The organism is Shewanella sp. MBTL60-112-B2, from assembly GCF_019655055.1.
GTDB lineage: Bacteria > Pseudomonadota > Gammaproteobacteria > Enterobacterales > Shewanellaceae > Shewanella.
This window is the reverse complement of sequence record NZ_BPFA01000034.1, coordinates 1-53,222: the sequence shown is the minus strand read 5'-3', so window position 1 is coordinate 53,222 and position 53,222 is coordinate 1. Positions and strand designations below refer to the sequence as shown.

Genomic DNA, 53,222 nt, shown 5'->3' with positions numbered 1-53,222 from the left:
CCGAAGGTCCCCTCCTTTCCCCCGTAGGGCGTATGCGGTATTAGCAGTCGTTTCCAACTGTTATCCCCCTCGACTGGGCAGATACCTAGGCATTACTCACCCGTCCGCCGCTCGTCACCTCAGGAGCAAGCTCCCTTGTGTTACCGCTCGACTTGCATGTGTTAGGCCTGCCGCCAGCGTTCAATCTGAGCCATGATCAAACTCTTCAATTAAAGTTTTTTGCTTCATCCACCTTACAAGTAAGGCTAAATCAGCGGCTCAACGAATTCTGTATTACATATTGCTATGAACACTCATTCATTAAGTAATTTTTTGATTACTTCGTGAGAAGTAATTTCGAATAACTTAATCTCTGTGAGTGTCCACACAGATTTGCTTGTCATATTGTTAAAGAGCGTGCCACTTCTATCAAGGCTAAGCCTTTCAAAATGGCGCCTTAGACGCTTAGGTCGTTTGGCTGAGGAGGCGTATTCTACACTTCCTAGTGTCGGCGTCAAGCGCTTATTTTAAGAAGTTTTTCAAGCGATGATTCTTTGTTCACTCTCGTGTTAACAACCATCATTCGAAGCTCTTAAAGCGATTGTCACCTGAGGTTAATTTCCGTAGAAGTTAATCTCTCTAACGCTGCTGCAAGTCCCGTTCTATCTAACCTTTCGTTTAGCTAGTTGGCCTGCTGTGCCGTGTCAGTGGATGCGCATTATAGGGAGTTTTGATCTGAGTGCAAGGGCTTTTTGAAACAAAAATACATTTAATTTTTATACCCTTACAAGGCACAGCCAAGCAACAGTTTACACACAGAGTTATGCACAATCAGCTGCTAATAACTACATTTCTTCGCACTCATTCACTAGTAGCCCCTCACTTTATGGCATTATTCAATACCTGAAAAACTCGGATCGTCCCTTTTCAAGCCCAAAATCAAAAATGATACTTATATAAGCCCATACTTTGACTTTATACCTCTTGTACCAGATAAGATAATGTATAAAGGTAATGTCTTTTCAATTAAACGGCCCAAAGCTAACCTTATCATTTAATACAGTATCGACTCATCCAGCGACCTTCCCATTACAACGGTCTATAGTTCGAAAGATAAAACGAAAAAAGGGCCTAAAGGCCCTTTTCAAAACATTCAATATAGATAGCTTAGTAGACGCCCTGCGCCTTCATCGCATCGGCAACCTTCACAAAGCCTGCAACGTTAGCACCTAACTCATAATTAATATGATTGTCTTCACGGCCATACTGTTCACAAGTTGCATGGATTGAGTACATGATATCTCGTAGACGCATATCCACTTCCTCTCGGCTCCAGCTTAAACGCAATGCATTTTGGCTCATCTCTAAACCTGATGTAGCAACACCACCAGCGTTAGCTGCCTTACCTGGTGCAAATAGCACCTTTGCCTCATGCATTAAAGTGATAGCTTCTGCTGTACTTGGCATGTTCGCTCCCTCTGCGACAATTTGCACACCGTTTTCAATCAACATTACAGCATGTTCAGCATCTAACTCATTTTGAGTTGCACAAGGCAGCGCAACGTCAGCAGCAAATTGCCATGGTGTACCGCCGGTGACATACTCTAGACCATTCTCATAGGCGTAATCGGCAACTCGTCCACGGCGGTCGTTTTTAACTTCCATCAGCTTAGCAAGTTTTTCAGTAGTGAAGCCTTCTGGATCGAACACTACACCACTAGAATCAGATGCAGTAATGACCTTACCACCCATCTCCATCGCTTTTTCGATTGCGTACTGAGCTACGTTACCAGAACCAGAAACGGTAACGGTTTTGCCTTCTAAGGATTCGCCCTTGGCTTTTAGCATAGCTTCAACGAAATACAGCAGACCATATCCAGTCGCTTCAGGGCGGATTAAGCTACCACCGAACGTCAAGCCTTTACCAGTAAACACGCACTCAGCACTGTTGGTCAGTTTCTTCATCATGCCTGTCATGTAGCCCACTTCACGTGCGCCCACACCAATATCGCCTGCAGGCACATCTGTGTCTGCACCTAGGTGGCGATGCAGTTCAAACATTAGAGCCTGACAGAAACGCATGACCTCGCCGTCGCTCTTTCCTTTAGGATCGAAATCGCTACCGCCCTTACCACCACCCATTGGCAATGTGGTTAATGCGTTTTTAAAGGTTTGCTCGAAAGCTAAGAACTTCAGTACCGACTGGTTAACTGACGGATGAAAACGCATACCACCTTTAAATGGACCAATTGATGAGTTGTGTTGAATACGGAAAGCGCGGTTAACTTGCACCTTGCCGCTATCATCTACCCAAGAAACACGGAACTGGATCAAACGCTCAGGCTCAACTAGGCGATCTAAAATGCCAGCATTTAAATATTCAGGGTGGGCAGCAACAAAAGGCCAGATAGAAGTGAGTACTTCTTTAACCGCTTGCAAAAACTCAGGCTGGTTAGGGTTACGCTCAGCAACGGTAGAAAGAAAACTATCAAGAGTCATTTCGCAGCTCATTTTGGTGCTCCAGGGTATACAAAGAATTGAGGTAGCTACTGCTTGGAATGCGTTTAAACATGCCTGCAGTTTATTTTGTGAAATGGTTTATATCAGTAAATGATGGTTAATTAATACAATACTTTACTGAACCTGTGTGACACCTCAAGAAAACCAAACATTCTTACTAGTTGATGATAAATCCTCAATAAAACCACAACTAAAAAGAGAAATCATCAAATCAAATACAGGACACTTTTTATTTTGTGTAAACTTCAGCCGCCACATCTAAATAAACAGCAGTTAATAGCAAGCTCAAGAGGTAAAAGGGAGCCTAAGGATCTCATTTGTAAATCGCTGATAGCAAAAACCCTACTATAAATAGTGGGCTTTTCTGAATGTGGCGCCAAGGGCTGGAGACTTGAACCCTACATATATGCGCTATAAACCCATTGAATTGCAAATACGAAAAAGGGCTTCCGCTATTTATTACAAGAATGGAAGCCCTTTCTCTAAATGTGGCGCTGGGATAGCTAGATCTAAATAATAGGAACCCTAGAGTTCAACTTTATAAATCGTAGATAGCAAAAAGCCCGCTATAAATAGCGGGCTTTTCTAAATGTGGCGAATGGGATAGCTGGTTCTAAACAATAGGAACTAGGGGGTCAAATCAACTTTTTCTGAACATACGAAAAAGGGCTACTCTTTCGAGTAGCCCTTCATCTTGAATATGGCGGAGGGATAGGGATTTGAACCCTAGATGGGCTATAAACCCATGCCGGTTTTCAAGACCGGTGCATTCGACCACTCTGCCATCCCTCCGAACGCCGCTGATAATAGGGATACTCAGCGTCATTGTAAAGCCTATTTTCACCCAACTGGTTAGTTTGCACAAAAACTCAGCGCAACAGGTCCATTTCACCAAAATCTGCTGCAAATCTAATCTAGTTAAGACACCGCAATATGGACCGCTTTCACCACACGCCATCTATACGACTATTCCCCTTGAATAAAAAGTGGAAGCTCCCTCTCTAAATGTGGCAAAGGCATAGCTAACTTTAGTTATCTGTAAATAGCAGGAACCCAGGGGTTCTAATCAGCTTTATATCCGAAACGAAAAAGAGCTCCCTCTCTCTACAATTAAGAAGGAAAGCCCTTTCTCTAAATGTGGCGGAGGGATAGCCAATTCTTAGTAAAGAGTCTAAACAATAGCAACCCTAGGGTTCAAAATGGAACTTCCTAAATGCGAAAAGGCCCCAGCATTTCTGCTGGGGCCTCATCTAAATTTGGCGCTGGGATAGCCAATCCCTAGTAAAGAGTCTAAACAATAGGAACCCTAGGGTTCAGCTTTTATTTGAAAATACGAAATAGGGCTACTCTTTCGAGTAGCCCTTCATCTTGAATATGGCGGAGGGATAGCAGACTTTAAACAATAGGAACCCTAGGGTTCAACTTTATAAAACATAGATAGCAAAAAGCCCGCTATAGATAACGGGCTCTTCTAAATGGGGCGTAGGGATAAGGATTTGAAGCCTACATATCTGCGCTATAAACCCATTGAATTGCAAATACGAAAAAGGGCTTCCATTACTGGAAGCCCTTTCTCTAAATGTGGCGGAGGGATAGGGATTTGAACCCTAGATGGGCTATAAACCCATGCCGGTTTTCAAGACCGGTGCATTCGACCACTCTGCCATCCCTCCGAACGCCGCTGATAATAGGGATACTCGACTTCAATGTAAAGTCTCTTTCGACTCAAGTGCCTAAAAAACCAGCCAACAATGCAAAATAATGCTTAGTTAGCTGATTTTTAGTCAATTACCACTCAAAATCAGCTGAACTTCTTGGCTTTTAACCTATCGACCCATCAACCAACTGAAGGTAGCAGGTTAAACATCTGCATCAATTGCACACTGATAATCAATACACCAGCTAAGCCTGCCGCAACTAAGCCTACCTTGCCGCCTTTTACTCTGTATCCCTGTAAACCGACCTGCTTACGCTGTGCCGTAACCATAGCGACTGGCAGAAAAACAGCCAGAATGACCAAGGCAAAGGCTGCGTAACCTAATGCGGTAATAAACCCTTGAGGGTAGAACAGAGCAAAGCCTAATGGTGGTAAGAAAGTCACTAAGCCAACCTGCACTCTATGGCTAGCCTTGGTGCTGCGCTTAAGTAGATCAGAGATGAAGTCGAATAGGCCTAGGCTTACCCCAAGGAAAGAAGTCGCTAGCGCTAAGTCGGCAAAAATAGATACCGCATTAGCAATCATCGGATTGTCTAACATTCGACTTAAAGAAGCGATAAAGCCATTCAAACTTTGGCTGCCCATTAAGTCTTCCTGAGGCAATACGCCATGACTAGCTAGCATCCATAGTAGGTATATCATCAATGGCAATGCAGAGCCCACAACGATGATCCAGCGTAACGCCTTAGTATCTTTACCTAAATAACGTACAACCGATGGAATAGAGCCATGAAAACCAAAAGAGGTGAAGATAACAGGTAATGACGCGAACACTAAACCTTGGTGAACAGGAAGCTCGACTAGGTTTTCTACCGACACATGGGGTAAAAGCAGGAACAGCATGACCACTAACGCAATCAATTTAAGCGAAAACAAGCTGCGGTTTATCAGATCCACCGAACGAGTACCGATGGCTACCACTGTGCCTATCAATAAGGTAAAAATAATTGATCCAGCTTGCATTGGCAGTTCTAGTCCAAACCAGCTGGTTAATTTACTGTGGATCTGTTCGCCTCCCCCTGCAATGTAGGCGGCGCATAACGCATAGAATAGAAACATCATCGAAAAGCTGGCAATAAGCTGCCCTTTTCGCCCTAATAGCTTATGCGCCAAGGTATGTAAGGTCGCATCAATAGGGGCGTGTTGATGTACTTCAATCATCAGCAGCGCGGTATAGGTCATTAGTGACCAAATCAGTAGCATGATGATGCTAGCCATACCAAAGCCAAGACCCGATGCGGCCAAAGGTAATGCCAGCATTCCTGCGCCAATTGTTGTACCAGCAATAATTAGCATGCTGCCGAAGGTTTTACTTTTGTTCATTTATGGTGTTCCAAATATATGAGTTTGAGTTCGGAACAGGCTTTGATGGTGGCCGACTTCCGAAAGAAATGGAATTGCCACAATGGAGTGATTTAAAACATGAGGGGGGATGAAAATAACCTCTATCTACGCCATTGTGGCTATCGATAGTAGTAAGCCTGAACGAGTGTTAACAACACGTGACCTTCCTTAATAAATTCTGTTAATCAAACACTTATGCAACAGCAAATTAGATATAAGACCACGATAGGATGTACTCGAACTGCTGTCAACAAACATATTGGATTTATTGTTAATAAATAGACACCAAACGCTCAGCCCTAGAGCTTATGTACATGCTGTAGTTATACATTTACTGGAAGCTTTGATAGCTTAGCATTATTAAGGTTACCACTTACCTTGCTAACTCACCTTTAGCCATCTATTTGGTTTGCAGGTTTTATAATAAAAAAGGATCGTAATGAAAGCCTTTAAATCCCTCATATTAAGCCTACTTGTTATTGTTATAAGTGGCTGCGCTAACACAGCTAAACAGCCTCAGTATCTCACCTATGTCAAACCTGGAGATCATGTTCCCATTAGTCAGTTTGTCGATACTCAAGGCAACAATATTGATTTAAGCCAATCAAGTAACAACAAGCTACTCATCCTATTTGCGACTTGGTGCCACGACTCTCAACGCACCATGACACTTTTGGAAAACTCCAATATTCACCTAAGCCCTAACATCGACATAATAGGTATTGGTCGTGAAGAAACGGTAGCAGCGCTCAATACTTTCGCCGTCGAATACGAGTTAAACTTTTCCTTAGTCGCCGATGAAGATCGCGCCATCTACTCGCAATTTGCTAATAGTGGGATCCCAAGATTGATCTTGTTAGACGCTGATAATAAAGTGGTTAAAACGATTATTGGTGAAACAGACAATCCAATAAAAGAAGTCGTATGGTAATTGCAGAACAAGGAGACAAGGAAAGCCCATGAGCAAAATCATTACCGAGACGCCGCGACTAATCATTAGAGAGTTTAATCTTGACGATATTCAAGCCGTCTATGATTTCAACGCCGATGAAAGAGTCAATCTATACACAGGCGATGCCGGAGTCGTTAAGTCACTAGCCGATGCCGAGCGCATTATTCGCGATATTTGGCTCAATGAATACTTACAGTTTGGCTACGCTCGTTGGGCGGTAGTATTGAAAGAAAGCAATAAGGTGATTGGTTTTTGTGGCTTTAAAAACGATTACCGAATTGATGAAACGGATATAGGCTACCGCTTTGCACCTGAATATTGGGGCCAAGGTTTTGCCACCGAAGCAAACCAAGCCTGTATTGAGTACGCTAAAAACCATATGGATTTAGATTATATTGTTGGCGACGTGGTTGAACGAAATCACGCCTCTATCAATGTACTGAAAAAGCTTGGCATGACCTTCAATAAAAAGTTTCAAGATCTGGGGTTCATCATCCAACGGTATGATATGTATTTAAAAAGCAAAGCCTAACCAAAAATAAAGCCCAATCAATGATTGGGCTATATTTTATCGACTTTAGCCAATGGTAAGCTGCGCTAACTGGCGATCTCTTTAATACCTAAGTGACTGCCACTAAGAGCAGACGGCGTTAAGCTATGTAAATGTTGAATAAGTTTAAAGCACAACTCAATATATTGAATCGCTTCCGCCCTACCTACCTCATATCCCACCGCATGGGCAACCCGATTACGCAGCTGGCGCAATTCACTAAAGAGCTTGCCTTGCTTGGTATTAATCAGCGCTTCGCTGATCAAAATATTCTCGATATGCTTATAGCGGGTATTTTTATCTAAGCTGATGTTGTCGCAGTGAGACTTAATTAATTGCTCCGCCGCTAAATCCACCTGCTCCCAAGCTTCAATAATGGCTGAGTTAGGTAAACTATTAGCTGAAGCAATAAGTTGCGACTTTTTATCTGTTTTAAGCTCAGGAAAAACCCCTTGCGCTTGCTGCGTCACCGCTTTTAAACCTTGACCAAACTCGACCTCTAAGTCTTTGAACTTGAGCTTTTTCGCTAAGGGGATCAACTTCGATAATGGCCGCTTTAAACTGAGCACTGCAAACACCAGTACTGCCGGCCAGATTAATTTATCCAGCAGCTCAATTGTAAATTGCATCCAGCTCATTTAAGTCATCCTTCCATGTTATGCCGTTAACTTACTTCTCAGATTAACAAGTTTTTTGGCCTGAATAAAATAGCCCCTTTGCGGCTAATTTATCTTTGTTAGACACCCTTTGGTTAAGATCTCCTTAAATAAGTTCTTTTTGGCAAAGTCATTTATTAGCTGTTATTTATTTCCAGTTACTTTCTGGTAAGTATTTGTATTCCAGTCAAACATATACTCAACTCCTTGCCACTCATACACTGTACGACCATCTTTTTGGATCACTCGTGCATTATCAGGGAGACGTGTTAACCCTGTTGAATAACTCACGCTGGTAGTAATACGCTCCGGCGGCCTAACCACCTTAGGTTCAGGTGCTTTATAGCTTTGCCTATCATAACGGTAAGGCGAGTAATAACGGTTGTTATAACCATAAGGGTAACGCCAGCGAGAACCCACTCCCCAGTTATAACCGGGTCGCCAGCCTGGCCTGTAATAACCATTTCGATACGGATAACCGTACCAGCTGTTAGACACGCCTACATTCCAGCGCCAAGGATCGCGGTAATCATAATTACTCCAGCCAAGACCAACACTGACATTGCTTATCACTTGCGAGCTGGCCAATGCAGCCACTGGCTTTGCCGTTACCAACATGGCAGCTAAACCTAATAAGACGGTAAAGTAACAGTGCAGTTTATGGATCTTCATCGCTATTTTCCTCTGTTGTAACAACTCAACAAACATGAATGGCGTTAATTCAGTTTACGCTCAAATAACGACTAAACCAATGCCACAAGCTAATACATTTGCTGCGCACATATTTGCTTCAGTAAAGCCTGAAATATATCCAAGTCGCGCATTGATGAACAAGCGTTTAACGCACGTTGGAATAGTGCTATAGTGCGCGCCATATCACAGTTTATAGCGATGAGAATTCCCCTATGAGTTTTAAGGATTTACGCAGCTTTATAGACCACTTAGAAACCAATGGTGAGCTTAAGCGTATTAGTCATCCCGTCGATCCTCATTTGGAAATGACAGAGATAGCCGATCGTGTATTACGCGCCAAAGGTCCAGCTCTGTTATTCGAAAATCCTGTCGGCAACGACATGCCTGTGCTAGCTAACCTTTTTGGTACCCCAAAACGCGTAGCCATGGCATTAGGTAAAGAAGATCCTCTCGCGCTACGCGATGTAGGTGAACTGCTGGCGTTTTTAAAAGAGCCTGAGCCACCACGAGGTTTTAAAGACGCTATTTCAAAAATCCCTATGTTTAAGCAAGCCTTAAACATGCCGCCAAAAACCGTACGCAATCCTCCTTGCCAACAAGTCGTTAAAACCGGCGAAGATGTCGATTTAACTAAGCTGCCTATTCAGCACTGTTGGCCTGGCGACGTGGCGCCACTGGTAACTTGGGGCTTAACCATCACTAAAGGGCCACGCCAAAAGCGCCAAAACTTGGGCATTTACCGCCAGCAATTACTCGGTAGAGACAAGTTGATTATGCGCTGGCTTGATCATCGCGGCGGCGCATTAGACTTTAAAGATTTCAAAGAGAAGCACCCAGGTGAACGCTACCCTGTAGTCGTGGCGCTAGGCGCCGATCCGGTAACCATTCTGGGTGCGGTAACACCAGTACCTGATGCCATGAGCGAATACGCTTTTGCTGGGCTGTTACGTGGTGAACGTACTGAAGTGTGTAAAGCATTAAGCTGTGACTTAGAAGTACCGGCCACCAGCGAAATCATCTTGGAAGGCTATATCGATCCTGACGAGACGGCTGAAGAAGGCCCATATGGCGATCACACAGGTTACTATAACGAAACCGACTCATTCCCAGTGTTTACTGTGACCCACATTACTCACAGAAAAGATGCCATTTACCACAGCACCTATACCGGCCGACCACCTGATGAGCCTGCTATGTTAGGTGTAGCATTAAACGAAGTGTTTGTGCCAATTTTACGTAAACAGTATCCAGAAATTATCGACTTTTACTTGCCGCCTGAAGGCTGCTCGTATCGTATGGCGGTTATTTCGATCCGTAAACAATATCCGGGTCACGCTAAACGAGTGATGATGGGGGCTTGGTCTTTCCTACGCCAGTTTATGTATACCAAGTTTATTGTTGTGGTTGATGAAGACGTCAACTGCCGCGACTGGAACGATGTGATCTGGGCGATTACCACCCGTATGGATCCAAAACGTGACACGGTAATGATAGAAAACACCCCAATCGACTATCTCGACTTTGCCTCACCAGTTGCAGGTCTAGGGTCAAAAATGGGGATGGACGCTACCAATAAGTGGGAAGGTGAAACCGACCGCGAATGGGGCACGCCAATTGTTATGGATGAAGCCGTTAAGCAAAAAGTTGATGCCATATGGGATGAACTTGGCATTGACGATGCGCCAACCCTGTAACAATAATGCACTTTGCATTAGTTAATCATTATATTGCCTATCCCACTTGGTAGGCAGATAAACCTAGACTTAATAAGCCTCCAAAGAGAGGCTCATCAAGGAATAAAGATGAACACCATTAGCTGTACCATTGAAAAAGTAGCGCCGTTTAATAACGCGGTGTTTCAAGTTATTTTAAAGCCAAGTATCGCTTTTAATTTTAAAGCAGGCCAATACCTTTGCGTGGTTATGGGCGAAAAAGACAAACGCCCATTCTCTATCGCTTCGGCACCAGATGCCGAACATATTGAGCTGCATATCGGTGCCGCCGTTAGCGAAAGCTACCCTATGCAAGTGGTTGAGCGCTTAAAAGAATGCTTAGCCACAGGTAGCAGCATTGAGATTGAAGTACCTGGCGGTGATGCTCACCTGCGAGCAGATAGCGTTCGCCCTCGCCTGCTAATTGCTGGCGGCACTGGTTTCTCTTATATCAAGAGTATTGTTGAGCAGAAGATTGCTTTAGGCCAAGATATTGAAACCACATTGTACTGGGGTTGTCGCAACCAAGATGCGATGTACTATGAAACTATTGCTCGCGAATGGCATGACGCCCACCCATGGCTGAACTTTATCCCGGTTATCGAAGAAGCAACTGATGATTGGAAAGGTAAAGAAGCTAATCTGCTTGAGCAGATCAAAGACGACTTCACTAGCCTGAAAGGCTATGACATCTATATTGCAGGGCGTTTTGATATGGTTGGCGCTGCGCGTGAAGTGTTCCGTACCATGGGCGTTGAGGAAGATCACCTCTACGGTGATGCATTCGCGTTTATTAAGTAATACCAATCAGTATAAATAGGTCGTAAGATCAACAAAGGCGAGAGGATGCATAATCCACTCGCCTTTTTTATCGTGCTTATCGCAACTTAATTTCTAGTTCTGGTTCTAGTTCTAGCTCTAGCTTTAGTTTCGAGTTCGGCTGCTATGCCTTGCTTGCCACGCTGGCGCGCTCAGTCACTCTTGGTTCAATGTCCATAAATTGCGGTGGTAAGCTTGGGTCGTGCAAACGCGCAATAAGCGCATTAACTGCGGCGGCGCCTAGGCGCGCTTTCGATTGATGAATACTGGTTAGCGCTGGAGTCATAAATTTAGCCAGCTGAATATTATCGTAACCGATAACCGATAACTGCTCAGGGATTTGCACTCCTGTGCGCTGGGCTTCATGCAGTACACCAATCGCCATCATGTCATTACACACAAATAACGCGCTCGGTAATTTGCCTGCAGCTTGTAGATTAGCAAATGCCGCCTTGCCACCCTCGGTTTCAAAGTTACCCTCCACCACCCAATCAGGGTTAATCGGTAAATTCGCCGCCGCCATAGCATCCACAAAACCTTGGTAACGTAAATCTGCCTGCTGGCGATTACGCGGACCGGTAATACAACCGATTTGGGTGTGGCCATTATCAATCAAATATTGCGTCGCCAATATGCCACCTTGGCGCGAGTGGCCTTGAATTTTGTCACAAGGAAACTCCACTTGGCCCCAATCCATTACCACAACTGGTAAACCACCCAATCGGCGATACAGCAGAGCATCGTCGCCTTCGAGCATGGCGCACATCATGATTAAACCATCGACGCGACGCTCAATTAAAGTGGTAAGCGAACGCTTAAGGCGCTGGGCATCGCCCTCGGTATTACACAGAATAAGGTTATATCCCTGCTGATAACAGGCTTGCTCAACACTGCGCACCACTTCGGCATAAAACGGGTTGGTTGAGGTGGTCACCAACATGCCAATAGTTTTAGTACAGTTCTGTTTAAGGCTGCGAGCCACCGCAGAAGGGCCATGATAATTTAACTGCTGCGCGGCTTCTTGCACCCGCTTGGCAATATCGTCACTTACAAAGCGAGTACCATTCATCACATGGCTGACTGTCGATGTAGATACGCTGGCAAGTTTGGCAACATCTTTCATGGTGGCCATGGGCTAACTTCCTATCTTGTCACTTATATTAATTACTGCGCTGCTAAAAACTGCTCAACTTCATCTCGTGATGGAATTGAGGTTTGCGCGCCAAAACGGGTTACCGAAATAGCCGCTGCGCCGTGAGCAAATACCACTGCATCTTCGATAGCCTTGCCTTCAAGTAATCCCGTCACAAACGCGCCATTGAAGGTATCACCTGCAGCAGTCGTATCGGTAGCCTTTACCTTAAAGCCAGCAATGATGCTACCTGTACCTTGCTCACTTAAGTACACACCTTTAGCGCCGAGAGTGATCATCACAGTCGCAATGCCTTTGCCGTGCAACACTTTAGCGGCTTTGGCAGCGCTATCTGCGTCAGTCACAGCAACGCCGGTTAGCACTTCAGCTTCCGTTTCGTTCGGGGTAATGATATCAACCATGGCCAAGAGTACATCAGGTAAGCTGCGCGCAGGGGCGGGATTTAATACCACCTTAGTCTTTTTCGCTTTAGCAATACTCGCAGCTAGTTCAATACCCGCCAATGGCGTTTCGAGCTGCATCAACAGATACTCGGCTTGCTCAATTTTTACCGAATGCTGCTCAACTATCTCTGTGGTTAATGCATCGTTAGCCTCAGCTGCGATACAAATGCTGTTTTCTCCACAGTCACTCACTTGAATCATCGCAATGCCCGTTGGGGTATTCTCAACCATGTGTACTGCCGAAATATCCATGCCATCGTTTGCAAACGTCTGGCGAATGTTTTGACCAAAGCTATCATCACCTACGCAGGCAATAAAGCCGATATCGGCATTTAATCTTGCAGCGGCAACCGCCTGATTGGCGCCTTTACCACCAGGGATCACTTGGTAATTACGGCCATGTAGGGTCTCACCCGGACGAGGGAAAGAAGGTACTTGAAGAACATGGTCGGCATTGACACTGCCTAAAACGATTAGCTGAGACATTTCCATTTTCCTTGATGACCTCTGAAGCAGTAACCAAACTCATAATGATGTTAGGCTCAGAGGAAAAATACGCCAATGATGATAGTTCACTTGGCGCGCACGTTAACGTGCACATTTTAATGCACGCTAGTGTGACAAATTATCAGTAAGATTACTGTGTTTGAGTAATGATTTTTAGCGCAACAGGTATCGATTTTTCAACCACTTGGCCTTTTAAGACTCTATCTGCGATCATTATCGCCGTTGCACCGAGTAACTCTGGTTGCTGGGCAACGGTTGCCGACAGTTGCTGACGCCTAACCGCCGCTATGCCCTCATCGGTGCCGTCAAAGCCAATCACCATAATATCTTTACCCGCGGCTTCAATTGCTCGCAGCGCACCTAAGGCCATTTCATCGTTTTGGGCAAACACCGCTTGTACATCACCATTGGCTGCCAGCATATTTTCCATCACGTTTAAGCCTTTTGAACGGTCAAAGTCCGCAGGCTGGCTAGATAGCATCTCTAAGTTGTTGGCTGTCACTGCGTTGTTAAAACCTTCACCGCGCTCACGTGCTGCTGATGTACCCGCTATGCCCTCAAGCTGAATAACCTTGGCATTCTGACCTAGCTTTTGCGCAATAAACTGCCCGGCAAGTTCGCCACCAGCAATATTGTCAGAAGCGATATGGCTGACGATATCGCCGCGCTCTGCGGTTCTGTCTAATGTCAGTACCGGAATGTTGGCGCGGTTGGCTGTGCGAATGGCATTGGTTACTGCTAGCGCATCGGTTGGGTTAATCAATATCGCTTTCACGCCGCGCATCGTCATATCTTCAACGTTAGCCAGTTCTTTACTCGGATCATTTTGCGAGTCCAGCGTAATCAGCTTGTAGCCTAACTCAGCCGCTTTTGCCTCAGCGCCATCTTTCATGGTCACGAAAAAGGGGTTGTTCATTGTCGACAGCACAATAGCAATCGCATCTTGAGCGCTAGCGCTAAAAGGCGCACTAGCAGACAGCAATGCAACCGATAACAGAGCAGAGGCTTTAAGATTAGCAAGTCGCTTCATGGTAAACCTTTTCAATTCGGAAAATACAACAAGACAGCACGCTAAGCGCACTGCCAATATCGAGTTATGCTTTTTGCTTAGTGTCGATAAGTACCGCAAGCAAGATCACGCTGGCTTTGGCAATCATCTGATAATAAGACGATACATCGAGCAGGTTTAAGGCATTGTTCAAAAAGCCAATGATCAGTGCGCCAATTAAGGTGCCCATGATCCGGCCTTTACCACCCATCAAGCTGGTGCCGCCAAGTACTACCGCCGCAATCGCATCTAGCTCGTAACCCATACCCGCAGTAGGCTGCGCCGAAGATAAACGCGCAGTCACGATAACGCCTGCTAGTGCAGCCATAGAGCCACAAATAGCGTAAGCGGCAATCTTAACTTTATCGACTGCTATACCTGACAGACGCGCTGCTGACTCGTTACCACCTACTGCATAAATATAACGGCCAAAGCGGGTGTGGTTAAGTAAGTACCAAGCGCCTGCAAACACAATTGCCATCAACCATACTGGCACAGGAATACCTAGCACATAGCCGGTCCCTAACCAGGTAAAACTGTCGGCGGTGTCAGTAAAGCCTGTCGGTACCGGGCGACCGTCGGTGTATACCATAGTCACGCCGCGAAGCAGAGTCATGGTCACCAATGTTGCAATAAAGGCCTGTACCTTGCCCTTGGCCACAATAATGCCGCTAATCGCACCAAGTGCTGCGCCGGCAATCAAAGCAACTGGCAAAGCCACAACCACTGGCACATCCATACCGATAAGGGTCGCCACGATTGCGCCACTTAAGGCCAACACCGAGCCAACGCTTAAATCGATACCCGCGGTTAAAATCACTATTGTCATACCCACAGCAATAATCGCGTTGATTGAAGTCTGACGCAGAATATTGAGTAAGTTATCAAGGGTTAAAAAGTTGGGGCTTAGTAAAGACACCACAAAAATAAGACTAAATAAGGCTATCAGAGACTTGTTCTCAATCAACCACGCTTTATTGATGCGCTTATAAAATGGCTGCGCTGTAATTGACTGACTCATGCAATATCCTTGTGTAATGTTTTACCGACAGCACAGGCAAGAATCGTTTCTTGATCTGCTTGGGCTGCGTCAAATTCGCCACTGATCTGGCCCTGATGCATAACTAAAATACGGTCAGACATACCTAACAGCTCAGGCATATCAGACGACACTAAAATAATACTCATACCTTGCGACTTGAAACGATTGATTAAATCGTAAATCTCTTTCTTAGCGCCCACGTCTACACCACGGGTTGGCTCATCTAAAATAAGCACTTGTGGTAAGGTCATTAAGCCTTTAGCGATAGAGACTTTTTGCTGATTCCCCCCCGACAAATTACCTATGCGAGCATCACGACTTGGGGTTTTAATATTGAAGGCATCGATAAAGCGGTCGACTTCGGCCATTTCATCGTTGTGGCGCAGCTGCAGCCCAGTGCTGAGCTTGGCTAAGGCACAAATAGACATGTTTTCTTTAACCGACAGGTCCAGCAATAAACCATCGCCCTTACGGTCTTCTGAGATATAAGCAATCCCGGCCGCAAGTGCTTGCTGCGGGCTGCTGATCTTTATGTCGCAGCCATTTAGGCTTATTTGCCCCTGAGTTATAGCCTCTGCACCAAAAATCATTTTCATCAGCTCGGTGCGCCCAGCGCCCATTAAGCCAGAGAAACCTAAAATTTCACCTTGGTTAAGGTTAAAACTTACGTTAGCCACGCCCGGACCCGATAACTGATTGACCGCTAAACGGCTACCTTGATGAGTAATCGCGATACGAGGGTATTGGTCAGCAAGTTTACGCCCCACCATGCGCTCAATCAGTTGGTCTTCATCAATGTCACTAATCGCACATTCATGAATAAAGCCGCCATCCCTAAGCACAGTGACTGCATCACAAATAGTAAAGATCTCTTGCATGCGGTGAGAGATATAAACAATACCGCAACCTTGATCGCGCAGCTCATTAATCACCTTAAACAGCGATTGCGTTTCGATGTCGGTTAGCGCATCGGTCGGCTCATCCATAATGATGACTTTCGAGTTAAACGAGATGGCTTTGGCAATCTCTACCATCTGCTGCTCGCCTAAGCTCAGCTTACCAACCAATGTTTGTGGTGCATGGGACACTGATAATCGACTTAAAAGCGCTGCAGCCTGGGCATTCATTTCATCCCACAATATACGCCCAAAGCTGGATGTGATCTCACGACCAAGGAATATGTTTTCAGCGATAGTCAGCTCAGGAAAAAGATTGAGCTCTTGGTGGATAATGCTAATGCCAGCGGCTTGTGAATCACGAGGACCGTCAAAGCTACGCACTTTACCTTGATAAACAATACGCCCAGCATCTAAGTTGTAGATCCCGGTAAGCACTTTCATTAAGGTCGATTTACCTGCGCCATTCTCTCCCATCAATGCCATCACTTTGCCTGGATAGACATTTAAGCAGGCCTTATCTAGGGCTTTTACCCCGGGAAAAGACTTTTCAATGGCTTGTAACTGCAATATTGCTTGGGTCATAGGTGACTCCGCTAAGCTTAAAATACAACACCAGTTTTAAAAATCACATTGGCATACGGGGTGCACTCGCCGGTGCGGATCACTGCTCGGCTATTTTGAGTACGCTGCTTAAACGCTTCATGGCTAATGTATTCCACACTAAATTTTAGGCCAGTTGCTTGCTGCTCGGCTTCAATCTCGGCTAGCAGAGCTTGATGACACTCAGGGCTAACATCGGCAAATTCCTCAGCCAACACAACCCCTTCGATTTGCGATGATGCTAGCCAAACCTTTACCGTGGCAATAAAACTCGGCACGCCGTGGGTTAACGCTAAATCGATGCGCTGCACAGATGCTGGAATGGGTAATCCCGCATCACAAATCGTTACTTCATCGGTATGGCCCAATGTTGCGGCTAGGTAGTTCATATCGGCATTGAGTAAAGCGTGTTTGTTCATCTATCAACCTAAGGCTTATCGCTAACCATCGAAACGTTTCGATGGCAATTGCGAGCAGAGTAATCGAAACGTTTCGATCATGCATGGTGATCAGTTTTTAATTGTGATCTAGCTAACGAAAACAGTGGAGGGATGGGGGGAAGAAAAGAGTTTTTGAAAAGAAGGGGCGAGATCCTAGAGCGCTGCGAGAACGGCAGCGCCCTGCTATACGATCAAAAGAAGCCACACTGTATCGTGTGCTTTTACGTCTTAGCTTTAACAGAAGGACCTAGATCCTAGGCCGCTGCGCTACGAGGGCGGGCTACGCCCTGCTAGGAAGAGCAAAAGCCAAAAAACACCGCCTTTGCCGCTTCTTAGCTTTTGCATTTTCCGTCTTAGCTTTACCGGCCTTTATCCGTCTCAGCTTTTCCTAGGACCTAGGACCTAGAACCTAAGACCTCGAACCTTCTGTTATTAAAGCTTCACCTTGTCATACTCATACCAGGCCACTAAATTACCTAAGATAGGTACAATCCAAACCGCGGTGTCGGCATCTTTATATATTCGGTAGAAATACAGGTCGCTATCGATGATCTCGTGCTTACGGATCTCGCGATAGAAATGCATCGCAGATGAACTCACTTGATCAGGCTTTATTAGCTCTTTTTGCGCCACTTTGACGTGGAATACATCCACATCGAAATTATCAATTTTTTCCCGATACTGGGTAAAGTCGCCCTTAATTTTGTACTTAATCGGGGTGGTCTTACACTCTTCATCGGTGACACAAGCCGCCGAGTAAAACTTACCAGTGTTCTCTCCGCCATAAATCAGTGACAAACTGATATCAGATCGCACCAACATATTGCCCTGCACAGGGTAATAAACATCTGCGTGATAATGGTGCTCGATAAAGCCACTGGTCCCGGGCTCATCATGAGGAATAATGACTCGGTTATAACGAATGCGTTGCTCCATCTGATGGGTCAACTCGGTAAAGGTTTGCATGTTTAACCCTGCGGGGGTCAAATCAATCGCTGTAATATTGATTAAGCCTTTACCTGAACAGCCATAACTATTGGCTTCTGGGCACACAGCCATCGAATAGTAATTACCATCGGTGACGGCATAACCCTTAAACTGATTGATATCGTCTAGATGATTCGATTCAGGAGCAAGATGTTTCTGCCACATGGAAGCGTGAAGGTGGGTGACATTATCTTTATGAATAAGCTGTACATCTTGCTTAGTTCCGCCAATATTCAACTCGATATTCTTTTTAGAATCCCAGCTATTCTTAGCCTTAACTACGCCGTGATAATCACTGAAATACCACATAGACAGACAGATCAGTATCGCGATGACGATACCGCTGATTTTCACCAGTAGAGAGACATCGACGATAGCCGCCCGCACAGATTCAGGGTCATTAACCGCAAGCATCTTGATATGGGAGCGCGTAGAGACATTGAGTTGATAACCACGACCAGCGATGGTTCTAAGCACTACCTCAGGATAAGGTTCTAATTTCTTTCTAAGGGTACTCACACACTGAGTTAGTGAGGTTGCGGCAACAACACGATCGGGCCAGCCAGCAGCCAGCAAATCTTCTTTAGTGCATACCGAGCTAATGGAAAGGATCAGTTGATGTAATACAGCCGACTCCGATACCGTCAGCGTTATGGTTTTATTATTCGCATGATCGACTAATTGCTTAGCCTCTTCATCCAACTCCAGATAAGGAGTAACTTTCAGCACCTTAATCCCCTATAAATCAATTAACTGCAACCCAGTTATTAACGTAAATTAATGTCAGTTTACTCGAATCAATCATTAAAAACGTGATTTCACCCAGATATCAAATCAGCACTTTTAGATCTAGATGCTATCGCTCACATATCTTACATTTTAATATGTGGAAATCCTAAACTTCACGGCATCTAGTTAATGATTTATTTAAAATACCTTTTAAATCAACTTAAAAAGTCTTGGTAATTTAGCAAGGCGTGGTTATTTGATGCATTACAGAGTTCGCTTTTTAAATATCTGACTAGCAATAAACAATAATCCTGAAATCCATAGCAACATCACCCCATAAAGAGCAAGCATTCCCCAAGTCGACGAAGATAGCATTCCTAGATTGTTTGCGTCACTACCTATAAGGTTAATAGCTCGATAGAGATCGGTTGGATTCAGCGCGATTAGAATATTGATAATATACTGATTTATAAAGCTCAGATCTGCTACCAATATCGTCAGTAACAATAAATCGTAAATCAACACGAATAGGAACCAAACAAATAAAATACTGCCCACGGCCTTAGCTTTTTCTGAGGATTTGAGGCTGACGATATAACCCAATAAAATGAAGGTAATGGCCAGTAAGATACTGCTAAAGATAAATTGTGCGAATAAACTAAAGGTGGCTTGAACATTATCCCCATCACCAAACTGCATGAGTAACAAGCCGGTAATCCCAAAGGCAAAACTTATCGTACCGCCTAGAATCACGCTATGGCCTAATAGCTTACCCATTAGAATTTGCAGTCGGCTGATAGGGTATGACATTAACAGCAATAATGTGCCTGACTCATCTTCCCCGACAAAAGCATCATAGCTCACTAGCATGGCCGCTAAGGGAATAATAAATACCGAGACTGTCGACAGGCTCGACATCAAGATATCCAGCTCAGGAATTGCAAGGTGTCCGGCTACCGCACTACCGGCAAAAGTGACGCTTAAAGCCAATATAAGAAATATCATCGAGATAAAAATAACCCAGCGATTACGCAGACTATCTTTGATCTCTTTTTGGGCAATGACCATCACCACTGATTGAGGCATCATATTAACTCACCACTTCAAGTTGCGCACATTGACCCATGTAAAAATGATAGATCTCAGCTAGAGCAGGCTCCTTTATACTGAAATCAAAAGCTTGGCAGTCTGACATCAATAGCTGCAGCACTTCAGGCTTAGACTCAGCATCCAATTGCAACGCGTCATCGGCATAATATGCGGCTAATCTCGGCTGCTGCGCGACCCAAGTTGCTAAGTTTGCCGATGTCAGTCGAGTTTTAAGGCCACTGTTTTGTCTAAGCTGGCTCAGAGAGCCCTTAGCTAAACTCTCTCCCTTAGCTAAAATCAGCGCAATATCGATATTGTTCTCAATCAAAGAAAGCTCATGGGTACAGACAATCACGCCGCAGCCCTGCAGCTTAAGCTCGGCAATTTTGCCGTAGAGGAACTGTGATGCCACCGGATCTAGGCCAACCGTGGGCTCATCGAGTAGTAATAACTCCGGCTCAGATAAAATTGCCTGGGCAAATCCAAGGCGCTGCTTCATGCCTTTTGAGTAGGTCTTTAAGGCTCGGTCTTGGGCATATTCTAAGCCAAACTCTTCAATCAGTTGGCTAACTCTTTTTTTACCGATACCTTTAAGCGCGGCAAAATAACTTAAAATCTCTTTGCCTGTTAGCTTATCGTAGAAACTAACGTTCTCCGGTAGGTAACCTATTTTTAAGTCGGCGCGCTGCCCTGAATGCTGCTCTCCAAGAACGATGACTTCACCGCCGCTTGGCTTGAGCAAGCCCAGTAAAATTTTGATCAAAGTCGATTTGCCTGCACCATTATGGCCAAGCAGCGCCATCGTCTGACCGCGCTCAACTTCGAAACTCACATCATTAAGCGCAAGAAAATCGGCAAACTGATGTCTTATATGACGTGCTGATACTGCTAAACAAGGATCCATTGACTCTCCGAACACTTCACATTCTTAACGCTAACACGAGCAATAATTCGTCTACGGTTAAACTCAAAAACCAAATCAGCAAACTGATGTCTTATATGGTGCATGATGCGCTATTACCGCTAAACAAGGAGCTATTGGTTCTCCGAAAAAACTGCACCGTCTGTTGGCAAGCTAAGGTTTTACAAACTAAAAACCGGGTTTTGCTCCAACAAGGGGTAACTATCTATAATGCCGCTAGACTCTGTAATTTCAAATTGACGCTGCACCCAGCGAAGTACCACTACAATAGGGCTATCCATCAAGAAGTTAGCTTCAGGATAGAGCCAAAATAATTTATCGATATTATCATTAGGTCGGTACGCCGTATTGCCTATACCATCCAAATTGTGATCCCATCCTAGGTATCCACTCCAGTAGTTACCTCGGCCTGCACGACTCCATTCTAGCTGCGCATCACCGACGTATTTCACTTGCGAAAAGTTATCAATAAACTGGTTACCGTAAACCTGATTACCCTCGCCTCCCATCGCCATATAAAAGCCAATGTCGTTATAGGCAAAATGGTTATTGATAATGATATTGTCGCGGGCGCCATAGACAAAAATACCTTTGCCCTCTTGGCCCTGAATTTGGTTTTCGCTGCGGTTAACTATCTGCTCAACGCGGTTAAGCTCTACCCGAGAGTCCTTGCTCATATTTAGCAAGATGCCAAAATCAATAGCATCCCATACTTGATTACGGTGCAGATTAATGCGTTTTGAATCCATGATGGCGTAGCCACCATCCACTTGATAACTTTGATTACTGTAGGCTTCATCATCATGGGTGTACATGTAATGAATGCCGTACTGCTGGTCAAACAGTTGGTTAGCGTAAACCTTGCTGTTACTACCAGATTCGAGATACACGCCGTCGCGCACTTGAGAAATGGTATTGCCCCAGATCTCAGCATCGACGACATGTTGCAGATGAATACCATCGCCTCTATCTAGGGTATATAAAGTGTTGTTACCAACAATCACATTGTTATGAATTTTAATGCCGCTAAGTTCGTCGGCGCGCACACCAAAACCATTACCTTGTAAGTTGTTGTTGTGGATCTTAATCCCGTCACAGCCAGGCTCAATTAAAATACCGGCATCACGCTCGTAATGGTCGTTACCCCAGTTTTCAATGGTTAAGCCTGAGATCTCAACATTGCTGGCAAATACCGTGATGGCGCTGCCCACGCCAGCGGCATCAATAATACTGTCACCAAGACTTGATAACGTAATAGATTGACGAATTTGCAACGGCGCTTGATAGCGCCCAGCAGCAAGCATAATTCTGTCGCCAGATTTAGCATCGGCTAATACTCGGGTTAACTCTAAGGTATTAGTAACAGTGACCGTCTCGGCGTAACAATGTGCCCCGACACTTAGGCCTATCAATAACAGAAGTGGGCGCGTCACCTGCCGAATTCCAAGCGCTGATATATTGCAAAGTGCTGTATACATAGATTTATACCTACTCAGCAAGTTGTTGTACTTATTATAGAAGATCACACCAACTCATCTAATTACACTATTCGCCAGCAAGTAACTCAATGGTGATCTGTTCATAGGTTAAAACCGCTCCGCCAAGGTCTGTGGCAAATTGAGTAGCAGCTTCTTTAGAAGAGAATGACGCCACTGCAGGCCCCATGACAGCTTTTTTACTGGTGCCATAAACATACCAAGCAGAGCTTGCATCGATAAAGCTCTTATCATCAGGATGTTCCCAATCTGTTACCGACATATCATGCACCTTTAAATGCGTGATCTGACGCTTGTTCTCTGGTTGTAGTGCAAAATTAAACATATCTCGGGTCGAGCAGAACTTTGGCACTATGGTTTCCCCCTTCAAGCCTAGCTGACCTTTAGGCCCCGGATACTTAGTGATCATCATGCCGCACAAGTGACAGCGATCATGGTCATGAATAGGTTGCGCCTCAGTCGACTGCGACGCCGCACCACCTTGACTACAAGCATACATAAGTGGAACAAAGAACAAGGTGAGTAGTAGTTTTTTCATAGCGAGCCCAATTGGAAGAATGCGAATATAGAGGCACTCACTGCCTTGCCAGTTAATGTGGCAAGGCGTGAGCTGAGTTGTTTAGCAGTGAGTTCGACTCCTAACACTGACCTTGCAGGGGCGGTGTATTAGGAGCGAACCTCTTACTATTTTTGCAGTTTCACCGACAGGTTAAACTGCAAAGATTTGGCCTGCGTAAAGGATAAACATACGCAAGCACATCATGCCTGCCACAGCACACACACCAGATAAGTAGAATGCTTTAGCGCTATGGCTAAATGCTTTACCTGTAGCAAAGTTCAGTAGTAATGGACCACCAAAACCGATACCCACTACACCAAACCAGAATACCGCCGCCCACTGACCAGTATGGAAGGCTTCAAATGCACCTTGTGCACCGGCATTACCAGTCATAAGTGAAGTGACAATCATGAAGATGAATAGCATTTCAGCAAACATGATTGGCCATTCCGCGCCATGAAGTAACTTCATATCTTGGCTATGTAGGTCTTCTTTAAACACCGATACCGCAACCATTTTTGCAGCTGCTGCACCCGCTGAAATACCAGAGGCAATAAATAGCGCCGGTAAAACAGAGGTATTGATGATAGGAAAACGAATAAGCGCCGAGATAAGGAAACCGGTATAAGCACACACAGCTAAAGCCAGTACTAATACGGTTACTTCACATGGGCGACGAATGCCTTGTAGCTTTTCAACTACTGGCACGAGCACTTTCAGTGCAGGGATCTCGCGGATCTCTTCTTCAAATGCAAATAGGCAGATGAGCGCCACTAACGGGATATAAACCGAAAGCGCGATAACACCAATCGACATCACTGAATTTAGGTTGTAGTAAACCAAAATTCGCCAGAAGAACAGTGGGTTGGTTAAGTCTAATACCAGACACAACATACCTAAGCTGATGGTCACGAATGAAATCAATGCCGCCGCTTTATAAAATGCCGTGTTGGTTGTCTGCTTCTTGTAGAATCGCAGGAATAACGCAGTGGCTAGCGCACCACCAGAGATCCCCGCAAAGAACAAGTACACAGCGATAGGCCAAGGCCAGGCGAGTCCTTCAGACAGACCCATTGTAAATTCAATATTACCGTCCATATCTATACTCCTAGCTTAACAATAGGTATGTAACGTAAGCTCGGCTCAGTACCAAATCCTGGCTTAATACGCACAGAATCTTTTACTCGTAATAGCTTACTGATATAGGATGTCGGGTCGTTAATATCACCAAAGATCAGTGCATCGTAACGGCACTTCTGTACACAAGCAGGAAGCTCACCAATAGCAAGTTTGCTGTTTAGGCAGAAGTCACAGTTGTCGGCGACATCGGTTTCTTTATTAATAAAACGTGCGTCATATGGACAAGCTGCAATACAGTACTTACAACCTGCACACTTAGCCGCGTCCATAGTCACAATGCCAGTTTTCTCATCTCTGTGCGCCGCGCCTGTAGGACAAACAGTGACACAAGGGGCGTTCTTACATTGCTGACACGACACGCGGACGAACTTACGTTCACAACCACATTCAGTGGTTTTACCGCAGTGCGGACAAGGCTGACCTTCTAGCCCACCAGAGTGCTGCTCCATCAGTAATCTAGACTTACCCTCAGGTAAATTGTTGGCTAAATTACATGCCTCTTTACACTCGCCGCAGCCAGTACATTTATTTTGATCAAACACCATGGCGTAATGGGGCTTGTTTGCATCTGACTCACCCTCTTTGACGGAACTGCACCCTAGGGGCGCTATTATCAAAGAGCTGGCTCCTAAGCACTTAAGGAACCTCCGTCTCTCTATATTTTCACTCACAGCATCCTCCAGCTATCAGCTATTTTGCTGATATATTTATACTTATTAGGTTTTACGTGACTTTACTCAGATGCAGCCACTGAACGATTAGCAATTTTTTGCTCGGCTCTTAAAATTGCATTGTTAATTGAGGCCAGGTTAAAGTTCTGCCTGTCGCTTTCGAGTAACTTCTGCCATTGCTCGATGGCTGCTTCATACTCGCCATTAAGGTAAGCGTGGGTCGCGAGCAGCAGTCTTGATTGCGGCTCAAACTCATCGAGGGCTAAAGCTCTGGCGATGACCAGATCTATGTCTAAACTCATCTCGCGGTTGTCACGGTAATACATGGCATTGGCTTTCATGCCAATAATGCTGGCATCATCGCCCGTGAGCTTGAGTAAGGTATCGAGGGTTTGTACTGACTCGCTATAAAGTCCACCATCGACATAAGACTGGGCCAAATTTAACAATGCAATTTCATTGCTAGGTTGCTCACTTACTTTCTTTGCGTTTTTATTGATTTCTGCGGTGATCAGATAATCAATATTGCTGTCTACTACTCCCTTGTTCCAGCCATTGAAATGGCCTAATTGTGAGTAAACTAATATTGTCGTCGTAAAGAGCACTACAGATAGCCCTACTGGTACCTTAACCTTGATAGATTGCTCATCTATTCCATCTTCGCAAAGGTTAGCTATCGGGGTTACACCATGCTTTTGACTAGAGTGATGATGACGCCAAATTAAGGTGATAACTGCACATAGGGTGACAGTAATGCCGATAGCTAAACTATTCATAGTGACTCTCTACAAGCGACAAACTTAAAAACTGGTTTAAAAAACTTACTGTATAAACTAACTGTAAAAACTTGCTTAACACTAGCGTGTTAAGTGCAGCGATTAGTGACCGCCGCCCATCATGCCGCCCATACCCATGCCGCTTAAGCCCATACCATGAGCGTTGTCGCCAGGTGCTTCGACTTTGACTAGTTCGACTTCAAACACCAGTGTTGATTGCGGTGAGATAATGCCAACTTGCTTGTCGCCGTAGGCAAGAGCAGCAGGAATAGCAAACTTGTAAGTAGAGCCCTCATTCATTAAAGGGATCCCTTCTTGCCAGCCTTCAATAACACTCATTAGTGCAAAGCGGTTTGGCTCGTTACGCTTGTGTGAGTCATCAAACTCAGTGCCGTCGATTAAGAAACCTTTGTAATGCACTGTGACCACATCTTGTGGGTTAGGCTTACGGCCTTCGCCTTCGCTAATCACTTCATATTGCAGACCAGAAGCAGTTTCTTTTACGCCATCTTTGCTTTTGTTTTCAGCTAGGTATTTATTACCAGCGGTAACGTTAGCTAGGGCGATTTTGGCCTCAGCAGCTTCACGAGCAGTGTTAAGCTGCTCTGCGCGTTGGTTAAGGAATGTTAGGATTTCTTCATCTGAAAACTGTGGATTGTTTTTAAGTGCGTCCACCACACCTTCAATCACAAGGTCTACGTCAACTTCTGCACCCAGCTCTGTTTGGCTGTAGATTTGGCCAGAGATATATTTACCTAAAGAAGCACCGATACTGTAAGACTCTTTTTGTACGTCAGACGTCAGCTCGGTTGCGGCCATTGAGTTGGCAGACATAAACAGGGTGAAACCTGTCACAACAGCTAGGGTAGTTTTTGTAAATGTTTTCATAATAATTATCTCTTTAAATCAATTCTGTACGAACTAGGTTTATGACCTAACATCCTGCTGTTATGGTTTTTCAGTTACTCGGTTAGATAAGCGCCACCCGTAAATGCCATCAGGCATCTGCAGAACATTGGTGTAACCCATCTTCATCGCCTCATGCGCAGCAATTTCGCTGGCATTGCACAGGCGGTTAGCGCAATAAAACACCATCACTGCATCTTTCTTAGCTGGCAGTAACTTTTTCCACTCTTTAACATTGAAGTAAATAGCACCTGGAATAAAACCTTCAGCCCAAAGCTCCAACGTATTAACATCAAAGAAGTAAACTCCCTCCTTACCCACTAAAGATTCAGCTTCCATCATGCCGATAGTGTTGAGCTGATGCTCATAACGATGTGCTGGTGCCATCTCAGAACCACCGCCTGCTAAACAAGCTGCAGAACTCGTGATTAACGTCAGACCTACCAATATTTGACCCAGTGCTTTTTTCATCATTTTTTCTCTCTATTGCCTCGGCAATTATTGCTATGCAATGCATGCCGAGGCGGTTAAGTTAGGCGGCTTACTTAGCTGCGTAACCTGTTCCATCTAGAATGTTTTGTGCTTGCGTAACATACGTTAGTGCAGCATCTAAACGCTTCTGGCTATAACGGAAGCCATGTACACCCCAAGAACCATCCTTCTTGATTAGATCAACAGTCTCTTGTGCTTTCTCAGCTAGCATTAGTACTTGAGTCTTGTCTTCAGTAGACAACTTAGTGACTTCTAATAGCTGGTCGATGCGTACAAGAGCTTGCTCAACTTTCGAGAAGACTTCTTTAACAGGTGTTTGCATCTTCTGTACTTCGCCGTAGATCTCTAACTGATCTTCGTAATGAAGGCCTGTTTCTAGTTCAGACTGGAACTGGCTGTGACAACCTTTGTTCTCTACCACGTCGTGGTCAGAGATAGAGGTACGAGCACAAGACCACATTAAGTCTAAGTAGTTACGACCTTCTTCGTTCTTAGCAACAGTCCAACCTTTACCCGCTTTAGGGCCTTGAGTACGTGGCTCACCTTCTGGTGGGTTTAGTGTCTTCAGTGTTGGATCAACCTGGATCTTCCACATGTGAGACTTACGTACTGCGTCAAAACCAGCTTGGTCAGGGAACTGCAGTGCCTTGAAGTTTTCACAGCTACCCATGTTAGGCATGTGACAGCTTTGACAAGTTTGCTTGTTGTGTGTATCTGAGTTTTCAGCAATCAAAGTCTGTGCTTCGTGACAGTCTTTACAGTCTTTCTTCAGCTTTGGCGTAGTGAAACCTGACTGCCAATCACCATCAGTCACTTCGTGTGGATCGTGACATGTAGTACAACGCATGCCCTTCTCGTAGTGCACAGAGTTATACATCTGTGAACCTTCAGTACCACATGATGGGCATAGTGACTTCATCTTCACACCGAAGGCGTATTCACGCTTTTCTTGTGCTTGAGGCGTGTCAGCAAGTGTTGGGTCGTACTGGAAGCGTTGGTGACAACGTTCACAGTTAGACTGCATACCGCCAGTACCGCCATCTAAGTGACCGCCCGCGCCATGACACTCTTCACAAGCGATACCACGAGAAATCGTGTGCTCTTGTAGCTTCTTAGGATCACCTAATGCATCGAAGAACTCTTGCTTGTTTTGGAAGTCAAACTTGAACGTATGACAAACTTCACAGTAAGAACTTGCAGGTTGGAACAACATTTCTTTTTCGTACTTAGCACCGTATGAACTCATACCTTGCTGGTGCGAACCTGAACCACCGAAACCAGCTAAGGTTGTTGGGAATTCTGGGATAACATCGTTAATTTTTTTAGACATTTCTGGCGTTAACCATTCAGCCCAACCACGAGAGAACTGGTTAGCACCCGCTACCATTTTACCGGTACCGTCGCGTAATAAACCGTCTCTGATGTGGTAAGTACCACGCACTAGCCATGCATCGATGAAACCGTATTTAGTACGTGGAGTACCAACAGTTGCATAGATCATGTCTGGCGTAATACCGTCAGGCAAGATTGAGGTATCTTTGGTGTTGTACATTGTCTTTTCAAGATCGTTATCCACTTCAGGGTGTTCACCTGGGAAACGAATTGTTTTAGCGTGACGCGAACGTTGCCACTTCTCGTATTGAGTCGCGTGACATTCAGCACACTTTTCTGGACCAACGAAATTGTTTGGATAATCTAGAATTGATTTAGCACCTAAACGATATTGAACCGCGCGAGGCGCACCAACGCGCTCACTGTAGTTAGGGCTGTGGCCGGTATCTAAATACTCTTCACCACGGTCACTGATATGGTAATCACCAATCAAGTTACCGGCTTGCTGATATTTGAATACTGGGTGGTTCTCAAATAAATAATCGAATAACTCTTCTTCTTGAACAATATAGTCTTGCAGCGTTTTCACGCCATTGACTTGTTGCATACCGTTGTATTCAGCAATTGCCCCTTTAGCGGTTTTACCCATTTGAGGAATACTGTCATATTTTCCAGCAGCGTTCGCATTGGCAATGGCACCAAAACAAAACAGCATGCTTAATGCTACCTTGTGTTTCCACCGTCTCATCATTCACTCCTACTTATCATTATTTTATTTTTTCACTGTTTTTTGTGAGCCTTATTTGGCACACATTTTTAAAACTAACCGTTCACCGATTGAGCTAGACAACTGAGCAAGGGCTATTTTCCATATAAAAAACAGTAAAAATTTGCGCTACAGCACACTAAAAAAAGCATTAGAAGCAATTAGATGTAAAAACGACATTTACATTTAAAATCAACAAGATAAATATCATTCAAGAGATGTTTTTAGATCTAAAAATCACAAGTTAAGGTTTTTTAAATCGCAAAAAAGTTACAAATCCAAGGTCAAAAAACACACTCGAGCAACGCGATTTAGCGCGCAAACTTAGTAGCCATGGGGCTTACGCAACAACAACCACAAAGAAGTAGTGTTAAAGCTGAGGCGGATGACAAAAGTTTGAGAGAGACTCCAATAGAACCTCTAATGGAAGCAAAACCATTAAACGAACTAGCTGAGTAATCAACTATCTGAAGATAAGGAGTGAGATAAGGAGTGAGATAAGCAGTGACAAAGGAATCATTGCGATAAATATTAACGTAATAAGCAACAGCGACCAGAACAGTCGCAAAGAGGAGTCGCATCTTGCTAGGTTCAGACGATTGATTCATGTCCCGCCTGATATCTAGAAGCGAAAATATCAAGCAATACTTACAATAAGATAAGGCTCCACAGCCTTATCTTATTGTAATGAACCTATTATGTTGGCTGTTACCCTCTATGCCCAAATAACTTACCCGCCAGTTGTTTCACTGTACTAGAGCAATCTTGCAAAAAGCTCTGCGTGGTCGCGTCAGGCAATGAATCTTCATCTTTCAGCATCTCGAGCAACTCAACACGTTCATCAGCCGAGAGCCAATCTTGCATATCTGGTAGTCGATTTTCAGCCGCAAGTCTGCGAACAAATACTTGTTGCTCGTAACCCTCATGCACAGCAAAGTACACCAGTGAAGCCTCTGGCACACCAGCGTTATCGAGCCAGTTAAGTGCCCAGCTTTGCTTAGCAATATCCAGTGCATCGCCCATATCGCTATCCCGATGACGTTCATTGCCCACCTCTGAGTGACTCCAACGTTCACCCATTGATACATGACCAGTTTGAATAAGGCTCGCCACATAAGCGTTCTCGACAGAGCTTCGACCCAACCAATGTAAGCCGCGCTTACCTAATTGCGCTAAAAACAGTGCTAAGCGCTCAGCCATTTCTGTGGGTAACATCCAGATAAAATCAGCAGGCCCGAGTTTACCTCGGTACATAGGATACGGGTTCCAGCCCTGCAATTTTGGCATTTTTAACGCCTGCGGACTCAAGCTCTCTAAGCCTTCGCCACTTGCTAGGTAAGCCATGATTTTGTCATACAAGCTTTGCGCGCTATCGTCTTCAAAACCTTCTTTCAAGGTATTAAGTAAAGCGGCCTCAAACATCGGCATTATCGGCAGCGAGACCTGTGGATTACTCGCTTTTACATGCTGTAAAAACTCCAAGACTTGATCTTCTCGGCAATACTCAAGCTCTCGCAATAAAGCCTCGAATTGCTTAAGTTGCTGTCGTCCAATCATAGAGAGATCGGCTGAGTCTAACTCGGCATATTGCGCCACTTTGCCAGCATAACGCTGGGCAAAACGCGCATCAGCCGGACGATAATCGGCAACTTGTTGATCTGCTATCAAAGTAAAGGCTTCTAGCATGGCATCTGTTACACCGTATTGCTGTAACAAATCGAATAAAGCGGCCTCGACATCTTGATCATTAATCGCCGCATACAGCCCGTAATCAGCTTTAAATTTCACAACGCGATTTATCACCCGCTGCGGCGCAATTGCCAACCACAATTGCCAATGTCTTTTGGCTAGCATCGCTATATGACTCGATAGCTCGAGCTTGCCAGCACTTTGTAATAACAAGGTGGTTAACATGCAGCGCTGGCCAGCATCATGGGTAAACAAGGTCCAATAAGCGGCTTGTTTGGCGCTGATTTCAGGCCCTGACTTACCGCCGTCTTTTGCCATGTTCGCGCGCACAAGCGCTATCATTTGCGCGTCAATATCTACTGCAGCACAATGTTCAGCATCAGGCTCTACACCACAAAGCCACTGACGCAGCGCCTCGTTAGCCTCTTCAGGCACATCGCAATACTTGAGCACAAAATCAGTGAGCAACTTACTCAAGTGCTGCTCTAACCATTGCTCAATGGCATCGCGCTCTACGGCGCTAGGCTGATTGTTAAGTCGCAGTGCTAAATAAGCGCTACTGCCAAGGTGCAATGGCATATAAGGCAGCACTTCAACAATCTCTTGGCCGTCACGATGACCAAGCTCATCACTGAGGCGCTGTAAACGCTCTTGGCTGATTAAATCTGTTCTTGGATTTAAGCAGCTAAAGAATGAGCGAGCTGTTTTTTCATCCCACTGGATTGCTTTAACTTCTGGCTGTGGTTTAACTGCGGCCTCTTGTTCAACTGCTGAAGAAGCTTCTGTATCAGCCTCAATTTCAACCTCAGTAGGCTGCATCCAGGCTTGATAAGCGTTTTCAATGCCGCTACGCTGCGCTTCAGCTACTGCAAAAAAGTCAGATTCAGTGCGAGTTTCAGTAAGTGTTGCCGCTAAAGTGATGATTTCATCTTCAACTTTAGCGCCACAGATTAATTGCTGCTTTACCTTGTCTTGCCACTGCTCTTGCTCATCTTCAAACTCCCAGCGCTCAGCCCCCACAGACCAAGCGCCCATGCTGTCGTAATACTCAAACAACATCTGGCTCAAAGAGCTAGGCTCATCAGCAAGCACCAAAATCGGGCTCGCTTGCAGCCGTGATAAAAGCTCAGTTTTAAAATAGCTGTAATCGTCAGGCTGGGATTGTAGGTGCGATAGCAAGTCAGCTTGCACCGCATCCTCTTCCTCAAAAAAATAACGCCGCAGCTCCGCGCTATCACACCAGACATAAGCCTTGATCAGATCTTGCGTCCAGCCATGCTTACCGACTAAGCCACTCAGTAAACACAGCGGTGCAGTCATAGTCTGTGTATCCCAGTAAGGCACAAGGAAACGCGCTAGCATAGGGCTATAACTGGTATCGGTCTCAACCAGCATATACAAGGCTTCGATACCAAAGGCGTTGTGATCATCTAGCCAAAGATCATTAGAATCGTTACGGCTGCGAGAAAATGCCACCAAAGCCTCGACGGTTTCAACTACCGCAGGCATGAGTTCAGCGAAGTTTAACGCCGCACCAAATAGTACCGGCTCAGTGATAAAGGCGTGTTTCTCGTCAAAACGGCAAGTATTCAGCGCTTGCTCGACCAAGGCGCGGTTCTCGCCGGCATCTTCTAAGGTAAGAGTGCTGCCATTTGGCTTAACAAACTGCACATTGAGCAGCAGGTTCATGGTTAAGCGAAACGACGAGCCATCCTCTATGCGCTGACGATATTCAGCTAATGCACTGGCAATACTCTCGGGGGAGTTAGGGCAAACAACGATAGAAATCGACTTATCAAACTGGGCCATACAACATCCTTGGCGGTGGAATAGAATAAGAAAACAAATAGATAAAGCGACCGCAGATTATCGCGCTGCTAAAAAGAATGCGAATAAAAATTAGAGAAGTGAGGGGCGTCATATATTTAGCTGTGTCAGACCGGCTAAATACAGCAGGCTAAATCAAGCTGCGCGAGGTAAAGCTTGTGAGTATCACATAGCCCAATAGCCAAGAGAGAAGCAGCAATCCGCTCTTGGCTAGATCTAAAATATGGGGGGATTCGCTACCGAAAGATAGCGATAGATAGCTTGCCTTTAAACCTGATTAGAAAGTTCTTTACGAACGATTGCAGCGCCTGCACTCAAGGCCGTTAATTTGCCCCTTGCCACATCACGCGATAGCGGCGCCATACCACAATTAGTGCAAGGATAAAGCTTGTCGGCGTCAACAAACTTAAGCGCTTCCCTCAAGGTATTGGCGACTTCTTCAGGCGTCTCAATGGTGTCCTTTGCCACATCAATGGCACCGACCATCACTTTTTTACCGCGAATGAGTTCCAGTAGTTCAATAGGAACATGGGAGTTATGGCACTCTAGCGAAATAATATCTATATTAGACTTTTGCAGCTTAGGAAAAACCTGTTCATATTGGCGCCATTCAGTACCTAAGGTCTTTTTCCAATCGGTATTGGCTTTAATGCCATATCCGTAACAAATATGTACCGCTGTTTCGCAGTTCAGCCCTTCGATTGCTCTTTCTAAACAGGCAATGCCCCAGTCGTTAACCTCATCAAAAAACACATTAAACGCAGGCTCATCGAATTGGATGATATCCACGCCTGCCGCTTCTAACTCTTTGGCTTCTTGATTAAGAATTTTGGCGAACTCCCAGGCAAGTTGTTCGCGGCTTTCATAATGATCATCATACAGGGTATCGATCATAGTCATTGGGCCGGGCAACGCCCACTTAATCGGTTGCTTAGTTTGCTGACGTAAAAACTTAGCGTCTTCAACAAAAACGGGCTTTGGGCGAGAAATAGGCCCTACAATTGTTGGTACGCTGGCATCATAGCGGTCGCGAATTCTTACGGTTTTACGATTCTCAAAGTCGACGCCACTTAAGTGCTCAATAAAGGTGGTCACAAAGTGCTGCCGTGTTTGCTCGCCGTCGCTAACAATATCTACGCCAGACTGCTGTTGCTCTTGCAACGACACGCGCAGCGCATCATGTTTACCATCAATTAATGCCTCACCTTGTAATTTCCAAGGTGACCAAAGTGTTTCTGGCTCAGCCAACCAAGAAGGCTTTGGCAAGCTGCCTGCTGTAGAGGTAGGTAGTAATCTTGTCATAATAAATACTCTCTATATCAGGTTAATTAAAGCGCGCAATTAGCTGACCAATGCTCAAGAACACGCTGGTATGGCTTAATAAAGTGCTCTTCAGCAAACTTGCCCTGCTCAATCGCCAGCTGACCACGTTCTACACGGTCATAAACAATTTGCGTGATGGAATGATCTAGGTTGTTCAAATTTGGCTGGTAGCATTTACCCGCAACCGCATTGGCATTATAAATCTCAGGTCGGTAGACTTTTTGGAAGGTCTCCATGGTACTAATGGTGCTGATCAGCTCAAGATTGCTGTAGTCATTAAGCAGATCACCAAAGAAATAGAAAGCCAACGGCGCAACGCTATTTGGGGGCATAAAGTAGCGCACCTGCAAACCCATCTTTTTAAAATATTGCTCAGTCAACGAAGATTCATTGGGTTGATATTCGACGCCTAAAACAGGATGTTGATTTTCGGTGCGATGATAAGTTTTATTATCCGACACGCTCAAACAGATAACCGGCAGCTTTTTAAAGTGCTGTTTATAGGCATCCGAATTAACGAAATATTTAAAAAGCTTTCCATGTAATTCACCAAAATTATCTGGAATACTAAATTGCGGTTTATCTTTATTATGATTTAACAGCAATACGCTAAAGTCATAATCGCGAACATAAGAAGAAAAGTTATTACCAACAATGCCCTCAATACGCTCGTTAGTTTTATTATCGACAATATTGGTTTTCAATATTTCAATTGACGGAAAAGCATCGCCACCAGCTTGCACATCCATATCAACTGAGACGATTTCAAGCTCGACCGAGTAACGGTCAGCAGCAGGGTTATCCCAGTGGGCTAAGGCGTTAAAACTGTTGTCTATCATCTTCAACGCGTTACGCAAGTTCGCCTGGCGGCTCTCACCTCTAGCCAAGTTAGCAAAGTTGGTAGTGATGCGCGTACTGTCTGAAGGATGATAGTTCTCATCGAGACAAATGCTCTTAATTGTAAAAGTAAAATCGTTATTCATCGTGATCTGGTATCCCTTTATCCTTTACTGTATTCAGTCAGTCGCCTCACTGGCATCGTCGATGTGCGCATATCATGCAATTAACCACAAAATATTAGTTTGTTTAATGCTGCCATCTAGATGTTATTTATACCGAGTTAAGCACACGATGAATAACGTTTTAAATTCAACTGCAACGTGAAGGAACTTCATGTTGTATATCTTTGAAAATTAAACTTAGATTCCGTTATATTAACGCCCTGATGCGTTCACCATTTAAATTAACTTAATCCCAATTTAATTCATGTCGCGTCATAATCCACAAATAATATGAAGAGATAAATTGCATGAGTGAGTTGTTATTATTGATTTTATGCTGCGCACTACTAGGCAGCATAGTAGGCTTTCTGGCAGGGCTGTTAGGCATTGGTGGCGGGTTAATTATTGTGCCAGTGCTGAGCACTATTTTACTTTACTTTGAAGTGTTACCAGCAGAACAAGTGGTCGTCGCAGCTATTGCGACCTCATTAGCATCGATACTTTTCACCTCAACCTCATCGGCAATCGCCCACCATAAAAATGGCAATGTGCCATGGCAAATAGCACCTTGGATCATGGTGGGAGTCGCCCTTGGTGCGCTGATTAGCGGTTTTGTGGCAGCACTGCTACCCGAAAAAACAGTGCGCTTAGTGTTTGCGGTAAGCGTAGTGCTTATCGCATTAAAGATGATTTACAGCAGCAAAACTGACACAACAAGTACACGGCAAATGCCTAATAAAGGCTTACTCACCTTTTTCACCACCATTACCGGCGCTTTATCTGCGATGATAGGCATTGGCGGCGGCGCACTCTTAGTGCCTTTACTGACATTCTTCTCCATCGATATGAAAAAAGCCATCGGCTGCGCCTCAGCCTGCGGCATTGTGATCGCACTGTTCGGCTCAATTGGTTATATCAGTTCTGGCAGTGCCCATTTCTCGCTAGCAGATGGCTTTGCAGGCTTTGTCTATTTACCGGCATTATTAGGCATAGTGTGCACCTCTTGGTTTACCGCGCCGTTAGGTGCTAAAGCCACCGCACGTTTACCCGTACCATTAATCAAAAAGGTTTTCGCCGGACTATTGCTAGCCATCGCCGCCAATATGTATTTTATGTGATGTCTTATTAGATATTCACAACATTCGATAGGCTAAGCCGCCTATAACTAATCATGGTCAAGAGAGGGCAACAGCTCCCTCTTGGCCATTTATCATGGGGGGGGTTGGGGTTATTATTTTCTTATTATTGCAACATTCCAATCAAACACCCTGTTCCCGATAGAAGTCACGGAATGAGGAAGGGCGACGCTCGTCAGGGTATTGTTGCCAAACGCATCATCTCCAATATGCGTGACGGAATTGGGAATGGTGACACTCCTAAGGCTATTGTTTGCAAACGCTGCAGTGCCTATAGAGGTAACAGAGCTTGGAATGCTAACGCTCGTCAAAGCATTATTAATAAATGTCTCAGCTTCGATAGCGGTAATGGAACTCGGGATAGAAACACTTGTGAGGGCGTTGTCAGCAAACGCTGTATATCCTATAGAGGTCACTGAACTGGGAATGCTGATACTCGTCAGAGCATTCTTATAAAATGCTGCATAGCCTATAGAAGTGACGGAATCTGAAATGGTGACACTCGTCAGTGCATTGTAAAAAAATGCTTTGTTTCCTATAGCCGTTACGGAATCGGGGATAATTACGCTCGTTAGGGCGTTGTGAGAAAACGCTGCATACCCTATAGACGTAACGGAATTAGGAATGGTGACACGCGTCAGAGCGTTATCACTAAACGCACCACTTGCTATAGAGGTAACGGAACCAGAAATAATGACGCTCGCTAGGGCATTGTGACTAAACGCGCGATTTCCTATAGAGGTAACGGAATTAGGGATGATGACACTCGTTAGCGCATTGCTAGCAAACGCATCATCTCCAATATGCGTAACAGAATCTGGAATGGTAACGCTCACCAGAGCATTGCCACTAAACGCATCATCTCCGATAGAGTTAACTGAATCAGGAATAGTGACGCTTATCAGGGCATTATTAGCAAATGCATCCTCTGCTATAGAGGTAAAGGAATTTGGAATAGTGATGCTTGTCAGGGCATTATTACTAAACGCCTCTTTGCCCATATAGGTAACTGAAGTAGGAATGCTAACACTTGCGAGCTCATTATGTTTAAACGCCCTAAATCCTATATAGGTAACGGAATTAGGCATGCTGACACTCGTCAGGGCATTATCTATAAACGCCCAATCGCCGATATGCGTAACTGAATCAGCAATGGTAATGCTCTTTAAGGCATTTTTAGCAAACGCCCAATTGCCGATATGTGTAACAGAATCAGGAATGCTGACGCTTATTAAAGCGTTCTCAGCAAAGGCCTCTTCTCCTATATGTGTAACCGAATCAGGGATCCTTATATTGGTCAGGGCACTTTTAGCAAACGCTCTATCTTCGATAAAGGTTACTGGTACACCATTAAAATCACTCGGAATAACAATATCTTTATAATCAGCGCTGTAATGAACTATCGTATTTGTACTTTTATCAAACCTTACATCATTCAATGTAAGGATATGCGATGGGTTTAATCTAGTGGTATCGCTACTACATGCAAATATGGAAAACATTACTGAAAAAGTAATTAGATATTTGGTCATACTTTCCTACAATAAATCAGCCTACAGCTGACACTTTAAGAGCTAAAAATGTTTATGTTCTCTGCCATTTAACATAGCTGTCTATCATTAAGCTATTTGGTCGCCAACCAAGCACTCCAAGCACTAACAGGAATAAAATGCACGCCTTGGAGATTCTGCGTGTTTAAGGAATCGACTATTGATTTGTGCACCACAGTTACCGGGCTATGACCAACTTTAAATATCAATCTTTCTGTTAGATTGATATTAGCCAGCTCGCTTGATAATAAAAACCTATCAACATTCTTTATGTTGCCTCTTTTTATGGTCACTTTTGATTTTTTCTCATCAATGAGTGAAATGAAGTTGATGACTTTTAACAGGTAAAATTTTTCAGATTTCTGGTCTATATTGGCAGGTATAAATTGCACATACGGAAAATCAAACGGACGCAGTAAAGCGTACAATTTTTCACTCAATAAAATTTTTGGCGAGTAGTACACATCCGCTAACTCTTCACTGTCACCTTTAATCGTCATCTTGTACGCTAAAGCCTCGTCAACAGACAGCAGTTCTCTTTTATTTTGAACCGTTTCTGTAAACTCATTGGCTGCATCGAGTAAGCCAAACTGACAGTCTTCAGCCCAAACGTAATACTCTTGGTTAATCATTAATTGTTTCTTCCAGTTAGACTTCGTCTAACAAACTATCTTTTGAGCAATCAAACTCAGTTTGATCTTATAGTTAGACTACTTTAAACATAGCCACCCATTATTAATCAACAATATAACCGTTATTACGAAATCTTTCTCAAACTATAAACATGAGGTGTAGCATTATTTGATGGCAGGCAAATAATTTAGTGATTAACTGGATAAAACTGAGGGATTTAGAGTAAATAAGCTAAAAAACGAGCGTAAAAATCCAACCGAACTAGAACGGTATAACGAGTAATTTGTTTAGAAATTCTTAGCCGACTTGTAGATGGTGACAGCTATTAGCGAAGTGCCGTCGTCGCTTATCTAAATGTTCGCAATAATGAGTTAGTTCCTGCAACGAGCCAACGGGGCCATGAAACAGCTTGCCAAACTCGGTGGTGACTTTTATCCAGTTATCGCAGGGGATATTCAGCCTATTGAGTATCTTTTCAGTGCTAGGAGAAATGGCCCCTCGTTTATCATCTCGAATCATTCGACCTGTTTCATCAACAAGTGTTAGATAATCTTGAAGAGAGAAGTTGATACCTTTGGTTTGGTGTTGTCTCTCGTTACCGATAAACGGCAGTAACTTAGCAGGCTGCTTACCTTTTAGAGCCGCATTAACTCTTAATTGTAAGCTGGTGTAGTCCGACTTTTCAGGTGTTTTGACCATCTTACCTCTAATAGGATTAAGCTCTACATAAGCCATACAGGCGAGCACTGCAGCTTCATCCAGTAATGCTTGGCTCTTGAATCGCCCCTCCCAGAAATGACCTGTACAGTTGTCTTCATAATTAGCTTGCCTAGCGATAGGCTCATTGAGGCAACGCATAAACCAACTAATATCACAAAGTCGTGAACGGTACGTCGCAATAAGACGCTTTAGCGTTGTGACCATACACTCTTCAATCACATCACCTTTAGCAAACTTTTTAGTTAAACCAGTCCCATTAAACAACTTATGCCACTGTTCGACCACCTCTCTATCAGACCAGTTGTTTACCGTTTCTAGGTCGATATAGAGCACCACATGCAGATGATTACTCATCACTGCATAAGCTGCTACATCAATTGCAAATACCTCTGTTAACTTGAGTATTTGCGCTTCAACCCAACCTCGTCGATGGTCATAATTCTTGCCTGTGTACTTATCATCACCACACAAGAAAGCCCGTCGAACCACCCGACTGCAGCAATGATAATAAGGCGTGTCTTCAAGACTAATTAGCGTACTTCTAGCGCGGGGCATAACAACCTCCTACTTCAGCAATAACTAAAGCTTAGTAAGAGGCAACAAAACATGCCATTAACGATGGGTGTCTATGATGGGGCTTTCACTGGCACGGGGCATAACCACCTCCTACTTCAGCAATAACTAAAGCTTAGTAAGAGGCAACAAAACATGCCATTAACGATGGGTGTCTATGATGGGGCTACGACGATGGTCATAGTTCTTGCCTGTGTACTTATCATCACCACATAAGAAAGCCCGTCGAACCACCCGACTGCAGCAATGATAATAAGGCGTGTCTTCAAGACTAATTAGCGTACTTCTAGCGCGGGGCATAATCACCTCCTACTTCAGCAATAACTAAAGCTTAGTAAGAGGTCTACAAACATGCCATTAATGATGGGTGTCTATGGTTAAGCTCTATCTTGACTAACCGAGAGTGTCCATATATTTCTTACATTAGGCGGTTAAATTATTTTTTCGACGTCATTGTCGCTAGCATTTTTTCCATTAACGCTATTTCGTTGCTACTAAGCTTACGAGACTCAATTATCTCAGTGCTCTCGCCGGCCTTAAGGTTTTTGTGTTCACTGTAGAAAGCGGCTTTTTCTAATAGTTCGCTAATAGACATTGGTTCATCATGCTCACTATTTAATTGCATTAAAACTAGATTTTCTTCTCGCTTTCTCTTGATGGACTCGTAGTAACGATATTCATCCATTGCTTCTCTATATTGGCGTAAGAAAAAGAATGCGACCATTTCAATGAAAAAAAGAATTCCAAACTTCGGAGCCATCAACATCACATTACTTGAGGAAGAGCTTGATATATCTAGTTTAGACTGCGGTATAACAACGTCTTTAGCTGTTTCAATATAGAAAAATGCCAACCCCGAAAATGCGATAATAACGCCAATAAACAAATACACACCGGCTCTTGTGTACAAGCCTTCTGAAATTTCTTTAGATGACTTAGCTAGTTTTTGCATTTGCTGAAGAGCTGAGTCATTAGCAGATACCTGTTGTTCAATGACTTCTTTTGCTTCCTGATAAATCTCTCCGACATTAACACTTTGTTCTTTTTGCAGAAGATTCAAAGCTCTTTTATAGCGCAAATACTCAAAAGGCAGCTTCCCAAAAATCTGTGAAAATAGCATAGGGAATAACATGACAAACGCCATTGCTAAAATGTCGTAATAAAAAAACTGTATACTTTCTATATCGAAATAGCTTCTCGGATTTAAAGTGAACTGCAAAATCATTCTGCCACCGACTAAGACAGCAAATAAAATCCAAAGATAAACCTCAGCTAACCGCTTACTCGGTCTCGATAATGACGAAATCGCCGTTACTTCAATTGACATACTTTCCTTAAACAATTTAACAGCTGATTGATTAGCAGCTGCGATAAAATTGTTATCGCTGCTACATATTTAAATATTATCGGTGCGTCTTGATAATGTTTTACCAACCAATAATAACTCATTGTTTTAAAAGAAAACATAAAAAGTGTTGTTACTTTTACATCAGTATCTGTTTCATATAGCAACTTTATTGCTGATGAGCTCTGCGTAATGCTGAACTCCCTGAAAACACCATTCCCCTTCGGAGTTGCCGAAGTGCGTTGAAGAAATAGTCGTGATGCCCACATGGATGTGGGCGTAGTTTTCGCGGGGCAGGATGCCCCATCGGAAGCGTTAGACTATTTCGAATAAGCACGAGGAAGACAACTTCGTCTGGGGCGGCTCGGGAGATGCAAGAGGGGGAAGCTGTTGTCCCCCTTTTGCCCGAGTGTGAGCTGGAAGCTCACGACTTTGGTCAGGCGCAGCCTGATGCGTTACCAATGTGGAGCGAAGCGCCACGACCTTTATCAAACGAAGTTTGATTACTAGTAATTGTTAGACGCAGTCTAACTTATAAGTCAGGCGCAGCCTGATGCATCACCAAACTTGACCTCGATATCAAGTTAGATATCGAATCTCTCATAATGGTACCAAGCCGTAACCTGCCCAAACAGCGGGATAGTCCAAACCGCGGTTTTATGATCTTGATGCACACGGATAAAATACAACTCTTCGTCCTTAATATCGCGCTTACGTAAATCGCGATAAAAACGCACCGCAGAGTCGTTTAACTTATCCGGCTTTATCAGATCTTTTTGCTCAACCTTAACCTGGAAAATATCCACCTGAAGATCATCAATCATGCTTGAGTATTGCTTAAACTTACCGCGCAGTTTGTACTTTATTGGGGTGGTTAAACAGTCTTGGTCGGTGATACAAGTCGATGAGTAAAACTCACCGGTATCGTCCGAGTCATAGATCAGTGACATATTGATATCGGCGCGAATAAGTAGCTCACCTTTAACTGGGAAATACACATCCGCTTGGTAGTTATGCTCTAAGAAAGCGCCACTGGTATCAGTGCTTTCAGGTAGCATCACGCGGTTATAGCGAATGCGCTGCTCCATCGCGGTCGACAAATCGACAAATTCAGGCATATTCAAGTTGGCAGGCTCTGAATCAACCGACGTGATATTAATTAAACCTTTACCTGCACATTGCTCTGCATCGGTTCCTGGACATATTGCCATTGAATAATTGTCGCCATCGGTGGCGGAGAATGCATTAAAGCCTTTATGACATGTCATAAAGTTATCATCTGGCTCGAGGTGTTTTTCCCACATAAACGGATGTAAATGCGGCGCATCATCTTTATACAGCAGCTGGCTATCGCCCTTTAAACCACCGATTTTTAATTCAATTTGAGTGTCAGCGCTCCAACGAGATAGGTTCTGCCTTACCTTGTGGTAGTCACTGAAATACCAGGCCATTACCAGTAGGAGAATAGCAATAACAATGCCTGAAATTTTGACCAATAAAGACACATCAAAAAATGCAGCCTTCATCGACTCAGCGTCATTTACCGCCAACATTTTCACATGGGACTGAGTCGAAATATGTAGTTGATAACCACGACGAGCAATCGTCTTTAGCTGCACTTCACGATAGCCATCGAGCTTTTTACGCAGAGTACTAATACATTGAGTTAAAGAAGTCACTGCAACTACGCGGTCGGGCCAACCAGCGCTGAGTAACTCCTCTTTTGAACAGACAGGGTTTGCAGAAAGCAAAAGGCGATGTAGTACTGCAGACTCAGAGAAGGTCAAACTAATCTTTTTACCACTCACATGATCAACTAACTGGTTAGCTTCTGTATCTAACTCTAAATAAGGAGTGATTTTTAACACGATGAGCCTCTATTACTTACTGTCTACAAGCGGTATTTTGTTGGCAAATTCTACAGCTAAGTAATTAACAAGAATGTGATTATTGACTCATAATGGCAGCTATTGCGCGACCAATCACCGTCAATGTTCACAAATTTAGCATTGAGTAATATTACCCACTTAGTAGTATCTAGCTTTAGCCTTATAGAGCCCGTTTACATCCTATCGTTAAAGCGGTTTGCCCTTAAAGATACGATGACAGATCAGCGTCAATGAGCCTATCCACAACATAAATAGTCCGTACATTCCTGATAGCCCCCAATCTGTGGTCGCTATCATGGCGAGACTACCACTCGCACCTTCGCCCTCGATGGCAACTAAATTGATTGCACGGTAGAGATCGGTTGGACTCAAGGCGATCAACACATTGATAAGAAATTGATTAGCAAAAGAGAAGTCTGACACCAATAGCGTTAAGAGTAACAAGTCATAAATCAACACCAACAGGAACCACAACAACAGTAAGCAGCCGATGGCCTTGGCTTTCTCAGTGCATTTAAGGCTGACAATGTAACTGAGCAAAATAAAGGTCAGCGCAAGCAAATTACTGCTCAGCACAAATTGTGCAAAGGCCGCCACTAACTCGCCACTGTGATATTGCTCTCCCACAAGCAGTAATAAGCCTGCTGTTAGGCCAAATGCACATCCTGTAGCCACCAGCATAACGCTAATATGGCCGAGTAACTTTCCAAAGATAATTTGCGATCGCGTTAACGGGTACGACAGCAATAACAGCAAGGTGCCCGCCTCTTCCTCGCCCACAAACGCGTCGTAACACAATAAGATAGCCGCTAATGGGATGATAAAGACCGAGATGGTCGATAGGCTGCTCATCAGGCTATCGAGCTCTGGCAGATACAGGCTCCCTGTCACCGCACTGCCAGCAAAACTGACACTCAAAGACAGCAGTAGAAATATACTGCCCATGAAGGTTAACCACCGATTTCGAGAACTATCGCAGATCTCTTTATAGGCAATAATCAATATCGGGGATTTAAGTCTATTTATGTTCATTCTATGACTGCCCTACTGGGGAGCGTAAGGCTTTACCCATTAAATCGTGATAAATATCTTCGAGCCTTGGCTCGTTAATTTCGAAATCAAAAATCTGGCATTGAGATACAAGGTGCTGAATAATTTCCGGCTTGTGAGCGGCACTAAATTGCAGCAAACCATCACAGTAAAACTGCTGTAAAAAGGCGTTGGACTTAACCCTTTCACTGAGTTCAGTAAACTTAATACTGGTTTTTAATGTGCTGCCACGGCCAAGCTCACTGCAAGTGCCTAATGCGACCCGCTTACCTTTGGCCATAATCAAGGCCCGATCCAGATGAGACTCCACCAGAGATAACTCGTGAGTCGAGATCACTACGGCGCAGCCCGCCTGTTTAAGTTGATTGATCTTGCCGTAGAGGAACTGCGATGCCTGAGGGTCGAGGCCAACTGTAGGCTCATCAAGCAACAAGACTTTAGGCTCTGCCAGAATCGCTTGCGCGACTCCCAGCCGCTGCTTCATGCCTTTTGAGTAGGTTTTTAGCTGCCGATGCTGGGCATATTCGAGGCCAAACTCTTCGATTAATGACTCGACTCTGCGCTGGCTGACGCCTTTAAGCGCGGCAAAATAACTGAGTACCTCACAGCCTGTGAGCTTGTCATAGAAGCTGGCATCCTCAGGCAGGTAACCTAGGCGTACACAATTGTGTGCCTGACTCTCCTGCGCGCTCTGCCCTAGAATAGTCACTGTGCCAGAACTCGGCGGGATCAGGCCGAGAATGATTTTAATCAAGCTAGACTTACCCGCGCCATTGTGGCCAAGCAGTGCCAGTGTATGGCCTGTTTCGACCGCAAAACTAACGCTATCTAGCGCGGTAAAATCGTTATATCTGAGGCTAACATCGGTTAGCTGTATTGCGAGTTCTGACATTGTATTCTCAGTCCTGCTTCTATGAGTAACCCCATGCGGTTGGGTCGCCGTTTTCATCGCCCTTTCATCCATCGCAGTGTTCATCGCCGTTTTCATCCATCGACGCTTTCATCGACTTGTTCATCAAAGATGCTCCCTATCGACACTGTCCATACTCAGCAGGGGGAAGCTATCGACAATGCCCGTTGCTGGGCCAAACTCAAATTGGCCCTGCACCCAGCGCAGCAGTGCAACCACTGGGCTGTTCATTAAGAATCGCGCCTCAGGGTAGAGCCAAAAAAGTTTATCGAGATGGTCATTGGGTCTGTAAGCCTTATCGGCGATACCGTCGTGATTGCTGTCCCAGCCCATATGGCCACTCCAGTAATTGCCAAGCCCCTCATGGCTCCACTCAAGCAGCGAGTCGCCGACGTATTTCACCTGGGTCTTGTTATTCACAAATTGATTGCCATAAACTTTATTCTTCTCGCCGCCCATGGCCATATAGATGCCAATATCACTGGACGAAAACAGGTTATGGGTGATCTCGTTATCACGGGCGCCGTAGATAAAAATGCCTTTGCCTTCATTACCAAGCTCGGCAGTACCTTGTGGGTTATGGCCCAGACTCATACGATTGTTACTGACGATGCAGTGGTTACTGATATTGAGCAAAATGCCAAAATCCAGTGTATTTGAAGCCTGATTCTGATGCAGGTTAACAAACTCTGAGCTCATAATGGCGTAGCCACCATCGACATTATCGACCTGATTGCCATAGGCCTCATCATGCTTGGTATACATGTAGTGAATGCCGTACTGCGCCGAGTGAAAACGGTTATCGAACACTAAGCTGTTAGTGCTAGTTTCGAGGTAAACCCCGTCTCTTACATCTGAAATTTGGTTATCGTGGATGACCGAAACATCGACACCTTTAAGGTAAACCCCATCGCCCCTATCGAGCTTATAAAGGGCTGAATTACCGGCGATGACATTATTAACAACAGTAATATGGCTGGTGTTTTCGGCGTAAATACCAAAGCCGTCACCTTGCAGCTTGCTTGATTCAATACGAACTCGCTGCGCTTGCTCTTTAATTAATATACCCGCGTTAAGCTCATACAGATCGCCGCCCCAGTTTTGGATAACAAGATTGGAAAGGGTCACATCTGAGCTAAAGATATTGACGGCGCTACCACGCCCCTTCGCATCAATAATCGCGCCCTTCTCACCGATTAAGCTGATGGCTTGGTGGATCTCAAAGTGGCCGTGATATTCGCCAGCGCTTAACACTATGGTGTCACCTGCTATCACAGTCAGCAGCTCTTGCTTAAGGCTTTCAGTGCTCGCAACCGAATAAGTGGCCGCGAAACTCATAGGGCTTATGAGTAGAGAGAGGCAAGCACTCAGGCAGACTTGTTTCGCTGCCTTGTAAAATAGTGTTAGTACTTGAGCTGAGGTGACATTTTTCATAAATAGATTCATTAGTTTGGTAAGTGTCCACTCACTGACGATCACTTACCGGACTTGATTTGCTCGTAATAGCAGTGAGCCATTACTCACCAGCTAACAAAGCGATATCAATCTTTTCATATGGCAGAACGGCGCCGCCAAACTCTTGGGCAAACTTAACCGCATCGTCTTGGTTCTTAAAGCTAGCCACGGCAGGCCCCATCACGGCTTTTTTACTGGTGCCGTAGACGTACCAAGCTTTGGTTGCTTCGGTGAAGGCTTCATCTTTGGGATGCTCCCAATCGGTAGCAGCTACGTCATGGACATATAATGCTTCGATTTGACGTTTGTTCTCAGCTTGCAGTGCAAAGTTAAACATGTCGCGAGTCGAACAGAATTTAGGTACAACAGTTTGTCCCTTAAGGTGAACTTGACCTTTAGGGCCTGGATACTTGGTGATCATCATGCCGCACAGGTGGCAACGATCATGCTCATGGATGGCCTCGGCCGTGTATTGCTTGGTATCGGCACCACTGTCGCTACAAGCGCTTATAAAAGGTAAAAGGAATAGCAAACAGATTAACTTTTTCATTTTCTCTCCGAGTTCCATCGTGTTTTCAGACTAGCCCCTCAGTTGCCTTGCAGGGGCGACACTAAAGGGCTAGCTTACTCACAGCAAGTCGCTTTCATTGCGGTAGAGCTAAAGCGAATTCATCACTAAGTGCCATAGGGAAACACTCAAAGATCACCAGCCTAAGCCCCACCACAACGCAAACTGGCTTGCACTTACTGTATTGAGCCTTTGGTCACTCCATCGCTATGTTTAACGATTTGGGGAGGAGTCACCGCAGACTCAGTACTTATTAAATGTCAGATTAATCGATATTGTCGCTAACCTACGCAGCTAGCTCGTTACCGATTATCCCAACTAGATGGCATTTAATTGGCCAGCGTAAATAACAAACATACGCAAGCACATCATGCCGACTACCGCACACGCACCAGACATGTAGAAGGCTTTAGCCGAATGGCTGAAGGCTTTACCTGTGGCGAAATTAAGCAGTAATGGACCCACAAAACCGATACCCACAACACCAATCCAGAACACGTTTGCCCACACGCCGGTATGGAAACCAGCGAATGCAGCTTGTGCACCTTCATTACCTGTAGCCAAAGACATGATAATCATGAATAGGAACAGGGCTTCAGCAGCCATTACTGGCCATTCAATGGCGTGTAATGTGTGCATGTCTTTGCTGTGTAGGTCTTCTTTGAATACCGATACTGCAATCATTTTTGCTGCTGCAGCACCCGCAGAAAGACCTGACGCAACAAATAGCGCTGGCAATACTGAGGTATTGATAATTGGGAAGCGAATTAACGCAGAGATCAAGAAGCCGGTGTAAGCACACACTGACATAGCCAGTACTAGGACTGCCTTTTCAGATGGCGAACGTAGGCCACGTAACTTGTCGATAATAGGCAGTAAGAAATTCAAAGGCTTATAGGCTTTGATCTCTTCTTCCATTGCGAACAAGGTTACTAGTGCAACTAATGGAATGTATGCTGATAGCGCAATAACACCCACAGACATCACTGAGTTTAGGTTGTAGAACACCAAAATACGCCAGAAGAACAGCGGATTAGTTAAGTCTAAAACCAGACAGATCATACCCAGTGCAATCGTTACCAACGACACTAAAGACGCAGCCTTTAAAAAAGGTGTGTTTTCAGTTTGTTTTTTGTAGAAACGAATGAACAGGGCTACAGATAGTGCACCACCAGAAATACCAGCAAAGAACAGGTAAACCGCGATTGGCCAAGGCCATGCGATGCCTTGTGACAGGCCCATTGTAAATTCAATATTACCGTCCATGATTACACTCCCAACTTCACAATAGGTATGTAACGTAAGCTAGGCTCTGTACCAAAACCTGGCTTAATGCGTACCGAGTCCTTCACAGCTAATAACTTACTCACGTATGAAGTCGGATCGTTTGCATCACCAAAAATCAATGCGTCGTAACGGCACTGCTGCACACAAGCTGGTAACTCACCAATGGCAAGCTTGCTGTTTAGGCAGAAGTCACAGTTATCGGCAACATCAGTTTCTTTGTTGATGAAACGAGCATCGTACGGACAAGCACCAATACAGTACTTACAGCCAGCACATTTCGCCGCATCCATAGTCACAATGCCAGTCTTCTCGTCGCGGTGGGCCGCGCCAGTAGGACAAACAGTCACACAAGGTGCATTCTTACATTGCTGACATGAAACACGTACAAACTTACGCTGACAACCACAGTCATTTGTTTTGCCACAGTGTGGACAAGGCTGACCTTCAACGGCGCTTGATTGCTCTTCCATTAACAGGCGAGATTTACCTTCTGGTAAGTGGTTAGCTTTATTACAAGCGTCCTTACACTCACCGCAACCAACACATTTGTTTTGGTCGAAAACCATTACATAGTGCGGCTTATTGGTATCTTCCTTGTCTTTGACTGAGCTACACCCTAGCGGTGCCAATATCAAAGAGCTGGCTCCTAGACCTTTAAGGAACCTCCGTCTCTCTAGATTTTCACTCACAGCATCCTCCGATTATCGGTTTAAAACCGACACGTTATTTTTTTAATTTAATATTCTGTCTAGCATTTATTTAGGCGTTAATGAGCAACATCGGTATCAACTTGCGTTAATTTTTTCTTCGACTTTTCAATTGCGAAATTAATCGCGTCACGATTAAACGCTTGCACCTTATTGGTTAACACGATATTCCAGTTATCGATTGCTTTCTGATAGTTACCACTGAGGTAAGCATCGTTGGCGATTAATAAGCGGGTATTGAGCTCTTCGTGATGTTGAGTTAGCGCCCTCGCGATCACTAAAGAGGTATCCATGTTGATCAACCGATCATCTCGGTAGTACATGGACGTTGCCTTTAACCCTAAGGCCTCGCTGTTTTCTTTATCAATCGTGAGCAACTTGTCTAAGGTTTCGAGCGCATCATTGTATAAGCCACCATCGATATACGACTGGGCTAGCCCTAATAGCACTAGTGGATCACCGGGGTTTTCTATCGCGAGTTTCTGGCCTTTGTTGATATCGGCAACCAGCAGGTAATCAATGTTGTAATCAACCTGAGCTGAATCCAAATGCTGATAACTACCGATTGTTAGATACAGTAAGACTGAAACGCTGATAAGAAAGAAACCAATGGTTCCAAAGTAATAATTATTGTTTTGCTTAACATCATTGGTATCGATGCTAATCGTAGAGCCAAAAAAGTGCCCGACTTCTGATTCAAGTTCAGTCAGCTTATTGTCATACCTTAAATGGTGACAAAATAGATAAGCTGCCGTGCAGAATAAAATAATCAGGATACTAATCAGTACAGTGTTCATTTTGGCTCTATATCAATAATTAATATTAAATTTAATTGTGTGGATTGGCGCCCATAGAGCCGCCCATCATGCCACCCATACCCATACCACTTAGTCCCATGCCGTGAGCACCTTCACCAGGCGCTTCAACTTTGACTAGTTCAACCTCGAATACCAATGTCGAGTGAGGTTGAATCATGCCAACAACACGGTCGCCGTAGGCGAGTGCAGGTGGAATCGTTAACTTAAATTTTGACCCTTGAGGCATTAGTGCAAGTGCTTCTTGCCAGCCTTCAATAACGGTAACTAAAGAGAAACGGTTTGGTTCATCGCGGTCATAAGTGCTGTCAAACTCAGTGCCATCAATCAAGGTGCCTTTGTAGTGCACGGTAACTACGTCATTGCCTTGTGGCATGGCGCCGTCACCCATGGTGATCACTTCATATTGCAGACCTGATTCAGTTTGCTTGACGTCGCTGTTCTTAGCGTTTTCAGCCATGAAAGCTTCACCGGCCGCTACGTTCTTAGCAGTCAGTTCGTCTAACTTAGCTTGCTTCGCCGCATTCAGCGTTTCAGCGCGTTGGTTAAGGTAAGTCACAATTTCCTCTTTAGACATTTTCGTCTCATCTTTCAAAGCATCGAGTAAACCGTTTACCACCTGAGCCATATCAACTTCTGCGCCTAACTGAGATTGGCCATATACCTGACTAGAGATATGGTGACCAAATGATGCGCCTATGCTGTACGATTCCTTTTCAACGTCAGTGGTCAAGTCGCTAGAAGCAAAACACGACACAGATACTGATAGGGTTAGACAAGACACAACGGCCAAGACACTTTTTTTAAGCTTTTTCATAGAATCAATCTCACTAAAAATAAAATTACATAATCCGTTATGGCTTTTCTGTTACTCGATTAGCTAAACGCCAGCCATATATTCCATCTGGCATCTGAAGAACATTGGTGTAATCCAACTTCATCACATGTCGAGCAGCAATTTCACTGGCATTACAAAGACGGTTTGCACAGTAGAAAACCATGACTGCGTCTTTGTTTTTTGGCAGCAAGTCTTTCCAATTTTTTACGTTGAAATAAACAGCGCCTGGAATGAATCCTTCTGCCCATAATTCCAAGGTGTTGACATCAAAGAAGTAAACTCCCTCTTTGCCCACTAAGGTTTGTGCTTCCATCATGGTGATTGTTTTTAACGGTTCATCATAATATTTAGCAGGGCCCATCTCTTGACCACCACCGGCATAACTGCCCGCAGATAGCATTGATAACAAGACGGTGAAAACGACACTTCCCAGTACTCTATTCATAATTTCTCTCTTTGTTACCTCAACCTAAGTCGCCCTAGGTTGAGGTCGGTATAAACTCAATTACATGTTTTTAGCGCTGTAACCAACACCATCAAGAATGTTTTGAGCTTGGGTAACATAAGTCAGTGCTGCGTCTAGACGCTTCTGGCTGTAACGGAAGCCATGCACACCCCATGAACCATCTTTCTTAATTAGATCAATAGTTTCTTGCGCTTTCTCAGCTAGCATTAGCACTTCAGTCTTGTCTGCAGTAGACAGCTTAGTCACTTCTAGTAGCGTATCGATGCGCTCAAGAGCTTGTTCAACTTTGGCGTAAACGTCCTTAACAGGCGTTTGCATCTTCATTACTTCGCCGTAAATCTCTAGCTGGTCGTCGTAATGTAGGCCAGTTTCTAGCTCAGACTGGAATGGGCTGTGACAACCCTTGTTATCCACTACGTCTTTGTCAGAAATCGCTGTACGAGCACAAGTCCACATTAAGTCTAAGTAGTTGTGACCTTCTTCGTTCTTAGCAACAGTCCAGCCTTTCACGCTTGAATCACGTGGTTGACCTTCAGGTGGGTTAAGCGTCTTACGCTCTGGGTCGATATCAATCTTCCACATATGAGTACGACGTACCGCGTCAAAACCTGCGTTGTCTGGGAACTGAATCGCAGCGAAGTTCTCACAGCTACCCATGTTAGGCATGTGACAGCTTTGACAAGTTTGGTTGCTGTGGGTGTCAGTGTTGTCAGCGATCGTTGCTTGCGCTTCGTGACAGTCAACACAGTCTTTCTTCAGTTTTGGCGTAGAGAAACCAGATAGGAAGTCACCGTCTGTTACTTCGTGCGGATCGTGACAAGTTGTACAACGCATGCCTTTCTCGTAGTGAGAAGAAGCAAACATTTGCGAGCCTTCAGTACCACAAGATGGACAAGCAGACTTCATGTATACGCCAAATGCGTATTCCATTTTCTCTTGTGCTTGTTCAGTATCAGCTAGTGCATCAACGAAGAAGAAGCGCTGGTGACAACGTTCACAGTTAGACTGCATGCCGCCAGTACCGCCATCTAAGTGACCACCTGCGCCATGACACTCTTCACAAGCAATACCTTTAGAGATAGTGTGCTCTTGTAGCTTCTTAGCGTCGCCAAGTGCATCGAAGAACTCTTGCTGGTTTTGGAAGTCAAACTTGTAGGTGTGGCACATTTCACAGTAAGAGCTACCAGGTTGGAACAGCATCTCTTTTTCGTACTTAGCACCGTATGAAGTCATACCCCACTTGTGCGAACCTGTATCACCAAATTCTTCAAGTGTTACTGGGAACTCTGGAATTGCTTTATTAATTTTCTTAGCCATTTCTGGCGTTAACCATTCAGCCCAACCACGTGAGAACTGGTTACCACCAGCAACCATTTTACCGGTGCCTTCTGATAATAGACCGTCACGAACGTGGTAAGTACCGCGTACTAACCATGAATCTAGGAAACCGTATTTAGTACGTGGTGTACCGATGATTGCGTAAACGTCGTTAGCACGAACACCGTCTGGAAGCATTGATGCTTCGCTGCCGTATAGTGGTGCGTTTAAGTCGCCGTTTGGTACTTCTTTATCAGTAATTTCACTTGGGAAACGCACTACGTTTGCGTGACGCGAACGTTGCCATTTCTCATATTGAGTCGCGTGACATTCGGCACACTTCTCTGGACCTACGAAGTTGTTTGGGAAATCCAATGTTGATTTAGCACCTAGACGGTACTGAACTGCACTTGGACGACCTACACGCTTACTGTATGCCTGGCTTCCGCCGGTATCTAAATATTCTTCACCACGGTCACTAATATGGTAATCACCAATTAAGTTACCTTCTTCTTGATATTTGAACATTGGATGGTTTTGAAATAAGAAATCAAATAGCTCATCTTCTTGAACAATATAATCGTGTAGTGATTTAACACCTGTAGTTCTTTCTGTACCAGCATAGTTTGCAATTGCATTCTTAGCAGACGCTCCCATTTCTGGGATGCTATTGTACTTATCACCAGCAGCACTAGCGTTACCTATTGCGCCGAAACAAAACAGCACGCTTGCGGCTGCTTTAAGTTTCCAACTTTTCATCATCACTCCTAGTTATAACCTAGTTATAGTATTTTCATCATCATTCAACTTAGGCACTCTCTTGTTAAGCCGAACAACTAAACAATCGAGTTGCAGCTATTTTCCACATCTTTTTTGCGAAAAACACGCGCTACAGCAAGAAATGAGACACAGAAAAACACAGATAGTAAAAAATCGGTGAAAACAAATAAAAAACAACAACTTAAATTAGAGTGACGACCGCATTTTTCACTTATGATGGTATTTTTTGATATCTAAAAAGACCTAAAAACAATGCATTTAGACGTGAAAAAATATCAGAGGAGTTATCGGGTTTGATAAAGGCTAGAGAGGTCACAAAACACTTCCCTAATATAACCTACCCTTAGCGTCAGTAGCTTAATTAGCGCTTTAACTTGATGAGTTAAATAATAACAACAGGCTTA

The 53,222-nt window shown here is 44.4% G+C and carries 45 protein-coding genes, 2 tRNA genes, 1 rRNA gene and 1 pseudogene; 6 read left to right on the top strand and 43 right to left on the bottom strand.

What is annotated here, in order from left to right; all coding sequences use genetic code 11:
• The 5 genes from K5Q73_RS18070 to tyrP form a co-directional block, all read right to left on the bottom strand.
• A 16S ribosomal RNA gene (locus K5Q73_RS18070) occupies positions 1–212 on the bottom strand; the annotation flags it as partial.
• Positions 213–1,146: 934 nt separating this feature from the next.
• On the bottom strand, positions 1,147–2,490 hold the full coding sequence (gdhA, locus tag K5Q73_RS18065) for an NADP-specific glutamate dehydrogenase (protein WP_220765660.1): 1,344 nt from the start codon (positions 2,488–2,490) through the stop codon (positions 1,147–1,149).
• Positions 2,491–3,200: 710 nt separating this feature from the next.
• Positions 3,201–3,291, bottom strand: a tRNA-Ser gene (locus tag K5Q73_RS18060).
• A gap of 790 nt (positions 3,292–4,081) precedes the next feature.
• Positions 4,082–4,172 (bottom strand) — tRNA-Ser (locus tag K5Q73_RS18055).
• 164 nt (positions 4,173–4,336) lie between these two features.
• Complete coding sequence (gene tyrP / locus K5Q73_RS18050; protein WP_220765659.1) at positions 4,337–5,539, bottom strand: tyrosine transporter TyrP; 1,203 nt, start codon at positions 5,537–5,539, stop codon at positions 4,337–4,339.
• Between the two features lie 460 nt (positions 5,540–5,999).
• Between tyrP and K5Q73_RS18045 the strand changes: the two genes are divergently transcribed.
• Both K5Q73_RS18045 and K5Q73_RS18040 read left to right on the top strand, forming a co-directional pair.
• Positions 6,000–6,491 (top strand): TlpA disulfide reductase family protein, encoded by a 492-nt coding sequence (locus K5Q73_RS18045; protein ID WP_220765658.1) that lies wholly within the window; start codon positions 6,000–6,002, stop codon positions 6,489–6,491.
• A gap of 28 nt (positions 6,492–6,519) precedes the next feature.
• A complete protein-coding gene (locus K5Q73_RS18040; protein WP_220765657.1) occupies positions 6,520–7,044 on the top strand; it encodes a GNAT family N-acetyltransferase in 525 nt (174 codons plus the stop codon).
• A gap of 65 nt (positions 7,045–7,109) precedes the next feature.
• Here the strand turns inward: K5Q73_RS18040 and K5Q73_RS18035 are convergent, their stop codons facing one another.
• Positions 7,110–7,700 (bottom strand): hypothetical protein, encoded by a 591-nt coding sequence (locus K5Q73_RS18035; RefSeq protein ID WP_220765656.1) that lies wholly within the window; start codon positions 7,698–7,700, stop codon positions 7,110–7,112.
• Positions 7,701–7,862: 162 nt separating this feature from the next.
• Positions 7,863–8,390 carry a hypothetical protein gene (locus K5Q73_RS18030; RefSeq protein WP_259650852.1) on the bottom strand — a complete coding sequence of 176 codons (528 nt, stop codon included), beginning with the start codon at positions 8,388–8,390 and terminating at the stop codon, positions 7,863–7,865.
• 233 nt (positions 8,391–8,623) lie between these two features.
• On the opposite strand from K5Q73_RS18030, the gene ubiD reads away from it, so the two are divergent.
• On the top strand, positions 8,624–10,105 hold the full coding sequence (ubiD, locus tag K5Q73_RS18025; RefSeq protein ID WP_220765655.1) for a 4-hydroxy-3-polyprenylbenzoate decarboxylase: 1,482 nt from the start codon (positions 8,624–8,626) through the stop codon (positions 10,103–10,105).
• Between the two features lie 108 nt (positions 10,106–10,213).
• Positions 10,214–10,924, top strand: a complete 711-nt coding sequence (fre, locus tag K5Q73_RS18020; protein WP_220765654.1) for an NAD(P)H-flavin reductase — start codon at positions 10,214–10,216, stop codon at positions 10,922–10,924.
• A gap of 142 nt (positions 10,925–11,066) precedes the next feature.
• Here fre and K5Q73_RS18015 read toward each other — a convergent pair whose 3' ends face one another.
• The 20 genes from K5Q73_RS18015 to K5Q73_RS17920 all read right to left on the bottom strand — a co-directional run bounded on the left by K5Q73_RS18015 (position 11,067) and on the right by K5Q73_RS17920 (position 34,761).
• Positions 11,067–12,074 (bottom strand): substrate-binding domain-containing protein, encoded by a 1,008-nt coding sequence (locus K5Q73_RS18015; protein ID WP_220765653.1) that lies wholly within the window; start codon positions 12,072–12,074, stop codon positions 11,067–11,069.
• Between the two features lie 32 nt (positions 12,075–12,106).
• Positions 12,107–13,024, bottom strand: coding sequence for a ribokinase (rbsK, locus tag K5Q73_RS18010; protein ID WP_220765652.1), 918 nt, complete (start codon positions 13,022–13,024; stop codon positions 12,107–12,109).
• Positions 13,025–13,175: 151 nt separating this feature from the next.
• Positions 13,176–14,075, bottom strand: a complete 900-nt coding sequence (gene rbsB / locus K5Q73_RS18005; protein ID WP_220765651.1) for a ribose ABC transporter substrate-binding protein RbsB — start codon at positions 14,073–14,075, stop codon at positions 13,176–13,178.
• Positions 14,076–14,139: 64 nt separating this feature from the next.
• Positions 14,140–15,114: a ribose ABC transporter permease gene (rbsC, locus tag K5Q73_RS18000; protein ID WP_220765650.1), complete on the bottom strand. Its 975-nt coding sequence runs from the start codon at positions 15,112–15,114 to the stop codon at positions 14,140–14,142.
• Positions 15,111–16,616, bottom strand: a complete 1,506-nt coding sequence (rbsA, locus tag K5Q73_RS17995) for a ribose ABC transporter ATP-binding protein RbsA (RefSeq protein ID WP_220765649.1) — start codon at positions 16,614–16,616, stop codon at positions 15,111–15,113. Before rbsA ends, rbsC begins: the two co-directional genes overlap by 4 nt.
• A gap of 17 nt (positions 16,617–16,633) precedes the next feature.
• The gene (rbsD, locus tag K5Q73_RS17990) at positions 16,634–17,053 is read right to left on the bottom strand and encodes a D-ribose pyranase (protein WP_220765648.1); all 420 of its coding nucleotides are present in this window, start codon (positions 17,051–17,053) and stop codon (positions 16,634–16,636) included.
• Between the two features lie 453 nt (positions 17,054–17,506).
• Entirely contained in the window at positions 17,507–18,790 is a 1,284-nt protein-coding gene (locus tag K5Q73_RS17985) for a winged helix-turn-helix domain-containing protein (protein WP_220765647.1), read from the bottom strand.
• 264 nt (positions 18,791–19,054) lie between these two features.
• A complete protein-coding gene (locus tag K5Q73_RS17980; RefSeq protein ID WP_220765646.1) occupies positions 19,055–19,879 on the bottom strand; it encodes an ABC transporter permease in 825 nt (274 codons plus the stop codon).
• Between the two features lies 1 nt (position 19,880).
• A complete protein-coding gene (locus tag K5Q73_RS17975; protein ID WP_220765645.1) occupies positions 19,881–20,783 on the bottom strand; it encodes an ABC transporter ATP-binding protein in 903 nt (300 codons plus the stop codon).
• Between the two features lie 179 nt (positions 20,784–20,962).
• Positions 20,963–22,234, bottom strand: a complete 1,272-nt coding sequence (gene nosD / locus K5Q73_RS17970) for a nitrous oxide reductase family maturation protein NosD (RefSeq protein WP_259650851.1) — start codon at positions 22,232–22,234, stop codon at positions 20,963–20,965.
• Between the two features lie 112 nt (positions 22,235–22,346).
• Entirely contained in the window at positions 22,347–22,835 is a 489-nt protein-coding gene (locus K5Q73_RS17965) for a nitrous oxide reductase accessory protein NosL (RefSeq protein ID WP_220765643.1), read from the bottom strand.
• A 171-nt stretch (positions 22,836–23,006) separates the two neighbouring features.
• On the bottom strand, positions 23,007–23,954 hold the full coding sequence (gene nrfD / locus K5Q73_RS17960; protein ID WP_220765642.1) for an NrfD/PsrC family molybdoenzyme membrane anchor subunit: 948 nt from the start codon (positions 23,952–23,954) through the stop codon (positions 23,007–23,009).
• Positions 23,955–23,956: 2 nt separating this feature from the next.
• Positions 23,957–24,667 (bottom strand): 4Fe-4S dicluster domain-containing protein, encoded by a 711-nt coding sequence (locus K5Q73_RS17955; RefSeq protein WP_220765641.1) that lies wholly within the window; start codon positions 24,665–24,667, stop codon positions 23,957–23,959.
• A gap of 62 nt (positions 24,668–24,729) precedes the next feature.
• Positions 24,730–25,443 (bottom strand): nitrite reductase, encoded by a 714-nt coding sequence (locus K5Q73_RS17950; protein WP_220765640.1) that lies wholly within the window; start codon positions 25,441–25,443, stop codon positions 24,730–24,732.
• Between the two features lie 102 nt (positions 25,444–25,545).
• On the bottom strand, positions 25,546–26,331 hold the full coding sequence (locus tag K5Q73_RS17945) for an FKBP-type peptidyl-prolyl cis-trans isomerase (RefSeq protein ID WP_220765639.1): 786 nt from the start codon (positions 26,329–26,331) through the stop codon (positions 25,546–25,548).
• A gap of 60 nt (positions 26,332–26,391) precedes the next feature.
• The gene (locus tag K5Q73_RS17940) at positions 26,392–26,820 is read right to left on the bottom strand and encodes a rhodanese-like domain-containing protein (RefSeq protein ID WP_220765638.1); all 429 of its coding nucleotides are present in this window, start codon (positions 26,818–26,820) and stop codon (positions 26,392–26,394) included.
• A gap of 70 nt (positions 26,821–26,890) precedes the next feature.
• On the bottom strand, positions 26,891–28,921 hold the full coding sequence (locus tag K5Q73_RS17935; RefSeq protein ID WP_220765637.1) for a cytochrome c3 family protein: 2,031 nt from the start codon (positions 28,919–28,921) through the stop codon (positions 26,891–26,893).
• Positions 28,922–29,647: 726 nt separating this feature from the next.
• A complete protein-coding gene (locus tag K5Q73_RS17930; RefSeq protein WP_220765636.1) occupies positions 29,648–32,437 on the bottom strand; it encodes a hypothetical protein in 2,790 nt (929 codons plus the stop codon).
• A 285-nt stretch (positions 32,438–32,722) separates the two neighbouring features.
• Positions 32,723–33,757, bottom strand: a complete 1,035-nt coding sequence (locus tag K5Q73_RS17925; protein WP_220765635.1) for a methionine synthase — start codon at positions 33,755–33,757, stop codon at positions 32,723–32,725.
• Between the two features lie 26 nt (positions 33,758–33,783).
• Positions 33,784–34,761 (bottom strand): DUF1852 domain-containing protein, encoded by a 978-nt coding sequence (locus K5Q73_RS17920; protein WP_220765634.1) that lies wholly within the window; start codon positions 34,759–34,761, stop codon positions 33,784–33,786.
• Between the two features lie 326 nt (positions 34,762–35,087).
• On the opposite strand from K5Q73_RS17920, the gene K5Q73_RS17915 reads away from it, so the two are divergent.
• Positions 35,088–35,897, top strand: coding sequence for a sulfite exporter TauE/SafE family protein (locus K5Q73_RS17915; RefSeq protein WP_220765633.1), 810 nt, complete (start codon positions 35,088–35,090; stop codon positions 35,895–35,897).
• Between the two features lie 113 nt (positions 35,898–36,010).
• Here K5Q73_RS17915 and K5Q73_RS17910 read toward each other — a convergent pair whose 3' ends face one another.
• From K5Q73_RS17910 to K5Q73_RS17890, 5 genes and pseudogenes are all read right to left on the bottom strand, one after another.
• Positions 36,011–37,447: a leucine-rich repeat domain-containing protein gene (locus tag K5Q73_RS17910; RefSeq protein WP_220765632.1), complete on the bottom strand. Its 1,437-nt coding sequence runs from the start codon at positions 37,445–37,447 to the stop codon at positions 36,011–36,013.
• A gap of 92 nt (positions 37,448–37,539) precedes the next feature.
• On the bottom strand, positions 37,540–38,097 hold the full coding sequence (locus K5Q73_RS17905) for an imm11 family protein (protein WP_220765631.1): 558 nt from the start codon (positions 38,095–38,097) through the stop codon (positions 37,540–37,542).
• Between the two features lie 298 nt (positions 38,098–38,395).
• On the bottom strand, positions 38,396–39,373 hold the full coding sequence (locus K5Q73_RS17900; RefSeq protein ID WP_220765630.1) for a transposase: 978 nt from the start codon (positions 39,371–39,373) through the stop codon (positions 38,396–38,398).
• A 186-nt stretch (positions 39,374–39,559) separates the two neighbouring features.
• Positions 39,560–39,691 (bottom strand): annotated as a pseudogene (locus K5Q73_RS17895) (transposase); the annotation flags it as partial.
• A 136-nt stretch (positions 39,692–39,827) separates the two neighbouring features.
• Complete coding sequence (locus K5Q73_RS17890; protein ID WP_220763387.1) at positions 39,828–40,718, bottom strand: hypothetical protein; 891 nt, start codon at positions 40,716–40,718, stop codon at positions 39,828–39,830.
• 389 nt (positions 40,719–41,107) lie between these two features.
• On the opposite strand from K5Q73_RS17890, the gene K5Q73_RS21620 reads away from it, so the two are divergent.
• Complete coding sequence (locus tag K5Q73_RS21620) at positions 41,108–41,239, top strand: hypothetical protein (RefSeq protein ID WP_259650796.1); 132 nt, start codon at positions 41,108–41,110, stop codon at positions 41,237–41,239.
• Positions 41,240–41,320: 81 nt separating this feature from the next.
• On the opposite strand, the gene K5Q73_RS17885 is transcribed toward K5Q73_RS21620, so the two are convergent.
• From K5Q73_RS17885 to K5Q73_RS17835, 11 genes are all read right to left on the bottom strand, one after another.
• The gene (locus tag K5Q73_RS17885) at positions 41,321–42,604 is read right to left on the bottom strand and encodes a winged helix-turn-helix domain-containing protein (protein WP_220763389.1); all 1,284 of its coding nucleotides are present in this window, start codon (positions 42,602–42,604) and stop codon (positions 41,321–41,323) included.
• Between the two features lie 207 nt (positions 42,605–42,811).
• Entirely contained in the window at positions 42,812–43,657 is an 846-nt protein-coding gene (locus K5Q73_RS17880) for an ABC transporter permease (RefSeq protein WP_220763391.1), read from the bottom strand.
• A 1-nt stretch (position 43,658) separates the two neighbouring features.
• On the bottom strand, positions 43,659–44,663 hold the full coding sequence (locus K5Q73_RS17875; RefSeq protein WP_374706880.1) for an ABC transporter ATP-binding protein: 1,005 nt from the start codon (positions 44,661–44,663) through the stop codon (positions 43,659–43,661).
• A gap of 27 nt (positions 44,664–44,690) precedes the next feature.
• Complete coding sequence (gene nosD, locus K5Q73_RS17870; protein ID WP_259650797.1) at positions 44,691–46,019, bottom strand: nitrous oxide reductase family maturation protein NosD; 1,329 nt, start codon at positions 46,017–46,019, stop codon at positions 44,691–44,693.
• A gap of 82 nt (positions 46,020–46,101) precedes the next feature.
• A complete protein-coding gene (locus K5Q73_RS17865; RefSeq protein WP_220763395.1) occupies positions 46,102–46,590 on the bottom strand; it encodes a nitrous oxide reductase accessory protein NosL in 489 nt (162 codons plus the stop codon).
• A 336-nt stretch (positions 46,591–46,926) separates the two neighbouring features.
• Entirely contained in the window at positions 46,927–47,874 is a 948-nt protein-coding gene (gene nrfD, locus K5Q73_RS17860) for an NrfD/PsrC family molybdoenzyme membrane anchor subunit (protein ID WP_220763397.1), read from the bottom strand.
• Positions 47,875–47,876: 2 nt separating this feature from the next.
• Positions 47,877–48,584 carry a 4Fe-4S dicluster domain-containing protein gene (locus K5Q73_RS17855; protein ID WP_220763414.1) on the bottom strand — a complete coding sequence of 236 codons (708 nt, stop codon included), beginning with the start codon at positions 48,582–48,584 and terminating at the stop codon, positions 47,877–47,879.
• Between the two features lie 77 nt (positions 48,585–48,661).
• Entirely contained in the window at positions 48,662–49,399 is a 738-nt protein-coding gene (locus K5Q73_RS17850; protein WP_220763416.1) for a tetratricopeptide repeat protein, read from the bottom strand.
• A 31-nt stretch (positions 49,400–49,430) separates the two neighbouring features.
• Positions 49,431–50,234 (bottom strand): FKBP-type peptidyl-prolyl cis-trans isomerase, encoded by an 804-nt coding sequence (locus K5Q73_RS17845; RefSeq protein WP_220763417.1) that lies wholly within the window; start codon positions 50,232–50,234, stop codon positions 49,431–49,433.
• Positions 50,235–50,271: 37 nt separating this feature from the next.
• The gene (locus tag K5Q73_RS17840) at positions 50,272–50,700 is read right to left on the bottom strand and encodes a rhodanese-like domain-containing protein (RefSeq protein WP_220763418.1); all 429 of its coding nucleotides are present in this window, start codon (positions 50,698–50,700) and stop codon (positions 50,272–50,274) included.
• Between the two features lie 60 nt (positions 50,701–50,760).
• A complete protein-coding gene (locus tag K5Q73_RS17835) occupies positions 50,761–52,797 on the bottom strand; it encodes a multiheme c-type cytochrome (protein ID WP_220763420.1) in 2,037 nt (678 codons plus the stop codon).
• Between the last annotated feature and the right edge of the window lie 425 nt (positions 52,798–53,222).

Excerpts from the sequence above, each read along its gene's own strand:
- gdhA (WP_220765660.1), bottom strand. The coding sequence starts at position 2,490 with ATGAGCTGCGAAATGACTCTTGATAGTTTTCTTTCTACCGTTGCTGAG.
- tyrP (WP_220765659.1), bottom strand. The coding sequence starts at position 5,539 with ATGAACAAAAGTAAAACCTTCGGCAGCATGCTAATTATTGCTGGTACA.
- K5Q73_RS18045 (WP_220765658.1), top strand. The coding sequence starts at position 6,000 with ATGAAAGCCTTTAAATCCCTCATATTAAGCCTACTTGTTATTGTTATA.
- K5Q73_RS18040 (WP_220765657.1), top strand. The coding sequence starts at position 6,520 with ATGAGCAAAATCATTACCGAGACGCCGCGACTAATCATTAGAGAGTTT.
- K5Q73_RS18035 (WP_220765656.1), bottom strand. The coding sequence starts at position 7,700 with ATGAGCTGGATGCAATTTACAATTGAGCTGCTGGATAAATTAATCTGG.
- K5Q73_RS18030 (WP_259650852.1), bottom strand. The coding sequence starts at position 8,390 with ATGAAGATCCATAAACTGCACTGTTACTTTACCGTCTTATTAGGTTTA.
- ubiD (WP_220765655.1), top strand. The coding sequence starts at position 8,624 with ATGAGTTTTAAGGATTTACGCAGCTTTATAGACCACTTAGAAACCAAT.
- fre (WP_220765654.1), top strand. The coding sequence starts at position 10,214 with ATGAACACCATTAGCTGTACCATTGAAAAAGTAGCGCCGTTTAATAAC.
- K5Q73_RS18015 (WP_220765653.1), bottom strand. The coding sequence starts at position 12,074 with ATGGCCACCATGAAAGATGTTGCCAAACTTGCCAGCGTATCTACATCG.
- rbsK (WP_220765652.1), bottom strand. The coding sequence starts at position 13,024 with ATGTCTCAGCTAATCGTTTTAGGCAGTGTCAATGCCGACCATGTTCTT.
- rbsB (WP_220765651.1), bottom strand. The coding sequence starts at position 14,075 with ATGAAGCGACTTGCTAATCTTAAAGCCTCTGCTCTGTTATCGGTTGCA.
- rbsC (WP_220765650.1), bottom strand. The coding sequence starts at position 15,114 with ATGAGTCAGTCAATTACAGCGCAGCCATTTTATAAGCGCATCAATAAA.
- rbsA (WP_220765649.1), bottom strand. The coding sequence starts at position 16,616 with ATGACCCAAGCAATATTGCAGTTACAAGCCATTGAAAAGTCTTTTCCC.
- rbsD (WP_220765648.1), bottom strand. The coding sequence starts at position 17,053 with ATGAACAAACACGCTTTACTCAATGCCGATATGAACTACCTAGCCGCA.
- K5Q73_RS17980 (WP_220765646.1), bottom strand. The coding sequence starts at position 19,879 with ATGATGCCTCAATCAGTGGTGATGGTCATTGCCCAAAAAGAGATCAAA.
- K5Q73_RS17975 (WP_220765645.1), bottom strand. The coding sequence starts at position 20,783 with ATGGATCCTTGTTTAGCAGTATCAGCACGTCATATAAGACATCAGTTT.
- K5Q73_RS17965 (WP_220765643.1), bottom strand. The coding sequence starts at position 22,835 with ATGAAAAAACTACTACTCACCTTGTTCTTTGTTCCACTTATGTATGCT.
- nrfD (WP_220765642.1), bottom strand. The coding sequence starts at position 23,954 with ATGGACGGTAATATTGAATTTACAATGGGTCTGTCTGAAGGACTCGCC.
- K5Q73_RS17950 (WP_220765640.1), bottom strand. The coding sequence starts at position 25,443 with ATGAATAGTTTAGCTATCGGCATTACTGTCACCCTATGTGCAGTTATC.
- K5Q73_RS17945 (WP_220765639.1), bottom strand. The coding sequence starts at position 26,331 with ATGAAAACATTTACAAAAACTACCCTAGCTGTTGTGACAGGTTTCACC.
- K5Q73_RS17940 (WP_220765638.1), bottom strand. The coding sequence starts at position 26,820 with ATGAAAAAAGCACTGGGTCAAATATTGGTAGGTCTGACGTTAATCACG.
- K5Q73_RS17935 (WP_220765637.1), bottom strand. The coding sequence starts at position 28,921 with ATGAGACGGTGGAAACACAAGGTAGCATTAAGCATGCTGTTTTGTTTT.
- K5Q73_RS17930 (WP_220765636.1), bottom strand. The coding sequence starts at position 32,437 with ATGGCCCAGTTTGATAAGTCGATTTCTATCGTTGTTTGCCCTAACTCC.
- K5Q73_RS17925 (WP_220765635.1), bottom strand. The coding sequence starts at position 33,757 with ATGACAAGATTACTACCTACCTCTACAGCAGGCAGCTTGCCAAAGCCT.
- K5Q73_RS17920 (WP_220765634.1), bottom strand. The coding sequence starts at position 34,761 with ATGAATAACGATTTTACTTTTACAATTAAGAGCATTTGTCTCGATGAG.
- K5Q73_RS17915 (WP_220765633.1), top strand. The coding sequence starts at position 35,088 with ATGAGTGAGTTGTTATTATTGATTTTATGCTGCGCACTACTAGGCAGC.
- K5Q73_RS17910 (WP_220765632.1), bottom strand. The coding sequence starts at position 37,447 with ATGACCAAATATCTAATTACTTTTTCAGTAATGTTTTCCATATTTGCA.
- K5Q73_RS17905 (WP_220765631.1), bottom strand. The coding sequence starts at position 38,097 with ATGATTAACCAAGAGTATTACGTTTGGGCTGAAGACTGTCAGTTTGGC.
- K5Q73_RS17900 (WP_220765630.1), bottom strand. The coding sequence starts at position 39,373 with ATGCCCCGCGCTAGAAGTACGCTAATTAGTCTTGAAGACACGCCTTAT.
- K5Q73_RS17890 (WP_220763387.1), bottom strand. The coding sequence starts at position 40,718 with ATGTCAATTGAAGTAACGGCGATTTCGTCATTATCGAGACCGAGTAAG.
- K5Q73_RS21620 (WP_259650796.1), top strand. The coding sequence starts at position 41,108 with ATGCAAGAGGGGGAAGCTGTTGTCCCCCTTTTGCCCGAGTGTGAGCTG.
- K5Q73_RS17880 (WP_220763391.1), bottom strand. The coding sequence starts at position 43,657 with ATGAACATAAATAGACTTAAATCCCCGATATTGATTATTGCCTATAAA.
- K5Q73_RS17875 (WP_374706880.1), bottom strand. The coding sequence starts at position 44,663 with ATGAAAACGGCGATGAACACTGCGATGGATGAAAGGGCGATGAAAACG.
- nosD (WP_259650797.1), bottom strand. The coding sequence starts at position 46,019 with ATGAAAAATGTCACCTCAGCTCAAGTACTAACACTATTTTACAAGGCA.
- K5Q73_RS17865 (WP_220763395.1), bottom strand. The coding sequence starts at position 46,590 with ATGAAAAAGTTAATCTGTTTGCTATTCCTTTTACCTTTTATAAGCGCT.
- nrfD (WP_220763397.1), bottom strand. The coding sequence starts at position 47,874 with ATGGACGGTAATATTGAATTTACAATGGGCCTGTCACAAGGCATCGCA.
- K5Q73_RS17850 (WP_220763416.1), bottom strand. The coding sequence starts at position 49,399 with ATGAACACTGTACTGATTAGTATCCTGATTATTTTATTCTGCACGGCA.
- K5Q73_RS17845 (WP_220763417.1), bottom strand. The coding sequence starts at position 50,234 with ATGAAAAAGCTTAAAAAAAGTGTCTTGGCCGTTGTGTCTTGTCTAACC.
- K5Q73_RS17840 (WP_220763418.1), bottom strand. The coding sequence starts at position 50,700 with ATGAATAGAGTACTGGGAAGTGTCGTTTTCACCGTCTTGTTATCAATG.
- K5Q73_RS17835 (WP_220763420.1), bottom strand. The coding sequence starts at position 52,797 with ATGAAAAGTTGGAAACTTAAAGCAGCCGCAAGCGTGCTGTTTTGTTTC.